We start from the raw sequence: 56,651 nt of genomic DNA, 5'->3' as shown, positions 1-56,651 counted from the left end.
CCCTCGTCCTGGGAAAGGAAGCCGAAGCCCTTTTCGACGTCGTACCACTTCACCCTGCCGGTCGGCACTGCGCTCACCCGTTCATCGTTCGACACCCGGACCCGGTCGGTCCGAGCACACCCGTCTGCTCGAAACTGCGCGGCGAAATTTCCGCCGGGAGCAGCTCCTGTCAGTTTGCGAAAAGAACGCGCCCCACAAGCTTGTAGGACGCGATCATCAAGTCTACCCCGGTGGCGATAACCGAAGCACATCAGTTTTACCGTCGAGAGGTGACGAACCCTCCCGTACCGCCGCCGCCGAGCAGCTCGCCGCGCCGCGCCGGAGATTGGTTGTTGAAGCTCGCGCTCGGCCTGTTCGCGATCGGATTGCTGGCCATCATCGCGATCTTCCTGACGCCGATACTCACCGATGGACGGCCGGGACTGTGGCTGTATCTGCTCGCGATGCTGACGCCCGTCGGCTTCCTCTGCGCGCTGGTGTTCGCGCTCTGGTCCGGCCGCAGGTCCAGATGACCGGAAACTGGGTACCCGCCCGGTTCGTTACCCAATCTGCGGTGTGATCCTCGTCACATCTTAGACGTGTCACGGCCAGGCAACGGTCGAGAACCGTGTCTCCGCCGCGGCTCCTAGCTGCGCAGAAGCGATTTCGCACCCGCCGAGACCACATCGAGACCGACGGGTACACGCCGGTTACCAAATAGTGATTTTTCGCGCCGATCGACGTACGGTCTATCCCAGCCGGGGACACCCGGCACCACCGGCCCGCCGCACCGAACCTCGCCCCGCGGGTACCGGACCCCGACGGAAACAGGGGCGTGGGCGGGACGGACGACCTCTCAGTCCGAACCCGAGCGAAACCTCGCAGGTGCGGACGAGAGGAAGACACCCGATATGAGTGGACGCCATCGCAAGCCGACCTCCACCGGGCGCACCGTAGCCAAGGTCGCCGTCACCGGCGCGATCTTCAGCACCGCAGGTGTGGCCCTCGCTGGAAACGCCAGCGCGGCTCCCGACTCCGACTGGGATCGCCTCGCGCAGTGTGAAGCAGGCGGCAACTGGGGCATCAACACCGGCAACGGTTTCCAGGGCGGTCTGCAGTTCTCCCCGAGCACCTGGAACTCCCACGGCGGCCAGGAGTACGCAGCCACCGCCAACCAGGCCAGCCGCGAAGAGCAGATCGTCGTCGCCGAAAAGGTCCTGGCCTCGCAAGGCTGGGGCGCTTGGCCATCGTGCTCGGCCAAGCTGGGACTCAAGAGTTCTCCGAGCCCGCGCAGCGCTCCGGCCACCGCAGAAACCCCGCGGTGGAACCCCGAACCCTCCGCCCCGCAGCAGGCGCAGGCCGCCGACGCCAACCAGGAGATCTTCCAGGCCGTCGACCGCGCGATCGCCGCGGTGCAGCAGCAGGGCGTGCAGATCCCGCAGCCCGCACTCGATTTCTTCAACGCCGCCAAGGCAAATGGCGTCACGCTCGACCCCACGGTCGTGAACTTCTACGAGGCGAACAAGGGCCTGCTGCCCTCCTGAGCTTCGCCTGTTCACGAACAAGGCCCCCGCATCAACGAGGATGCGGGGGCCTTGTTCGTACCTACGGCCGTGATCGGCGAGATCAGCGGTTGATCACCGTTTGGGGGTGCACGTAGGCCAGCTGCTCGGCCGGGACCGGGAACTCGGTGTCCTCGCCATAGGGCGACAGTCCACCGGAACGGGTCGACGAGAGCTCGGTGACCGCGTGATCACCATCAGCCACCTGGGGCCAACCGTTGTCGACATAGGGCTTCTTAGATTTGTTCACCACGCCCTCATGCTAACTGTTCCGCCTCTCCGCGTTTAAGGCCGGACTCAGGGGCGGGGCTGGGTTGCGTTGGCGGCCGGCGGTGAGGAAGGGGCTGGGTTAGCCCGTACCCGGTGAGTTACCCGGACCTTACGAGATCTGTCGTCACGTAGGGGACATCGGTGATCGCCGACGGCAGAACTGGTCGCGGCGCGACCGCCGATATGGACGACGCAACGACAGATTTCGCACGGTCCGGGTAACTCATCGGGGACGGGCTAACCCAGCCCCCTCCCTGCCGCCGGCCGCCAACGCAACCCAGCCCCGCACCCGAGTCTGGCCTTAGGCACGGAGAGGCGGGACAGCTACGCTGGATCGGATGACCGTGACCAGTGCCCTTGCCGCGTGGCTCGGTGCGCGCAGCGATGACCAACTGGTGCACCTGCTGCAATTGCGGCCCGATCTCGCCGTGCCGCTGCCCTCCTCGATGACGGTGCTCGCGGCGAGGGCCGAACAGCGCGCTTCCGTGCTGCGCGCCACCGACGATCTGAACACCCTCGACTTCGCCCTCGTGGAAACGCTTGCGGTGCACGGCGCGACCCGAGCGCCGGGCGACAGCGCGCCGCTGACCCGGAAAGCGTTGCACGCGCAACTGAAAGGACGCGCGACCAAGGCCGCGATCGAGGAGTCGCTCGACCGTCTGACCGCCCGCGCACTCGTCTGGCTCGACCGTGACGACCTGCATCTGGTCGCCGCCGCGGCCGAGGCGCTGCCCTGGCCGATGGGCAGCAGCACCGAGCTGCCCGACGCGCTCACCGAAGCCGAGATCACCGCGGCGCTGGCCGAGATCGCCCCCGCCGAACGCGTCCTGCTCGAGAAGCTGGCGAGCACCGGTCCGCGCGGCCGCACCAGAGACGCCGCACCGGGCACCCCCGCCGACCGCCCGGTGCAGCAGCTGCTCGCCCATCGGCTGTTGCGTCGCGTCGATGACGAGACCGTCGAGCTGCCGATCACGGTCGGCCAGGTGCTGCGCCGCGAGCCGGTGACCCACCCGCATGCCCTCATGCCCCCGAAGCCTGCACTGACCAAGCAGGCGCCTGCCGAGGTCAACGCCGTCGCCGCGGGCGAGGTCGGCGAGCTGATGCGCCACTGCACCGACATCCTGGAAGCGCTCGGACAAGCGCCCGCACCCGCCCTGCGCGCGGGCGGTCTCGGTGTGCGCGAACTGCGCCGCATCGCCAAGCAGACCGGCGTCGACGAGATGCGGGCCGGCCTGCTCGTGGAGCTGCTCGCGGCCGCGAAGCTCATCGAGAAGGGACAGCCGGACCCGCCGCCGGATTACGACTCCGTGGACGACTTCTGGGCACCGACCCCCGCCGCCGACGGCTGGCTGGACGGCCCGCCCGCCCGCCGCTGGACGGTGCTGGCCATGGTGTGGCTCGACCTGGACCGGATGCCGTGGATGATCGGCATGCGCGACGCCAACGACAAGCCGCTGGCCACGCTCTCCCTGGAACTACGCACCCCGACCGCGCCGCGCGACCGGCGCGCCGTGCTCGAACTGCTCGCCGAGTATCCGTCCGGCGCCGCCGTCGACCCCGCCGACATCGGCCGCATCCTGGCCTGGCGGCAGCCGCGCAGGCGCAGGCACTTCCGGCGCGAGGCGGTGGAGAACACCGTGCGCGAGGCGGCCGAGGTCGGTCTCGTCGGACGCGGCGCGCTCGGGTCGCCTGCCCGTGCGCTGCTGCACGGCGGGGTGACCAGCGCGGCCGACGCCGAGGCCGCCATGGAGACGGCGCTGCCCGCCCCGGTCGACCACGTGCTGGTGCAGGCCGACCTGACCGTGATCGCGCCCGGCCCGCTGACGGCCGAGCTACAACAGCGGGTCGCGCTCGTCGCCGACGTCGAATCGGCCGGTGCGGCAACGGTTTACCGGATCGGCGAGGCCTCGGTGCGCAGAGCGCTCGACGCCGGGCTCACCGCCGCCGAACTGCACACGCTGTTCGCCACGCACTCTCGCACACCGATCCCGCAGGCGCTGACCTATCTCATCGATGACGTGGCCCGCAGGCACGGAAGGCTGCGGGCGGGCATGGCGCAGTCGTTCGTGCGCAGCGACGACCCGACGCTGCTCGCCCAGGTGCTCGCCGCCCCGGTCGCGTCCGCGCTGGTGCTGCGCGCGGTGGCCCCGACTGTCGCGATTTCCCAAGCGCCGCTCGGCGAGGTGCTCGAACAGCTGCGCGCGGCCGGTTTCGCGCCCGCGGGCGAGGATTCGGCCGGCGCGATCGTCGATCTGCGCAGGCGCGGCGCCCGCATCGCGGTGCGCCCTAACGCGCGCCAGGCCTATCGGCCGACGCCGCCGAGCACCGAACAGCTGGAACTGCTCGTCGCCGAGCTGAGGGCAGGCGAGCGCGCGGCCAGCGCCCGCTCTGGCCAGTCGGTGCGCACGGACGGCACCAGAACCAGCACGGCCGCCACCCTCGCGCTGCTGCAATTGGCGGCGCGAGTGCGGCGGCCGGTGAACATCGGCTATGTCGACGCCTCTGGCGTCGCGTCGCAGCGCGTCGTCGAGCCGTTGAAGGTCGGCAACGGGCAGCTCGACGCGTTGGACCCGGTGACAGGCGCGGTCCGGCACTTCACGTTGCACCGGATCGCGTCGGTCGCGCTGCTGGAATGATCAGCTGTTGGGCTTGCCCACGCAGAACAGGGTCTTGGGGTCGGAGACGGTGATGAACTCCTCGGCGCTCTCGCAGAGCAGTTCGTCGGTCTGGCCGTCCACGCGCTGCAGGACCTTGAACGTGGCCTCGGTGGAGGAGCAGTCCACCCACTTGTACGGCGAGGTGCCCACGTCGTTGTAGCAGCTGCCCTGGGCGAAGTTGGGCGCCAGGCACAGGAACGCGGTGCCGCCGCTGGCCAGCTGCTCGGTGTAGCTGGTGTACTCCTTCGACGCGCATTCGGTCTGCTGGTCGAAGCTCTGGTGCACCTTGTACACGGCCTTGGGCGAGGAGCAATCGACCGGCTCGCCTTCGGTGGCGGTGGGCGAGTTGTCGGTGATGTTGATGCAGTCACCGACCTTCGTCTTGGCCACGTCGGACTTGGTCGCGTCGTCGATCGCAGAACAGCCGGTCACCGCGGCCACGAGCGCGGCCACCGCCAGGAGGGCGAGCACGACACGTGCCAGCAGCCTCGTTCCTGGGAACTTCACGGGAAAACCTCTCTCACCGAATACGTTCACGGGCGTGAACGCGGTGAGGATACCTTCACGATCGCGGTGACCGCATCAGCCTCGTCGGGGCGTGGCTCAGAAGCCGGCGCCGTACATCCCCAAGATCGCGAAGCCGAGCACACGCGGGAGCAGTTGACCGAGCAGTTGCAGACCAAAGTAGTTCACTAGCAATGCCTCTCGCAGATCGCCCACTTGGTGGACGTTCGTCCAATACGACGACTGTGTCGCCCGAGGGCGGCGCGTCGTTACGCTTGCCAGGTTATGACACTCGAGGACGTCGCGGGCGAACTCTACGCGGTGCAGCCCGCCGAGTTCGTCGCGGCGCGCGCCGCGCGGGTCGCCGAGGCCAAAGAGGCCGGCGACAAGGAGCTCGCGTCCGCCATCGGCAAGCTGCGCAAGCCGACGGTGACCGCGTGGGCGGTAAATATGCTCGCCCGCTCGGTCCCGGACGAGGTGGACGCCCTGCTCCGGCTCGGCGACGCCCTGCGCACGGCGCAGCGCAAGCTGTCCGGCGACCAGTTGCGCACCCTCACCACGCAGCGGCAACAGGTGGTCAACGCACTGGCCCGGCAGGCGGGGGCGCTGGCAGGCGAGGCGGGCAAACCGGTGAGCGAAAGCGTGCTGCGCGAGGTGGGCCAGACCCTGACCGCGGCCCTTGCCGATCTGGAGGTCGCCGAGCAGGTGCGCACCGGCACGCTGGCCACCGCCGCGAGCTACGAGGGTTTCGGGCCCGCCGGTCCCGCGCTGGTCGCGGTCGACGGCAGGGGCTCGGCGCCGTCGAAGAAGAAGGCGCGCGAGAAGCCGGAGAAGCAGCGCGACGCGGAGGCCGAGCGGGACCTCGAGGACGCCCGCGCCATCCTCGAATCCGCCGAAGCCGCACTGGATTCCGCCCATCGGGAGGCCGACGAGACGGCGGCGCGGCGCACCGAGATCGAGGACAGGATCGCCGGGCTACGCGCCGAACTCGAGCACGCCGAGCAGGAGAAGCAGTTCGCCCGCACCGCCGAACGCGGCGCGCAGGAGCAGCTGCGCGCCGCGCAGCGCCAGCGCGACCGGGCCCAGCGGGGTGTACGGCGGGCGGAGGAGCGGGTGCGCGACTGACCCGGGTCAGATTCGCAGGTCGCCGGGGTACAGGTATTCGTCGGCGGGCGGTGCGGTCTGGTTCAGCCACGCGTCGAAGAATCCGGTCAGATCCGTCCCGGTCTTCGACTGCACGAAGGTGCGGAACTCGGGCATCGACGCATTTCCGTAGGCGTGCCTGGCGAGGAATTCCTTTATCGCACCGAAGAACACGCCGTCACCGATTTGCTTGCGCAGCGCGTGCAGGAAAAGCGGACCGCGGTAGTAGACCGAGGTGAATTCGAAACCGGCGCCGGGATTTTCCAGCGGAATATCCCAGAAACGCTGCTCGTCGTACCACTTCGCGATGGTCTCGCGATACTGCGCGTCGACGTCCTCGCCTTCCATCCGCTCCGGCCACAGGTAGTCGGCGGTGTAGCTGGCGAAGCACTCGTTCAGGCAGATGTCGGACCACTGCCGCACCGACACCGCGTTGCCCCACCACTGGTGCGCGATCTCGTGCACCACGGTCTGCAGGTCGCTGCGCGGCGAATAGATCGGACGGGTCTGGGTCTCCAGGGAGAACAGGATGTCGGCGTCGACGTAGATGCCGCCTCCGGCGTCGAACGGGTACGGCCCGTAGAGCTGCTCGGCGAAATCGAGGATCTCGGGCAACCGCTCCTCGTTCTCCCTGTTGTGCTCGGCGTCGGGCGCGAAGGCGCTCAGCAGCGGGGTGCCGTTGGCGCGCCACTGATCGAGGAAGCTGAAGTGGTCGATGGCGACGGTGGTCAGGTAACCGAGGACCGGAACGCGGGATTCCCAACTGACCGTGCGCTTGTCGGCGGCCACCGTGTTCTGCGTGCGCAGTCCGTTGGACATGACCTCCCACTCGGCGGGCACCGTGGCGTGCAGCGCGAAGGTGGCCTTGTCCAACACGGTGTCGTTGAGCGGGTACCAGGTGGTCGCGGAGTGCGGCTCACCGGCGACGAACGCGCCGCCGCTCGGCGCGAAGGTCCAGCCCTCGCCCACGGTGCTCGTCATCTCGCCCGCGTAGTCGACGGTCACCGTGAACGGCAGTCCGGGCAGGACCGGCAGCAGCGGCGTGACGGTGAGTTCGTGCTCGCCGTTGCGGTCGAAGGAGGCGGGCTGATGGTTGACCGAGACCATCCGCACCTCCGGCCCGGCGAAGTCGAGGTTGAACGCGCGCAACGCCTGCGTCGCGACGGCATCGATGCGGGCGGTGCCGGCGAGCTGATAGGTAGGCGGGTCGTAATCGATGGTGACGTCGTAGTGGCGCACGTCGTAGCCGCCATTGCCGTCCATCGGGTAGTAGGGATCGCCCAAGCCGGGAGCACCGACGAACGGATCGGCGTTCGCGGGCCCGGCTGCCGTAAGCAACAGGGCGGCCACCACGCCACACACCAAGCCGGACAACCTCATTCGACCACCGCCCCTTTCCACCGCACCCCGATTTCGGTACCGACGTACCGCGCAGGTGGATGGTAGCCGGTTCAGTCCGCCGTGCCGCTGAGTGCCACCGACGCGCCGAGTCCGACGATCATCGCGCCGCCCGCGCCGCCGACGGCTTCGAGCCTACGCGGCGACCTGGCGAACCAATTGCGGGCCGCGGCCGCCAGCAGCGCCCACGCGCTGTCGGAGACCAGCGCGATGGCGAGGAACACCGTCCCGAGGACGACGAACTGCAACGGCAGCGAACCGGAGGCCGGATCGACGAAATGCGGCAGCACGGCGGAGAAGAACACGATGCCCTTCGGGTTCGTCACCCCGACGATCACGCTCTGCCGGAAGACGCGTCCGTCGGCGACGGTGTCCACGCCCGCGCCGAGCGCGTCGCGCAACGCTTTGCGCTCCCGAATCGCCTGGACGCCCAGATAGACGAGATACAGCGCGCCCGCGAATTTCACCACGGTGAGCGCCAACGACGACGCGGCGAGCAGCGTGCCGAGCCCGATCGCTACGAAGATCAGGCAGATCAGCACGCCCAGGCAATGGCCGACGGCCGAGATCAGCGCGGCCCGCCTGCCGAGGGCCAGCGCTCTTCCGACGGTGAACAGCACGCCGGGACCGGGTACGACGACGATGACAGTGGCTGCGGCCATGAACGCCAACAGGTTGGTCATGGGAACCATCGGGGCAGTGTAATTCGCCGCCACGCCGACGCGGCGTGTCGCGCGCGGCCCGGCCGGGTCAGTTGCCGAGATCGTCCGGCAGCTGCTGCGGATCGAGCAGCAGGCGCTTGGCCGAGGTGCGGCGCACCTGTGCGGCGAGCGCGAGATTGTCGGTGAGCAGCCGCCATTCGACCTCGCTGATGGCGGCGCGCGCCCGCTCGATGACCCGGCCGTCCCTGGTCCCCCAGGCGATCGGCATGGCGCTCACCGACTGCAAGCGCTCGCCGGCCTGGCGCGGCGCGCGGTCGGTGCGGATCGCGACCGAAGGCACCCGCTCCCCCGCCCGCTTCCGATGACCGGGCAGATCCCGCACCTTGCGGGTCACCAGCGCGTAGCGCGGATCGGTCGCTTCGGGTGTCGACACGTCGACGAGCGCCAGCAGCACGACACCGGTCGGATAGGTCTCCGAGACCACGGCGGGCACGAGTTCGCCGTCGGCGTAGAGCCGGTCGATGCTGGACCGGTGCGGTGCCCACAGCGCCACCCACAGCGAGGTCACCGTGCCGAGCGCCGAGGCGACCGCGAGCAGGTAGGACCACGGATGGTCCAGCCAGATCAGATAGGCCGTCACGGTGGCGGAGATGACGGCAGCGGCGATCGCGGCGATGCGCAACCGGCGCAGATCGGCGAACACTTCGTTCACCGCATGGGCATGCCTGCGGTCCACCGCGAATTCGAAGCGTCGCACGTTTCTTTCCTAGCACACGTTGCGGAGGATTTGCCTCCGCTTATCCGATGGCAGGTCCGAGCAGGTCGTCGGCGTCCGTGATGCGATAGGCGTATCCCTGCTCGGCGAGGAAACGCTGGCGGTGCGCCGCGTATTCGGCGTCGAGGGTGTCGCGGGCGACCACCGAATAGAAGTGCGCCTGCCCGCCGTCCTGCTTCGGCCGCAACAGCCTGCCCAGCCGCTGCGCCTCCTCCTGCCGCGAACCGAAAGTACCCGAAACCTGCACCGCAACGGCAGCTTCCGGCAGATCGATGGAGAAGTTGGCGACCTTGCTCACCACGAGCACGGGAATCTCACCGCGCCGGAACGCATCGAAAAGATCTTCGCGCTCTTTGGTTTTCGTGGAACCCTGGATCACCGGCGCGTTCAAGTGCTCACCCAATTCGTCGAGCTGCTCGAGATACGCGCCGATCACCAGGCTCGGTGAATCCTTGTGTTTGGCCAGAATCGATTCCACCACGGGAAGCTTGGTGCGCGCGGTCGAGCACAGCTTGTAGCGCTCCTCCGGCTCGGCGGTCGCGTACGACATCCGCTCGGCGTCGGTGAGCGTCACCCGCACCTCGATGCAGTCGGCCGGGGCGATCCAGCCCTGCGCCTCGATGTCCTTCCACGGCGCGTCGTAGCGCTTCGGCCCGATCAGCGAGAACACGTCGCCCTCGCGACCGTCCTCGCGCACCAGCGTGGCGGTGAGGCCGAGCCTGCGGCGCGACTGGAGGTCCGCGGTCATCCGGAAGACCGGCGCGGGCAGCAGGTGCACCTCGTCGTAGATGACCAGGCCCCAGTCGCGGCTGTCGAATAGTTCCAGGTGCTTGTACTCGCCCTTGGTGCGGCGGGTGATCACCTGATAGGTCGCGATGGTGACCGGCCGGATCTCCTTCTTCTCACCGGAGTATTCGCCGATCTCGTCCTCGGTCAGCGAGGTGCGGGCCAGCAGCTCGCGCCGCCACTGCCTGCCCGCGACGGTATTGGTCACCAGGATCAGCGTGGTGGCCTTGGCCTTGGCCATCGCCGCAGCGCCGACCATCGTCTTGCCCGCGCCGCACGGCAGCACGACCACACCGGAGCCGCCCGCCCAGAACGAGTCCGTGGCCATCTGCTGGTAGTCGCGCAGATGCCAGTGGCCGCCGGTGTAATCGAGCTCGATGGGATGCGCCTCGCCGTCGACGTAACCGGCCAGGTCCTCGGCGGGCCAGCCGATCTTGAGCAGCATCTGCTTGATCCGGCCGCGCTCGGACGCGTGCACCACCACGGTGTCCTCATCGATGCGCGCGCCGAGCATGGGGGCGATCTTCTTGTGCCGCAGCACCTCTTCGAGCACCGCGCGGTCCAGGCTGACCAGCGTCAGGCCGTGCGCCGGATGCTTCACCAGCTGTAGCCTGCCGTACCTGGCCATTGTGTCGACGACGTCGACGAGCAGCGGCTGCGGGACCGCGTACCGGGAGAAGCTGACCAGAGCGTCGACCACCTGCTCGGCGTCGTGTCCCGCCGCGCGCGCGTTCCAGAGCGCCAGCGGCGTCACCCGGTAGGTGTGCACGTGCTCGGGCGCCCGTTCCAGCTCGGCGAACGGCGCGATGGCCTGGCGCGCCGCGTCGGCCGACTCGTGGTCGACCTCCAGCAGCAGCGTCTTGTCACTCTGAACGATCAGCGGACCGTCGGTCACAGTCTCTCCTCGTATCGGGCGGGTGCGGGCGTCGTTCGCCCGTGCGCGCCGGTTTCGGCGCTCATTCTCCCCTGGCCCACCGACAACCCGCAGGCTGCGGTGGGTGTGCGCAGCGGGGTTCGGCTCCGGAATAACCAGCGTAAGCTGCCGCCGTTTTGTTCCGTTGCGCCGGTCACGATGGGGGTCCACCGGCCTCGAAGTGGACCGAGACGCGGTCCGCCTCGCTCGGCGACGATCGTGGGCATGATCGAAACAGCGGCGATCCTCGGCGTGGCTGCGGCCGCGCTCGGCATGGTGCTCACCCCTGGCCCCAACATGATGTACCTGGTCTCCCGCACGGTATCCCAGGGACGACGGGCCGGGCTGGTGTCGTTGTCCGGGGTAGCGGCCGGTTTCGGCGTCTATCTCGCCGCCGCTGCCGCGGGCATCACCGCGGTGTTCGCGGTGGTGCCGGGGTTGTACCTGGCGGTGAAGCTGGCGGGTGCGGCCTATCTGCTGTGGCTGGCCTGGCAGGCGCTGCGGCCGGGCGGCGTCTCGGTGTTCACGCCGACGGAGCTGCCTGCCGACGGAGCGCGCAGGCTGTTTTCCATGGGCCTGGTCACCAACCTGCTCAATCCGAAGATCGCGATCATGTACCTCGCGCTGATCCCGCAGTTCGTCGTGCCCGAGCACGGGCTGATCTGGCTGCAGAGCGTGTGCCTCGGCGCGGTGCAGATCGCCGTCGCGCTGACCGTGAACGGCCTCATCGTGCTCGCCGCAGGCACAGTCTCGGGCTTCCTCACCGGACGACCCCTGTGGTTGCGGACTCAGCGGTATGTGATGGGCACGATGCTGGGGTCGATCGCGGTGCTGCTCGCCACCGACCGCGCCCGCCCGGCCCCGGCCTGACGGGCGTCACCGCAACCATTGCGGCATGAATCCAACCTCTCGACCGGGGCCCTCAGCGACCAACTGCTCGAAACTCCGCCTCTGGTCGGATCCGAACCGATTCCCGGCCCGCGGCGCCACGAGCTATCAGTCGGCGACGGACCCGCCCGCCGGGCGTCCGCAACCGACGTGCAAACCTGCTGGGCGGAGAAAGAGGAAAGGAGCGGTTTCATGGTCGCCGGGTTGGACGTCATGGCCACGCAGCTCGATTCCGCCGTGAACGCCGCCCAGCGCATCGGCGAACTGCTCGGGGTGATCTCGTTCGCGGCGTCGGGCGCGCTGCTGGCGGTCCGCAAGAATCTCGACATCTTCGGCATGGCCGTGCTGGCCTGCGGCACCGCGCTCGGTGGCGGCGTCATCCGCGACCTGCTCATCGGCCGCACCCCGCCCGCCGCGTTCACCGATCTCACCTACCTGTGCGCGTCGCTGCTGACCGCTCTGGTGATCTTCTTCAAGCATCCCTCGCGGCGGCTCACCCGCGGCCCGCTCGAGGTCTTCGACGCCATCGGGCTCGGCTTGTTCTGCGTGACAGGCACGGCGGTCGCGTATGCCCAAGGGGTGGGCGCGCCGACGGCCGCGCTGCTCGGCATGGTCACCGCGATCGGCGGCGGCGTCATCCGCGACGTGCTCGGCGGCGAGGTGCCGCGGGTGCTGCGCCCGGACCAGGAGCTGTACGCCGTGCCCGCGTTGTTCGGCGCCGCCGCCACCGCGACGCTGCTGCACTTCGACGCCTACTGGGCGTGGACCGGCCTGCTCGCGGCCTGCCTCGCCATCGGCTTCCGCCTGCTGGCCCGCCGCTACGGCTGGCGGGCGCCGCAGGCCCGCCGCGACACCGGCCGCCTCGATCGCTCCCCCGATTGAGCGGATGCGCAGCGCATGCCGCCATTCCGCGCCGCTCGACTCCTCGATGAACCGATTGGTGTCCGGGATGTCCTGCCACCGGTGTATCGGCGTCACAGGAGAGACCTCAGGACCTCTGTGAGTCGTGCGAAACATGTGCGAGGAGGTGCCCGCGCGGCAGCTCACAGACTTGTCGAAAGGGACATGGCGATGTCCGGCGGCCGTCCGTAATCTCGGAAACGTGACGGCGACCGAGCTGAACCAGGACCTTCGATCCGAGCGCGGCCGCCGATCGACTTGGCTCGCTGTCGAATTCGTGGCGCTGTACTTCGGACTGGTCGGCGGCTACGCCGCGATCGGCAGCCCGGGCAGCCCCATCCCGCTGCTGGTCGTGCTGGCCGTCGCCGCCCACCTCTGGCTGCGCCGCCGGACGCAGCCCGACGGTCTACGGGAACAGTTCCGCACGCTGCGCGCCGAACTGCCGTCGATGCTGACACTCTGGGTCGCCGCGGCAATCGCCATCGGTCTGACGCTCGCCGTGTTCAGCCCGGAGCGACTGCTCTCGCTGCCGCGCACCGAACCGCTGCTGTGGGCGGTGGTGATGGTGTTCTATCCGCTGTTCTCGGTGTACCCGCAGGAGCTGATCTTCCGGAAGTTCCTGTTCCAGCGGTACGCACCGGCTTTCGGCGACGGGTGGGCGCTGATCGCCGCGAACGCCGCCGCGTTCGGGTTCGCGCACATCATCTTCGGCAACTGGATCGCCGTGGCGTTGACCCTGGTCGGCGGCGTCCTCTTCGGCTACCGGTACCGGCGGACCGGTTCGCTGCTGGTGGTCTCGGTCGAGCACGCGCTCTACGGCTGCCTCGCCTTCACCATCGGCCTCGGCGGTTTCCTCTATCACGGCGCGAGCTGATCGCGCCGGATCAGCCCAGCCGATAGTTGAGCCGTGCGAACTGTCCCATCCGCTCGACCTCGACCAACCGCATCCGGTCGGCGAGGATGCGACGATCGAAACCTCACACCTTCGGTCAGCGTTCGCCGCTCGCCGTGACGACCGCGCGCAGCCGCCGCACGCCCTCGTCCAGCGTCTCGTCGCGCTTGCAGAAAGTGAACCGCACCAAGTGGTTCCACGCCGGCTTGTCGTCGGCGAAGACGCTGACGGGCACCGCGGCCACGCCGATCCGCTCGGGGATCTCGCGGCAGAACTCGAGTCCGTCGGTGCGGCCCGTCGGCGTGAGGTCGGCGCACACGAAATAGCCTCCACCGCTGGCCTGCACGCCGAAGCCGGTGTCGGCCAGCGCCGCAGAGAGACGAAGACGCTTGTCGGACAGAGAATCTCGCAGCCGGGCGACCCAGTCGAGCTCATTGGTCAGCGCGTGCGCGATGGCGGGCTGGAACGGGCCGCCGCCGACGAAGGACATGAACTGCTTGGCGGCGAGCACGCCGTCGATCAGGTACGCGGGGCCGCACGCCCAGCCGATCTTCCAGCCGGTAACGCTGAAAGTCTTTGCGGCGCTGGACACCACGACGGTCCGCTCGGCCATACCGGGCAGCGTCGCCAGGCTGATGTGTTCGTTTCCGTCGTAGACGAGATGTTCGTAGACCTCGTCGGTGAGCACCAGCAGGTCGTGCGCACAGGCGATCTCGGCGATCGCGGTGAGATCGGCCATGCCGAGCACTGTGCCGGTGGGATTGTGCGGCGAATTGACCACCAGCATCCTGGTGCGCGGGGTGATCGCGGCGCGCAGGCTGTCCAGATCCAGCACGAAACGATCGCCATCGGCGACCAGCCGCGCCGTGCGCCGCTGCGCGCCCGCCAGCGCGACGGCCGCCGCGTAGGAGTCGTAGTACGGCTCGATAAGCACCACCTCGTCGCCGGGCTCGACGAGTCCGAGCATGGCGGCGCTGATCGCCTCGGTCGCGCCGACGGTGACCAGCACCTCCCGCTCCGGGTCGTATTCGGTGCCACAGCGGCGGGCGCGGTCGTCGGCGATGGCGCGGCGCAGCACCGGCATGCCGCGCCCCGGCGGGTACTGGTTGACACCGTCGGCGATGGCCTGCCTGGCGACCTCGAGCATGCCCGCGGGTCCGTCGGTGTCGGGGAAGCCCTGGCCGAGGTTCACCGCCTCGTGCCGGACGGCGAGTTCGGTCATCTCGGCGAAAATCGTGGCGGCAAAGGGACGCAGGCGAGCGACGGTTGCGGGGCGTGCAGGCATACCCCGGAGGGTAGCCGAGCGGTCGCCATTGTTGCCATTAGATAGCGAATGGCTATGTTTCACATTCATTTTGATACCCCTAGCTGCATGGTTGTGCGTTCTCCCACAGGGAGCTAGCCTCGCCGTGTTCCATCTCACAAGCCGCCGTTCTCGCGGCGGCGTCTCGAAAGGGGCGCTCATGGCCTCGTATCTCGACCTCGTACTGCAGCCGGCCGCGTCGGAGGTCGCCGGATCCGTACTCGGTCTGATTCGCGAAGTAGCGCACGATTTGATCGCGGGCACCGGCGACTGGTTCACCGGATCGTCGACCGGCGACTGGTTCACCGGGTCCACCACCGGCAACGGCGGCACCGGATCCTCGACGGGCGACTGGTTCACCGGTTCGACCACCCCCTGACCCGTCCGGCCCCGCCGGGTCGGACGATGAGGGTCCGGCCCGGCGGCTCAGGACAACCGCACGCCCGTCAGCTTGGCCGGATTGGCGTGATCGTAAGTGCCCCAGATCAATCCGTCGCGTACCGTGAAACCGACCACCCGCGCCGGATGCCAATCCTGTTCCCCGGTCTCCGAATCCAGATTCATCACCAGGCCCAATTGCCCATTCACCGTGGCGAATTCGTAGCGCGTCGCGGCCTGCTCGGAATAGCCGATGCCGTACGTGCGCACCAGCTCCAGCATGAAGCGGGCGATCCGCTCCGCGCCGCCGACGATCTTCACCACCGTGGAGGTGGTGCCGTTGGCGTCGCCGATGAGTACCGCCTCCGGGTGCAGCGCCTTCGCGACCGCGTCGACATCGTCGGTAGCCAGCGCCGCGAGCAGCCGCCGAACCGCGGCCTCGTGCTCGGCGTCGGCCACCGCCGTCGGCACGTCCGCGACCGCCTCGCGCGCCTGGATCGTCAGCAGGCTCACGTCATCCGCGGAAACCCCGAGGATTTCGGCGATCCCCTCGAACGGCACGGCCAGCCCGTCGTGCAGCACGAATGCCACCCGCTGCGGCGGAGTCAGGCCGTCAAGCGCGACCATCGCCGCCATGCGATATTCCGCTCCGCGCACCACCGATTCCAGCGGATCCGGCGTGCTCGACGGGGCGACGCCGGTGACGATGGGCTCCGGAAGCCATTGCCCCACATAGGTTTCCCGGCGCGTCGCGGCAGTTCGCAAGTGGTCCACACAGATTCGGCTCACCGTGGCCGTCAGCCAGTCGCGCAGATCGTCGATCTCGGACTGGTGTGTCCCCGCCAGACGCAACCAGCTCTCCTGCACCGCGTCTTCGGCGTCGCCGACGCTGCCCGTCAGCCGGTAGGCGACGGAAAGCAAATGCGCCCGATGTGATTCGAACAGGTCGGCGATAAGAGCGGAAACCATCGGGCCGATTCTACGGTCCGCTCGGCCGGGCGATCACCGCGGCATCCATCCGGTCATCCGATAACCGGATGCTCGCCCCGACCGGTCCGTGTCACGATGGCTCGATGGAGATCCGCACGCTGTCCGACGGCGCGGTCTGGCTGTCACCGCCCACCGCGGCCGATACCGATGACATCATCGCCCACTGCCAGCACCCGTCCATCGGCCAGTGGACGACGATCCCGGTGCCCTACGGCCGGTCCGACGCCGAGCACTTCCTCACCGACCTGGTCGGTCCCGGTTGGGCGGGGCGCAGCCCGACCTGGGCGCTGCGCCCCGCGCCCGACGGGCCGGTCATCGGCATGATCGGCCTGTCCGAACAGGACGCGTCGGCCTGCGAGATCGGTTTCTGGCTCGCCCCCGACCACCGCGGTCGCGGCCGCATGGCGCGCGCGGTGGGGTTGGTCTGCGAGTTCGGCTTCGCCGCCGACGGCATGGGGCTGGCGCGCATCAGCTGGCGCGCGTTCGTCGGCAACTACGCCTCGGCCGCCGCCGTGCGCCGCAATGGCTTCCGCTACGAAGGAATGGCCAGGCTCGGCGCGCTACACCGGGGCGTCCGGCGCGACGAATGGCGGGCGGCCCGCCTGCACGGCGATCCGCCGGGACCGGCCGACGACGCCTGGCCTGCCGAGTTCATCGCCAGCGGGAACGTGGTCCGCCATGGGTGACGCCCGGTTCGGCTGGTTCGCCGACGCCATGGAACTCCGCGGCACGGACCGGGTGCTGGAGATCGGCCCCGGTTCGAGCCCCTCGCTCGCGCTGCTGGCCGAGCGAGTGCCCGACGGGCGCGTCGTCGGTGTGGACCGCTCCGCGACGGCGATCGCCCGCGCGGCGCGACGGCTGGGGGGAGGCGGACGCGGTGCGCCCACAGATCATGCCGAGCCGAGCGCGGACCACCGCGACGCCCCGCTCGCAGCTATCCCTGCGGCGCAAGCGAATTCGGGCCGAATCGATCTCGTTCATGCCGACCTGACCCGGCTGCGACCGGAACAGGTGCTCGATGACATCGGGATCGACGGCTTCGACAAGATCCTCGCGGTCAACGTCAACGTGTTCTGGACCAAGCGGCCCACCGCAGAGTTCGCGCTGCTGACGCGGCTGCTGGCGCCCCACGGCGGGCTGTACCTGTGCTACGGCTACGGCGACCCGGACGACGTGTCGACCTCACCCAAGCCGTCGCCGGGGCGCCTGGAGGAGCACCTGGCGGAGGCGGGCTTCACCATTCGCACGCTCGCCTCCGGCGACCTGCTCTGTGTGCACGCCGCGCTGGATTGATTCCCCACACACACCTTTCCCACGCCCCACAGACCTGATCGGCCTGCGAGGCGTCGAAAGGATGCATGTCAGCGGGCGCGGCGCTGGGCGACGGCGTCGGCGAGGCGGTCCAGCTGGGCCGCGGTGGTGGACCAGTCGATGCACGCGTCGGTGATGGACTGGCCGTAGGTCAGGTCGGCGGCGCGACCGAGGGTGAGGTCCTGACGGCCCGCGACCAGGAAGCTCTCCAGCATCACGCCGACCACGCTGCGCTCGCCCGCGGCGACGCGTTCGGCGATGTCGGTGACCACGTCGACCTGCTTGTTGTGGTCCTTGTTGCTGTTGCCGTGACTGGCGTCCACCACGATGCGCTGCGGCAGCCCGGCCTTCTCCAGCCGAAGGCAGGCTTCGGAGACCGAGGCCGCGTCGTAGTTCGGGCCGTTGCTGCCGCCGCGCAGGATCACGTGGCAGTCGGGGTTGCCGGTGGTGCGGATGAGCGCGGAGCGCCCGTCCAGGTCGGTGCCGGGGAAGACGTGGCTGGCCGCCGCGGCCCGCACGCCGTCCACCGCCACCTGCACGTCGCCGTCGGTGCCGTTCTTGATGCCGACCGGCATGGACAGCGCGCTGCTCAGCTGGCGGTGCACCTGGCTCGCCGCGGTGCGCGCGCCGATCGCGCCGTAGGAAACCAGATCCGCGATGTACTGCGGGGTGATCGGGTCGAGGAACTCGCAGGCCACCGGGAGGCCGAGGGCGGTGATGTCGACGAGCACCTTGCGCCCGATGCCGAGACCGGTGTTGACGTCGAAGGAGCCGTCCAGGTGCGGGTCGTTGATCAAGCCCTTCCAGCCCAGGCTGGTGCGCGGCTTCTCGAAGTAGACCCGCATCACCACGTGTAGCCGGTCGTCGAGTTCGGCGGCCTTCTCGGCCAGTCGCCGCGCGTAGTCGAGCGCCGCCGCGGGATCGTGCACGGAGCACGGGCCGACGATCACCATCAGGCGGTCGTCGGCGCCGTCGAGCACGTCCACCGTGGCCTTGCGGCCCGCGCGGACAGTGTCGGCCAGCGGATCGGTGATCGGGTGCACCATGCGCACCTCGGCCGGTGAGCGCAGCGGGCTCACGGATAGGGTGCGCTGGTCGTCGAGATCGGAATGCCGCGCGTCGACGTCGGCTGCGGTTGTCATCTGTGTGGGTTCCTTTTCCTCAGGCCGACCCACGGATGCGAATACCGTCGAGCCGGTCCATCATCCGGCTCGGGGTGGAAGAAAGTCAGCGCACGTGGTTGCCGCAGACCGACCCACCCAGGGCCGGCTTGCTAAACCAGAAATACACGCGCTGCACGTCGGCGACTGTACCAGGCGCTGGCAGCCGGGTGACGCGAGGGCCAACTTCGAAGATCGTGACCGCGTCGGCCGTCACATCGATGCCCGGCGGCTACCACCGGTGACGCCGGGAAACGATCAGCCCCACTGCCCCGGCTGGTACCCGCCGGCGGGCGTGCCCGCGATGACGTTCATCCGGTTGTAGGTGTTGATCAGCGCGACGAGCGAGATGAGCGCGGCGATCTGGTCGGTGTCGTAGTGCTTCTGGACCTGAGCCCAGGTCTCGTCGCTGACACCGGTGTGCGCGTCGGCCAGCCGGGTGCCTTCCTCGGTGAGCGCCAGCGCGGCCCGCTCCGCGTCGGTGAACACGGTGGCATCGCGCCACGCGGCCACCAGGTTCAGCCGCACCTGGTCCTCGCCCGCGTGCAGCGCGTCCTTGCTGTGCATGTCGGTGCAGAAGCCGCAGCCGTTGATCTGGCTGGCCCGCAGTTTGACCATATCCTGGGTCGCGCGCGGGAGGGTCGACTGATCGACGACCAGCCCGGCGTTGCCGATGCGCTTGGTGAACTTCGCGCCGATCTCGGTGCCGTAGTAGTCGAAACGCGCTTCCATGATGTGCTCCTCGGTTTGCCGGTTTGTCGCCGCGGCGGGTCGCCGAAGCGTCGTACACCGATATGACGACACACCTCCGCGAGGTGTGACATCGCCCGTTGGGAGTCCGGTCACGGCGCCCGCACCGGGCGCGGCGCGTGCCGAGACCGCGGGTGGACGACGTCCGAGAGACGCGTCAGGAGAACGAGTAGGTGACGCCGGTGAGCTTCTCCGACAGCTCCCACAGGCCCCTGGCGACGGCCTCGTCCCGGGACTGCTTGGTAGAACCCGAGGCGCCCGGGTAGCCGCGCATGCCCGCCATTCCGGTGGGCCCGTAGAACGCGCCCGGCTCGATCGGAGTGACGGTGGCGGCGTAAAGCTCTGGCAGCGCGCCCATTTCGGCGCTCTGCGCGAAGATCCGGTTGCCGATCGACATGATCGGGTCGAGCAACGATTCGGTGTGCGACTGCAATTCGGTCGCGGCGTAGCCAGGGTGCGCGGCGACCGAGATCTTGGCCGAATTGGCGGCGGTGAGCCTGCGCTGCAGCTCGTAGGCGAACATCAGGTTGGCCAGCTTGGCCTGTCCGTAGGCGGCCCAGCGCTGGTATTTCCTGCGCTCCCAGTTCAGGTCGTCCAGATCGATCTTGCCGATAGCGTGCGCACCGCTCGACACGGTGACCACGCGATCCGAGATCTTGTCCAGCAGCAGGCCGGTCAGCGCGAAGTGGCCGAGATGGTTTGTGCCGACCTGCATTTCGAAGCCGTCGGCGGTGCGGCCTTGCGGCACCGCCATCACGCCCGCGTTGTTGATCAGCACATCGACGCGGTCCACCGATTCGGCGAACTCGCGCACCGAGGAGAGGTCGGCGAGATCGAGCTTGCGCACCGTGGCACGATGGCCCATCTCCGCGGCCACTCGCTCGCCCTTTGTCACGTTGCGGCAGGCCAGCACCACATCGGCCCCCGCCCCCGCCAGCGCACGCGCCGCCACCGCGCCGAGTCCACTGTTCGCGCCGGTGACGATGAACGTCCGGCCGCTCTGGTCGGGGATGTTCGAGGTGTCCCAACGGGTCATGCGGCCGAGTCTAGTCCCGGGGCCTCCTTCCGTCGCCCCGATCGGAGGCGGGGCGACGGAATCGGGCTCAGGCCTGCGCGAGGATCTCGTCGTCGGTCATGGCCGCGACCTCCAGGTACAGCCGGGCGACCTCGTCGAGCCGGTCCGGCGTACCCGCCTCGGTCTCCTTCGCGAGCAACCGTTCGGCAAGACCCGCCACCGAACGGCCGACGAGGATGTCGGCGACCAGCGCGTGATCCACGTCGAGCCATTCGCGGACCCGGGCGATCGCGGTGGTCGCGAGCACCGAGTCGCCGCCGAGCCCGAAGAAGTCCTCGTGCACGCCGAGCCGCGGCACGCCGAGAACCTCGGCGACGATCGCCGCGAGCGCCTGCTCCAGCGGCGTGCGCGGCGCGAGATCCGGGGTGTCCTGCGCCGATGGCTCCAGCAGCGCGACCACAGCGCGGCGGTCGAGCTTGCCGTTGCCGGTGAGCGGCATGTCGTCGAGCAGCTCGATGCGGGTCGGAATCATGTAGCTGGGCAACAGATCCGAGATCGCGCCGACCAGATCCACGGTGCTGCCCGGATATCCGGCGATCGCGGCGACCAGTTTCGGCGCGCCCGTTCCCACCACGGCCGCGACCGCGTGCCGGACGCCGGGCGCGGTCCGCAGCGCGCTCTCCACCTCGCCGAGTTCCACCCGGTAGCCGCGGATCTGCACTTGGTGGTCGGCACGGCCGAGGAATTCGATGGTGCCGTCGGGCCAGTAGCGAGCCATGTCGCCGGTGCGGTACCAGCGGATGTCGTCGTGCGTCACGAATCGCTCGGCGGTGCGCTCGGGGTCGTTGCGGTAGCCCGCGGCGACGTTCGCGCCGCCGACCCAGAATTCGCCGGGCACCCAGTCAGGGCAGTCGCGACCCGCCGAATTCACCACGCGGCAGCGCACATTGCGCAGCGGGACGCCGAACGGCACCGTGGTCCAGTGCGCGGGCGGGTCGCTCACCTCGCAGATGGTGTTGTGGATGGACGTCTCGGTCGCACCGCCAAGACCGGAGAAGCGGCAGCCGGGCACCTGCGCGGCGAGCCTGCGGGCGAGATCGGCGCCCACCCAGTCGCCGCCGAGGGTCACCGCGCGCAGCGAATCGCCCAGCTCGTCGCCGCCGATCTCCAGGATCATGTCGAGCATGCTTGGCACGCAGTTGAGGATGGTCACCCCGAAGTGCCGCAGCAGCTCCACCCAGGTGGTGGCCTCCTCGCGCTGGCGCGGGTTCAGCGCGACGACGGAGCCACCCACCGAGAACATGCCGAAGATGTCGTAGACCGAGGCGTCGAACTCGAGCGCCGAGAGCCCGAGCACCCGGTCGTTCGGTCCGACCTCGAACCACTCGTTCACGGCGTCGATGGTGTTCATCGGACCGCTGTGCGGCAGGTCGACGCCCTTGGGGGTGCCGGTCGATCCCGAGGTGAACAGCACGTAGGCGATCGCGGAGGTATCCGGGATCACGGGCGCGGCAAGCGGATTCGGGTGCCGCCTGGCCTCGGCGACGGGCACACAGACGATTTCGGGGCGGCCCATGTCCGCCCCGTCGACGGTCAGCGCGGCCACCACCTCGCCCGTGCGCAGGATCTCGGCCCGCCTGCCAACTGGCTGGTCGAAGCCGATCGGCACGTACGTCGCGCCCGCGGCGAGCACGCCGAGCACCGCGAGGATCTGGTCCGGGCCCTTGGGCAGCTGAACGGCGACCGTATCGCCTTGCCGCACACCCTGATCCCGCAGCGCGCCCGCGACGGCCAGCGCCTGCGCGGCCAGTTCGCCGTAACTCCACCCGCCGTCGACGCCGTCGGTGCGCCACAGCACCGCGGGCGCGTCGGGCGTCGCCGCGGCGTGCTGGAAGAAGCCCTCGTGCAGGGCGCGGCCGGACACCGGGCCGTCGGTCGCGTTCACCTGGGCGCGCACCGTCGCTTGGGCGAGCGGAAGCCGTACCGCCGCTTCGGCGTTCCACCCGGCCTCGCCCGCGCCGAGCCGCGCGATGGCATCGGTGTAGCTGGCGAACATCGCGTCGATCACGCCCGCTGGAAAGGCGGATTCGCGCACGTCCCAGTTCAGCAGCAGACCGCCGCGCACCTCGGTGACCTGCGCGTCGAGCAGCACCTGCGGCCCCTGCGAGATGATCCAGATCGGCTCGCCGAAGGTCTCGGTCACCGCGTCGGCGAACAGATCGCCGAGGTTGAGCGCGCTGGTGTAGACGATCGGCGCGAGCACCGGCTCACCACGGTGACGGCCGAGATCGCGCAGCACCTCCAGTCCGGAATACGCCGTGTGCGCGCCGCTTTCGTGCATCGAACGCTGGAGCGCCCTGGCCCGGTCGGCGACCGTCATGTCCGCGCTGACGTCCACCTCCAACATGATCGAGGAGGTGAAATCGCCGATCACGCGGTCGATCTCGGGGTGCACCGGCTCACGGTGGAACAGCGGCACGTTCAGCAGGAAACGGCTCTGCGCCGACCAGCCGCCGATGGTCTCGGCGAACACCGCGGCCAGCGCCATCGCCGGGGTGATGCCCCGCGCGTGCGCGGCGTCAAGCAGCCGCTGCTTGGCCGCGGGCTCCAGCCAGTGGTTGTAGCGGACCGTCCGGTGCGGGTCGACCCGCTCGCTGACCGGAATGGTCGGCAGCTCGGGCGAACCGGGGAGTTCCGGGAGGCGTTCCTGCCACCACCGCTTGTCACGCTCCCGCGCCGCCTCGTCGATCCGGCGTTCGGTGCGGTAGCGGCGGTAGCTGTAGGTCTCGGCGGGCAGCGTGCCACCGTGGTAGAGCTCGGCGAGGTCGGACACGAGCACGCGGTAGCTCATGGCATCGCCCGCGAGCATGTCGACGTCGAGGTGCAGGCGGCTGCGGCCGTCGGCGAGCAGGCTGAGGGTGATGTCGAGAACCCGTCCGTCCTCGAGGGCGAGCCGCTGGTGAGTCTTGCTGTCCCGCAGGCGTTCCAGTTCGGCTTCGGCGGCCTCGGCGGATTCCACGCGCAGGTCGACGACGGAGAAGACCGGGCGGCCCGGCGCGGGCATGGTCTGCTGCGTGCCGTCGGGCAGTACCCGGGTGCGCAGCATCGGGTGCGCGGCGACCAGCGCGGTGACGGCGCGCTCCAGCCGTTCGGGATCGACCGCGGGGCCCTCGAATTCGACGTACAGGTGCGCGGCGACGCCGCCCAGATCCTGCTCGTCGGAACGGCCGATCCAGTACGCGTGCTGCATGGTCGCCAGGGGGAAGGGCTCGGACTCGTCGGCGTCACCTGCCGTAGCGGGCGCAGCGCCCAATGCGGCTGCGGCAGAAGCGTTCTCGCCGGGCACGGCGTCAGCGGGCGCGGCGTCACCCGGTGCGGCATCGGCGGACGCGGCATCCGCGCCGAGCAGCCGGGACCATTCCGCGACGGTCGGGGTGGCGGCCAGCTGTGCGAAGTTGACGTCGGCGCCGCGCTTGCGCCAACCGCCCGCCAGCTTCATGGTCCGGATGGAATCCAGGCCGAGCTGGATCAGGTCGTCCTCGTCGGCGATCGCGTCGATATCGATGCCGAGTTGCCCGGCGATCGCGGCGCGGATCTCGTCCCGGCCGATCACCGCGTTCGCGGTGCTTCCCGCCCCGTCCCCCGGTCGCTGTGCTGGCTCCATCTGCCGCTGTCACTCCTTGGTCGCCGCCGCATCCGGCGGATCGAGACTGCTGGGCGCTAGCGTATCGCACTGAGATAGGGTTGCCTAACCTACATAAAGAGACCCTAATTACTCGATCCGACTACCCACCCGTCCGGACCTTGTGAGGCAGAGCGTGACCACCACATCCAGCACCCACCGCGAGGGCTACGTCCCCTTCCCCGCCGACGCGGCCGAGCACTACCGGGCCGCAGGCTACTGGACCGGCCGCGCGCTCGGCGACCTGCTGCGCGAGACCGCGCGCCGCGCGCCGGAGCGCACCGCCCTGGTCACCGGCGACACAGCTCGCAGCTACGCGCAGGTGGACGACGACGCCGACCGAATGGCGCACGGCCTGCTCGCACTCGGCATCGCGCCGGGCGATCGGGTGGTCGTGCAGTTGCCCAATGTGCCCGAATTCCTGACGGTGCTGTTCGGCCTGCTGCGGGCGGGCATCATCCCGGTGCTGACGCTGCCCGCGCACCGCAGGGCCGAAATCGAGCACCTCGCGGCGCTTTCCGAGGCGGTGGCCTACGTGATCGTCGACCGCCAGGGCGATTTCGACTATCGCGAACTGGCGGCCACGGTTCGCGAGTCCGTGCCCAGCCTGCGCCACGTCCTGGTACTCGGCGAGCCCGGCGCGTTCGCCGACCTGAATACCGTTCCACGCGACGGCGACACACTGCCGGAGATCGATCCGAGCGACATCGCGCTCATGCTGGTCTCGGGCGGCACCACCGGCCTGCCCAAACTGATCGCGCGCACGCACGACGATTACGCCTACAACGCCGCCGCCAGCGCCGCGGTCTGCGAGCTCACCGCCGACGACGTCTACCTCGCGACGCTGCCCGCCGCGCACAACTTCCCGCTCGCCTGCCCCGGCATCCTCGGCACCGTGAGCGTCGGCGGCGCGGTTGCGTTCGTCACCGATCCGAGCCCCGAGAACGCCTTCGCCGCGATCGAGAAGCACCGGGTCACGGTCACCGCCGTCGTGCCGCCGCTGGCTCAGTTGTGGTGCGCGGCAACCGAATGGGAGGACGCCGACCTCACCTCGCTGCGCCTGCTCCAGGTGGGCGGCGCGCGCCTCGCCGAGGTGAACGCCGTCGAGGTCGGTCCCGCCCTCGGCGCCACCCTCCAGCAGGTCTTCGGCATGGCGGAGGGGCTGCTCAACTACACCAGGCTCGACGATCCGGCCGGGCTGCTGCACACCACGCAGGGCAGGCCGCTCTCCCCCGCCGACGAGGTTCGCGTGGTGGACGGCGCGGGCAACGACGTCGCGCCGGGCGAGGAGGGCGAGCTGCTCACCAAGGGCCCCTACACGATTCGCGGCTATTACCGCGCGCCCGAGCACAACGCTCGCGCCTTCACCCCCGACGGCTACTACCGCAGCGGCGACCTGGTCCGCCGCCTGCCCTCCGGTCACCTGGTGGTCTCCGGCCGGATCAAGGACGTGATCAACCGCGGCGGCGAGAACATCTCCTGCGACGAGCTCGAGGAGCACCTGCTCGCCCATCCCGCCGTCCGGCACGCCGCCGCCGTCGGGCTGCCGGACGCGGCGCTCGGCGAAAAGGTCTGCGCGGTGCTGGTCGTGGACGGCGCGATGCCGACGCTGGCCGAGATCAAGACCTTCCTCACCGGCCGCGGCCTGGCCACCTACAAGCTGCCCGACGTGCTGCGGCAGGCCGACGCGCTGCCGATCACCGCGGTCGGCAAGATCGACAAGAAGGCGCTGCGCGCGCAGTAGCGAGGCTCGGCATGCCGGTCGTAACTCGTTCCGGCACCGGGAAATACGCCGACGGGCCGCCCACCGACGGTGGGCGGCCCGCATCGTTCGACTCCGGACTAGGCCTTGACCACGTACGGCGCGACGCTGCCGAGCTTTTCGCAGGTCTCCTCGAATTCCCGTTCGGGACGGGACTGCCCGACGACGCCCGCGCCCGCGCGCAGCCAGGCGCCCTCGGTGGTCTGGTAGACCGCGCGCAGCACCAGGGTGGCCTCCATCGCGCCGGTCGGCGAGATGGTCACCACCGCACCGGAATACAGGCCGCGCGGTGCGCCGTCGAGACGGAACACCGAGTCGACGCCCTCGCGCTTGGGAATACCGGACGCGGTGACGGACGGGAAGAGCACCTCGAGCGCGTCCCAGCTGGACCGGTCGGCGGCCAGCCTGCCGCGCACGGTGGAGGCCAGGTGCTGCACGCTGCCGCGCTCGCGCACCGCCATGAAATCGGAGACCGCCGGGGTGCCCGGATCGGCGACCGCGCTGATCTCGGCGAACGAGGTCTGCACCGAAATCGCGTGCTCCACGATCTCTTTCGGATCGCTGATCAGGTCGGCGCGGGCCGCCATGTCGACCTCCTCGCCGCGACCGAAGGCGCGGGTGCCCGCGAGCGGCTCGGTGGTGACAACGCGGTCGTCGTCGACGGAGGCGACCAGCTCCGGGCTGAAGCCCGCGGCCTCCAGACCACCGAGCCGCAGCAGGAAGGAGCGCGCGGGAGTGTTGTTCGCGCGGCCGAGCCGGTAGGTGGCGGGCACGTCGACCGCGAACGGCAGATCGACCTTCCTGGACAGGATGACCTTCTGGTAACGGCCGGAACGGATTTCGCCGACCGCCTCGGCGACCCGGTCGCGGTAGCCGGTCGGGTCGATCCTGATGTCGGTGGGGTGCGGCTGCGGCAGTTCGCTGCCCTGCGCGTCGGCGATGAGATCGTGGATGTCACCGGTCTCGGTGGGCGTCGCGCCCGAGACCCGCACGCCGGACTCGTCCACCCGGACCTCGATGCGCGGAATCATCAGGTGCGCAAGGGAGGTCCGCTCGTCCAGGTGCGCGGTCGCGTCCAGCGCCCACGCGCAGAACTCGAATCCGATCCAGCCGTAGGCCCGGCGGCCGTCCAGCGGCAGCAGGCCGAGCGCCTCGTCCAGGGCGCGCGCGGGCGAACCGTCCCAGCCGCTGGTGGTGGTCTTCCCCGCCCAGGTGACGCGCAATTCGCGTGCGTCGAGTTCGATGCTGCCGATCGGGTCGGCCGCGAACACCCACTCCCCCGGACGCTCGTACATCACGTACTCGCCGAACCGATCCGCCGCCGCCAGCCGGGACATCGCTGCCGCCGGATCGGTCACATACTCAACGCGCAAGCGCTCGTCCGTGGTCGACAACGATCCTCCAAAGGTTACCCTGACCTAACTTTGAGAGGTAAGGTTAGCATTACCTCGCCGCCCGGCAGGTGTGCCCGCGACCACACCGCGTTCGCCTCGGCAAACCCCAAGGGCGACACCGGTTGTCCCACCTCCACGGCCGTTCGGCCGCACCGGTCGGCGCTCGCTCTTCGACATACCGAATCGAACTCGCCGCGCGGAGTGCCTGCGCGCGGCGACGCGAAAGGCTTGAATGAAGTAAGCGTCACCTGCGGAGGGAAGAACATCGATGATCGAGCACCGCGGCGGCTCGCCGACGAAGTCAGCTACCGCGCCCCGCTCGGTGGTGGCACTGGTGGACGCCACCTCCGGGGTCGAGCGCAAACTGATCGGCGCCTGGCTCGGCGACGGCGGCATCGCCAAGGAGATCGGCACCGACGCGCCGATCACCCAGCTCGACCTGGACGCGGGCGCGATCGCCGACAGGCTGATCGGGCGGCGCGACGACCCACTGGTGGTGCCGATCCGGGTGCTCTGGCTGCCGCCGGAGCGCGACGGCGTGCGCCGGATGACCTTCGCCGATATAGCGATGCTCACCAATCCCCGCAAACCGCACCGCCTCGCCCAGCGCAGACTGGTGCACAAATCGCCGGACCGGCACGTCATCCTGACCGGACAGCCCGCCCTGCTGAGCGAACTGCGTACCAACAACCCCGAGGCCTCGGCCCTGCACGCGGCGGGAACAGCCGAACCGTTCGCCCGCGCCATTCTGCGCGCCGCGGTCGTCGCGCTGGAGCGCGCGGAGCGCTCCATCATCGGCGACCGCTACAAGGTGCCGCGGTTGGTGACCGAGGAGATCCTCGACTCCCCCGACTTCTTGCGCAGGCTGGAGCTGATCGCCGACCAGATCGGCGCCGATCCACAGGAGGTGTACCGCCGCGCGGAGAAAGCGCTCAACGAACTGGTCGCCGCCCAGAGCAGGCTGGTCTCGGATCTGTTCACCCAGGCCATGCGCCCGGTGCACGCCTCGACATGGAAGGTCGACACCGACGAGTCCGGGCTGGCCGCGCTGCGCGCGCTCAATCGCCGCTATCCGCTGATCTTCCTGCCCTCGCACCGGTCCTACGTGGACGCGTTCGTGCTCGGCGACGTGCTGGCCCGCAACGACTTTCCGCCCAATCACGTGATCGGCGGCGCCAATCTGCGTTTCTGGCCACTCGGTCCGATCGCGCGGCGCACCGGCACCGTATTCATTCGGCGTAGCTTCGGCGACGACGAGGTCTACAAGGCGGTCGTCGAGGAGTACTTCGCCTACCTGGTGGCCAAGCGCTTCAACCTGGAGTGGTACTTCGAGGGCGGCCGCACCCGCACCGGCAAGCTTCGCCCGCCGCGCTACGGCCTGCTCAACTACCTCGCCGCCGCGGTGCGCGCCGACCGCGTCGACGACGTGATGCTGGTACCGGTCTCGATCACCTACGAGCGGCTCAACGAGCTCGGCGCCATCGCCACCGAACAGTCGGGCGGCACAAAGAAGCCCGAAGGGCTGACCTGGATGGCGCGCTACATCCGCAGCCAGCAGCATTCGGCGGGCCGCGTCTACGTGCGCTTCGGCGCGCCTCTCTCGGCGCGCGATCGGCTGGCCGCGCACGGCGACCCGCTCACCCCGCCGCGCGTCTCGATTCCACTGCACCACACCGATTCCGTCGCCGCGCCGATCGCCGACACCGATCCGGAGACCATGGAGCGGGAGCGAAAGGCCGTGCAGCGCCTCGCCTTCGAGATCGCCGTCGGGATCAACAGCGTCACCCCGATCACCGTCAACGCGTTGGCCACGCTGGCCCTGCTCGGCGTCGATGAGCGAGCGCTCACCCTCGGCGAGGTGCGCGCCCTGCTCGCGCCGGTGCTCGGCTATATCGAGAAGCGCGGGCTGCCAAGCGGCGAACTCGACGCGTTGCGCGACGAGCAGAGTTTGGCCGTTGTGCTGGAACAGCTTTCGCTCGCCAAGGTGGTCACCGTCTATCGCGGCGGCTTGGAGCCGGTGTATTCCATCGAGAGCGGCGCGCACCTGGAGGCGGCCTTCTACCGCAACAGCGCCGTGCACTGGTTCGTGAACCGGGCGATTCTGGAGCTGTCGATCCTGGCCGCGGTGGATTCGGGTGCGACCGATCAGCTCCGCACCGGCTGGGACGAGGCCTTCCGGCTGCGCGATCTGCTGAAATTCGAGTTCTTCTTCCCCGACCGCGCGGAATTCACCGCCCAGATCACCGCCGAAGTGCTGCTCGTCGACCCGGATTGGAACTCGCGCAGCCGCAAGGACACCCTCGGCGCCGACATTCTGGGAAAGCTCACCGCGTCCGGATTCATGATGGCCCACCGCGTGCTTCGCTCGTTCTTCGACGCGCAACTGGTGGTCGCCGAGCGGCTGGCCGCGCGGGACCCCGGTGTCGCCATCGACCGCAAGGAATTCCTCGACGAATGCGTGTCGGTGGGTAAGCAGATGATGCTCCAGCAGCGACTGCACAGCCCGGAATCGGTATCCACCGAGTTGTTCGGCAGCGCGTTGAAACTGGCCGACAATCACGGGCTGCTCGCTCCGGTGGCGGGCACCTCGGCCAAGGACCGTGTGGAAGCGACCGCGCGTCGCAACGAATTCGCCGAGCGCCTGCGCGATATCGGGGCGCGGATCGCGCAGGCGGCGGCGCTCGACCCGTCCAACATTCCGGGGGCGGCGCGATGAGCCGAGCCGGCGCACCGCGCAAGTCCGCCGATCTCGAAGGCGGCCATCCGGATTCACCCGCCGATCTACCGACGCTGCTGTCCGCCATCCGATCCGGGCCGCAGGGCCCGCAGATCGCCGCGGTCTTCGACTTCGGCGGCGCTGTCGTCGACGGTTTCGCCCGCCCGCCGCTGTATCGCAGAGCGCTGCGTGGCCGCGGCTCGGGCAGCCTTTCCGCGACGCTGCTCGGCGGCATCCGCAACGGGCTCACCGACGGCGAGTACAGCCGTTTCCTTCAGCAAGCCTCGCACGCGCTGGCCGGACGGACCGAGGACGAACTCGACGAACTCGGCAAGCGACTGTTCCGCCGGGCCATCTACGGCCACCTGTTTCCCGAGGCGTGGCAACTGATCCGGACGCACGAGGCGGCCGGGCACACCGTGGTGCTGACCAGTTCGCTGACGCGCTTCCAGGTGGCGCCCGCCGCCGCGGCGCTCGGCGTCGCGCACGTGCTCTGCACCGAGATGGCCACCAGCGACGGCGTACTCACCGGCTACGCCGAGGGCAAGACGCTGTGGCGGCACGGAAAGGCCGACGCGGTGCGCTCGTTCGCCGCGGCCAACGGCATCGATCTGAGCCGCAGCTACGCCTACTCCGACGGGATGGCCGACGTGCCGCTGCTCGCGCTGGCCGGGCATCCCGTCGCGGTGAATCCGGAACGCAAACTCGCCGCGATGGCGACCGGCAACGCCTGGCCGTCGCTGGCCTTCCGGCCGCGCCAGGCGCCGCGGCCGCTGGACTACCTGCGCACGATCGCGGGTTTCGCCGCGCTGATCGGCGGCGCGGTGTTCGGCGTGCTGGCCAAGGCGTACACCGGGCAGCGCAGGAGGATGGCCGACGCGCTCATGGCCTACGGCACCGGCGCGACGCTGCGGGCGCTCGGTGTGCGCATCCGGGTCACCGGCGCGGAACACGCGCGCACGCCGCGCCCCGCCGTATTCCTCTTCAATCACCAGAGCCAGTTCGACGTGATCATCGTGCCGAACGTGCTCGGCGGCGCGGTCACCGGCATCGGCAAGAAGGAGCTGACCCGCAACCCGCTCTTCGGCCCGCTGATGCGCTTCGTCGGCGTGACCTTCATCGACCGCTCGGACACTCACCGCGCCAAGGCGGCCTTGGCGCCCGTGGTCGAGACACTGCGCGGCGGGCTGTCGATCGCCGTCTCGCCGGAGGGAACTCGTTCTTACACACCGGAAGTCGGACCCTTCAAGAAGGGCGCCTTCCACATCGCCCACCAGGCGGGCGTCCCGGTGATCCCGGTGGTGATCCGCAACGCGGGCGAAATCTCTTGGCGCAATTCGATGATCGCTCGCCGCGGCACGGTGGACGTCGCGATTCTCGCCCCCATCGACGTGCACGACTGGGACCCCGCGGCGATGAACGAGCGGGTCGAGTCGGTACGTCAGCTGTATCTCGAGACGCTGCTGAACTGGCCGGCCGACGTGCCATCCGCAACCCCGCGCTGAACCGTCCGGGGTCGCTGTCCTCGGTGCCCGCCGGCGTACTGCAGGTCGCAGAGGTGGCCGGCTCGGCGCGGTGGCCACCATCGCCACCGTCTCGAGCACGCGTTCACCGTGACACTGTCGATCATGGGGTGGTGTCGGTGCCGTGCACATGGCGAACCTGCGCAAGACCGCGCGATCCCCGAACGCGTCAGAGCCCCGCGTCCATACGGATGCGGGGCTCTGTCGTCTGTCCGAGTCGTGTGATCAGACCGAGCGGCCGAACAGCAGCTTCCACGGCATCAGCGCCGATTCCAGCTGCACCTTCAGGCTCATCTTCGAGGCGCCCTTGGTGCGCTCCTCGAACCGGATCGGCACCTCGGCGATCGAGATGCCCCGCTTGACCGTGCGGTAGTTCATCTCGACCTGGAACGAGTAGCCGTTGCTGCGAATCGAGGCCACGTCGATGGCGCGCAGCGTGTCGGCCTGCCACGCCTTGAAACCGGCGGTGGCGTCCTTCACGCCGAGGCGCAGGATCAGGTTCACGTAGAAGTTCGCCCAGGCCGAGAGCGCTTTGCGGTACCACTTCCACTCCTCGGCGGTGGAGCCGCCGGGAACGTACCGGGAGCCGAGCACGACACCGGCTTCGGTGTCGCGCAGCTTCTCCAGCATGGCCGGAATCACCTCGGCCGGGTGCGAGAGGTCGGCGTCCATCTGGATCACCACGTCGGCGCCCTCGTCCAGCGCGCGGGTGATGCCAGCGACGTAGGCGCGACCGAGGCCGTCCTTCTCGGTGCGGTGCAGCACACCGACCACGTTGGGCAGCTCAGCGGTCAGCTTGTCGGCGACCTCGCCTGTACCGTCCGGCGAATTGTCGTCGACGACGAGGACGTGCAGGTCAGGTACCGGCAGCGCCGTCAGCCGCTCCACCGCAACCGGCAGATTCTCCCGCTCGTTGTAGGTCGGCACAACAACGGTAACCCTCAAGGGTCGCCCTCCCTGCTCACCTGGTCCAGCCAGCAGCCCACGCCGGACCGCCGAGCACTCATTGGATACTGAAGATTCTGAGAAACCGTACTCGATCGACCTGATGGACACCTGAGCGGCCGCATGCGGGAGGCAGGGCATCGCGCGCGGCGGCCCGGACCAAGATCAAGTCGCGGACCTGCGGCGACGGCGAGGGCGCGGGCACTACCGCCCGGCTTCGCGAACGAAATCGGTTGTCGCGCAGGAGGGTGTCAGTCGCCTTCGCGCCAGGATCGGTCGCGCGCGTCCTCGCGTGCGTTGCGCGCACGCACGATTTCCAGCGCGCGTTCGGCCGTGGCCTGGTCCGGGTACGGGCCGATCCGGTCCCGGAACCAGCACTGGCGCCCCTTCTCGGCACGCTGGTGCTTCAAGCAGTAGTACCACCGTTCAGCCATGCTCCCAGCATCCCATTTCGCCCGACCACCCCGTTCGCAATTCGCCGAGCGGAGGGGATCGGACTCGAACGAATAGTCGACGACCAGAACTTCACGAGACCCCACGGATGTCTCTGATGGCGTACGGCGAGCAGACTGCGCGGCCGTGGGCCCGTGCCGACGGCCGGGACTCAATCCTTCGGTAGGCCAACGCCGAAACCGAAGGCGATGACGATACAGCTGACGACGGCCAAGACGGCGATGCTCCACACGAACAAGACATTACGGACGGAGGTGGGCGCCGAGGAGACTTCTGTCACACTCCGGCCAGTATCCGTATGCGCCAACCCGAGCGATGAGCGAAACAAAAAATCCCCCCACCTGGATCGGCGAGGGGATTGTGGTGGCCAGGGCCGGGATCGAACCGGCGACCTTCCGCTTTTCAGGCGGACGCTCGTACCAACTGAGCTACCTGGCCGCAGGCACCCGTTCCGAATGCCATACGCGAAACGCCGGATCGCTCCGGCGCTTACTTGCGACCCTGACGGGACTCGAACCCGCGACCTCCGCCGTGACAGGGCGGCGCGCTAACCAACTGCGCCACAGGGCCTTGCTCTGCTTCCAACGGTCCGAAGACCGTACCCCCTACGGGATTCGAACCCGCGCTACCGCCTTGAAAGGGCGGCGTCCTAGGCCGCTAGACGAAGGGGGCTCGTCCCGGATTCCTCCGGACCGGCTTTCAACGGCTGTCCGTTGGGAGCTCGCATAGCTTATGACAGTATCGGCGTGATTCCCAAATCAGCTGGTCAGAGGCCCAGACCGAGCTCTTCCAGCCGCGCCGAGACACGCCAGCCGTCGACGCGGAACGCGGCGCCCCACTCCGGGGTTGCCATCGCGTCGACCACCACCTCCAGCGCCTCCTGGAAGCGCGAGCGCAGATCGGCCGCGCCACCCATGAGGTCCACCATGTAGCGCTGGCCGGCGAGAGCCGCGGCAAGCGTCCTGGTGAACCGGTCCGGGTCGGCGTCGGAACGCAGCTGCCCGTGCTCGATGGCGCGAACGGCGAGCACCCTCGTCGCGCGGCCGAGGATGCGACTGCCGCCGGATTGCACGTCGCGGTAGAAGTCCGGCTCGATGATCAGGCGGTACTCCGCCTGCACGATGATGTCGTGCTCCAGCCGCAGCGCCATCTCGTCGACCATCCCGTGCAGGGTGTCCAGCGGACCGAGATCCGTTCTGGCGAGCCAGCGTTCGGCCGAGGACCGATACCGCTCCACCGCCGTTTCCAGTACCGCGCGGGCCAGATCTTCCTTGGAATCGAAATGGAAGTACATCGCCCCCTTGGTCGCGCGTGAACCTTCCAATATGCGGTTGAGCGATGCAGCGGCATAGCCGCTCTTCCCGAACTCAACGGCGGCGGACCTGATAATCGCCGCACGTGTCCGGCGGGCCCGCTCTTGCTGCCGTGCCATGCTCGAAACGCCTCCGAAGCCTACTCGTCGCCAATCGGTGCCCCCCATAGGAACGAACCCTTGGCGCGAAGTTATGAGTTTTATCAATACTTCAAACCGGGTTTTCGCCCAGTTTCAAACTTTCGGTACGAAAACTTGCGAAAAACCTGAAACACACCAGCTGGTATAGTTTGCCTGCCTGGGTGCGCCGCAGGGGGTGCGCACCCGGGCAAACATCGTCTTGGATCAGCCTCCTGCGGCATCGACTCCTTGTTCGCCACGATCGGCCGTACCGGTCGCGACACGTTAGAGCACAACAACGATAAGCCGAATTCCAGTTCGCCGGGTGTGGCGGCGATTCTTCCGGAATTCACCAAGGCGTCACCGTACCCGGAATCGCGTTCCGACACGCGGCAAACCGAAGAGTCAGGTAGCCGCCGACTTCGGATATCTGTTACAGCAAACATCGCGCAATCAGAATCGCCTGTTTGCCGGATTCCCGAATTCGCCAGCGTGCCAGCGCCGTTCACCCGAGCCGACCGGCAGGCCGGACGGCAGCCCGCCCTCCGCGCGACCATCGCCCGCGCCGCCCGCGCGCTCCCCCGAGCTTCGGTCTCCCTCCCTCTGCAAATCCAAAGTCCCTGGAAGCCAACATGATTGGATGATATCCAGTTCCCGGAGGAATGAACAAAGCTGGGTGCCAAATGTTTACCCGGCACCATCGCATCGCGCACTTCCCTTGTTACCCCACCCGCGGGCCCGCGTCGAACCACACCGCGCGCACACCCGCCACCCGCCGAACCCCACCCATCCCGACCCGGCGCCGCCCGGCTTGGGGAAACGAACACCGCGCACTACACTTGCCCTTCGCGCCCCTATAGCTCAGTTGGTAGAGCTACGGACTTTTAATCCGCAGGTCGTAGGTTCGAGCCCTACTGGGGGCACACCGCCGCAGGCGCCCGGAACCGTTCCGGGCGCCTGCGGCATTTTCGCAGCACCCTGCGGCGCCGATGCTTCCTTCGACTAATCGCCCTGCGACATTCGCGTTGACCGGATCGTCGCGAGGTTCGGCGGAGCGAGGCCGTCGCGGCCCAGGCGACCTCCGTCAGGTGGTCTGCGGCGAAATGGCAGATCCGCAACGGGCGCCATCTCCAGCCGCCGCGCTCGATCGGCACGATTGCGGACACGATAGAAGGCAGCACGGCTACCCATACTCACCCCGATCCGGTTGGCGTACTTGGGCTGAGTGGATGGATGGCGGCGCAGGCGCGCTTGTTCCGGAGCACAAAGTTCGTCGTCGGGCTGCAACGCGATCGACAGCGTTCTCGGCGGGCTGTTTCGGCGGTGGACGACAGCGGCAGCGTGATCGGACAGGCGCTGGTCGAGCATGGTCCGAGCGCTAACGATGGCGATGGAAGCAGGTGTGCGGCGCGGGGAGCGGAAGCCGCTTCCGGGCGGCAGCGCGCTCGGCGACACCCACGCGGGCCTGCTCAGCGGCAGCGGATGGCGGGCAGGGTGCGGTCGAAAGGCACTGATCGAGAAAGCGGGCGACGCACCGGGCAGCGTGCCCGGCCGGCTTCTCGATGGGTACCCGCCGAGCGCCGCGCGAGGATCGCGGCCGGAGCGAGCTAACGCCTGCGGGCCCGCGCCGATAGACAAGTCGCTGCGAGCGGACGGCCTGCTGCCACCGGACGTGACGCTCGACGCGGCTTACACTCGGATGGTGCGCCGAGCGTCGATGATGACGTATGAAGTGCATCACCGGGCGCCGATTGTCCGCTGTATGCGCTTCGCATCACACCTACGGTGCCGTAAGGTATGGCCGCATCAGCACGGTCTACCCGGGGGGACGACCTGCAAGCGTGCACGCACTCAATGAAGGGCTATTACATGGCAAGGGATCTGACTCAACTCGAGCTGCTCACGGAGTTGGAGCCGGTTGCCGAACAGAACGTCAACCGGCATCTCTCTCTGGCAAAGGAATGGCATCCGCACGACTACGTGCCGTGGGACGAGGGCCGCAACTTCGCGGCACTCGGGGGTGTCGACTGGGACCCGGAGCAGTCCCGATTGAGCGAGGTCGCCAAGGCGGCCATGATCACCAACCTGCTCACCGAGGACAACCTCCCCTCCTACCACCGCGAGATCGCGGAGAACTTCTCGCAGGACGGCGCGTGGGGCACCTGGGTCGGCCGCTGGACCGCCGAGGAGAACCGGCACGGCATCGTCATGCGTGACTACCTAGTGGTCACCCGGGGGGTGGATCCGGTCGCCCTCGAAGAGGCCCGCATGGTCCACATGACCAACGGCTTCGCCTCCCCCACCGAGGCCGACGCGGGCTTCCTGCACTCGGTGGCCTACGTGACCTTCCAGGAACTCGCCACCCGTGTGTCGCACCGCAACACCGGCAAGGTCTGCGACGACCCGATCGCCGACCGCATGCTGCAGCGCGTCGCCGCCGACGAGAACCTGCATATGATCTTCTACCGCAACATGTGCGGCGCGGCCCTGGATCTGGCTCCCGACCAGGCCATCGAGGCCATCACGCTGATTCTGGAGAACTTCCAGATGCCCGGAGCGGGCATGCCCAACTTCCGCCGCAACGGCGTTTTGATGGCCAAGCACGGCATCTACGACCTGCGCCAGCACCTCGAAGAGGTGGTGCAGCCGGTGCTGAAGAAGTGGAGCATCTTCGAGCGCGACGATTTCACCGCCCGCGGCGAGGAAGTGCGCGAGCGGCTCGGCAACTTCCTGGAGAAGCTGAGCAAGGACGTCGACAAGTTCGAAGACCAGCGCGATCGTATGCTCGCCCGCGAAGCCAAGAAGCGCGAACTCGCGGGCGCCGCCGCGATCTGATCGCGGATCGAAAAGCAAGCGCCGCCGCCGGAATAGTTCCGGCGGCGGCGCGCTTTTGTCGGGCCACTATTCAGTTCGACGGCATTCAGTTCAATGGCAATGCGCCGTCGGTTCCGCCGACATCGGTGATCTTCCAGCCGGAGTTCTCGTCCAAGGTGACGTTGTAAGTGACCGTGGTTTGCGCGCCTTCCGGGCTCTGCGCATTCGTCGAACTGACGTTCACGAAGACATTCACCTTGTAGACGCCGTTGTCCTCGGAAACGACCTCGGCGGAAATGGGCGACGCGGTCGACGTCCACTTCAGCGGAACCAGAATCTGCTCCAGCTTGGGCGCCGTCGCGTCGAATTTGTTCGCCAGCTGCGGGGTGGTGTTGGCCTTCAACTTGCCGACCCACGCGTTGATGTCCTGATAATTGACGGTCGCTGCGCCGACCGCGTAATCGGTGGCGACCTGTTCGGCGCGGCGGTCGTCGGCGGCGCGCTGATCTCGTTCGTCGAGATCGCTCTTGGCCGACCACCACAGCACGGCGAACAGCACGGTCAGCACGCCGAGCACGCCGACGGCCGCGCCCCACAGCACCGACGACACCGGAATGGAGACGGTGGCGCCTGACTTCGGGGCGGGGGCTGGAACGTCTTTTTTGTCGAGGCGCACGTCCGACGTGTTCTCACGCTGTTCCGCGGCGGTGGCCTTGTCCTCGCCGGGCGTGCCCGATTCGATGTCCTCGGCTGGCAATGGGTACTCCGATGTCGGTGTGGATACAGCTGACTGTCCCAGACTAAGCCTTCGAGCGCATTCGACCGCGTGTAAGGCCCACGGTTGCCAGTGAATCAGCGCACGTCACGCCACGGTGCTGCCGGGCCGCACGCCCCCTGATGAGACACTGGAACGCGTGACGATGACTACCGAGGCGCCGGCCACGCTGCGGATCGGGCCGTATCCGGTCGATCCGCCGGTGGTGCTCGCGCCGATGGCGGGCATCACCAACCTGGCCTTCCGCAAGCTGTGCCGCGAATTCGGCAGCTCCACCTCCATCTACGTGTGCGAGATGATCACCGCGCGCGCGGTGGTCGAGCGCAACGAGAAGACGCTGCACATGATGTCCTTCGACGAGGACGAGCACCCGCGCTCGATGCAGCTCTACGGCGTCGACCCGGCCACGCTCGGCGAGGCGGTGCGCATCATCGTCGGCGAAGGCTGGGCCGATCACATCGATCTCAATCTCGGCTGCCCGGTGCCGAAGGTGACCCGCCTCGGCGGCGGCGCGGCCCTGCCCTACAAGCGGGCGCTGTTCAGCAGGATCGTGCGCGCCATGGTCGGCGCAGCCGAGCCCGCGGGCGTCCCGGTGACGGTCAAGTTCCGCATCGGCATCGACGACGAGCACCTGACCTACCTCGACGCGGGCCGCATCGCCGAGGCCGAGGGCGCGAAGGCCGTCGCGCTGCACGCGCGCACCGCCGCCCAGCGCTACTCCGGTGAGGCGGACTGGTCGGCCATCGCGCGGCTGAAGGAGGCGGTGACCACCATCCCGGTGCTCGGCAACGGCGACATCTTCTCCTCCGACGACGCGGTCCGCATGATGGCGGAGACCGGATGCGACGGCGTTGTCGTCGGTCGCGGCTGCCTCGGCAGGCCGTGGCTTTTCGGTGAGCTACAGGCGGCGCTGCGCGGCCAGGAATTGCCCGAGGCGCCGAACCTGGGGCGGGTCGGCGAGGTACTGCACCGGCACGGCGCGCTGCTGTCCGATCATCTCGGCGAGGAGAAGGCCATGCGCGATCTGCGCAAGCACATGGCCTGGTATCTGATGGGCTTCCCGGTCGGCGCGGATCTGCGCCGCGCCTTCGCCACTGTGTCCAGTCTCACCGAACTGGGCGACCTGATCGGCAAGCTCGACCCGTCCGCGCCGTTCCCGAAGGACGCCGAGGGACCGCGCGGGCGGCAAGGCTCGCCCGGCAAGGTCGCGCTGCCGCACGGCTGGCTCGACGATCCGGACGATCCCGCCGTACCGATCGCGGCCGACGTTATGCACAGCGGAGGCTGAGCAGGCACGATCCCCGCCGGGGGACGGGCAAACCGACACGCGCCGAAACCTCCCTGGTATCGGCTGTTTTGACACAGGTTTCGCTACCATCCGGTTACCGAACAACTGCGAATTGCAAACGGCTTTGCGGCGTATTCGATCTCGCTCCGGGCTGGCCCGCCGTGGCGGAATCGTTATCATTGGCGAAATCGGTCATGCTGGTTCGAGCTCGGCGCCGGCGGCAGCAAAGACGAAAAGCGAGGTTCGTTGGTGGGTGACGATCGGCACGGGCGTGCGCCAGGGCCCGGAGGTCGCGCCCCGTGGGAGCGCTATTCCACGGCGGAGAACCCCGAACGAGACGGCGCACGGGTGTCCCGGCGCTCCAGGCACACGGATGGCGCTGCCGACGCGCCGCTGACCGTCCAGGATCTGGTCGAGAAGGTCGACAGCGAGCGCATCGGCCGCAGGCGTCGTGCCGACAACGGTGGACGCCCCGATCGCCGCGCCGAGACCGCACCGGCCGCCTCCGCACCCGCACGCCCCGCAGACCCCGCCGCATCGCGGCGCGCGCCCGAGGGACCTTTTCCGCAGCAACACCGCGCGCCAGAAGGTCCTCAGCGCGGAGCGCCGAATACTCCGCAGCGCGGCGCGCCGGAAGGCGCCCAGCGTGCGCCAGAAAGCGCTCGGCGTGGGGCGCCCGACACCAGCCAGCGCCGCGCACCCGAAACCGCCCAGCGCGGCGGGCCGGAAGCCGCCCAGCGTCGTGCACCTGAAAGTGCCCAGCGCCACGCGCCCGAAAGCACGCAGCGCCACGCGCCTGAAAGTGCCCAGCGTCGTGCACCTGAAAGTGGCCAGCGCCGCGCACCCGAAAGCACCCAGCGCCACGCGCCTGAAACCACCCAGCGCCACGCGCCTGAAACCACCCAGCGTCGTGCACCCGAGGGCGCCCAGCGCGGCACGCCGAACGCTCCCCTGCGCAGCGCAGCACAAGCGCCTCCGCACCGCGCCCCGGAATCCACCCCCGCGAAGCCCGCACCGGGTGCCCGCCCCGAGGAGGCCGCGCCGAAGCGTCGAGCCGCGGGGCAGGCCGCACCCGGTCGGCAGGCCCGCCGCGCTCCGTCCGCCGTCGTGGATGACATCACCGGCGCGACGCACGCCACACCGCCGCGCCGCGCCGCCGAACCGGCCGAGCCCGCCGAAGAGGTCACCGACGTACTGCCACCGCTCGACGAGCCGGAGGCCCCCGAGCCCGCGACCGAGAAGTGGCCAACGACCGAGTCCGCCGCGGCGCCCAAGTCCACCACGTCCAAGATCGCGGCACCGCCCAAGTCCGTTGGCCCGCCGCTGACCCGGCTGGCCGCCTCGAAGCAGCGGCGCAACCGGCGGCTCAGGACCACGGGCCGGGTGTCCGCCGCACTGGTCGCGGTGCTGGTGCTGCTGGTCACCGGCGGCGGCTGGAGCTACCTGCGTTCGACCACGAACGGCTTCACCCAGGTCTCCGCCCTCGACGAGAACTCAGAGGACATCGTCGACTCCAATGCCCAGCTCGGCGACGAGAACTATCTGCTCGTCGGCACCGACACCCGTGCCGGCGCCAACGGCCAGCTGGGCGCGGGCACCCTGGACGACGCCGAGGGATCGCGCGCGGACACCACCATGCTCGTGCACATCCCGAAGGCCAGGAACCGGGTCGTCGTCGTGTCGTTCCCCCGCGATCTGGACGTGACCAGGCCGAAGTGCAACGGGTGGGACAACGAGAAGGAGTCCTACACCAACGAGACCTTCCCCTCCGCCATGGGCGACAAGCTCAATGCCGTCTACGCCCTCGGCGGCCCGAAGTGCCTGCTCACCACGATCCAGCGCCTGACGGGCGCCTCGATCAATCACTTCATCGGCATCGACTTCGCCGGTTTCGAGTCGATGGTCGACCAGGTCGACGGCGTCGAGGTGTGCGCGAACAAGCCGCTCGTCGACTCCGTGCTCGGCACCATCCTCGAGCAGCCGGGCAAGCAGCGCATCAACGGCGAGACCGCGCTGAACTACGTGCGCGCCAGACACGTCTACGGCGAGGAGCGCAGCGACTACGACCGCATCAACCGGCAGCAGCGCTTCCTGGCCTCGCTGCTGCGCGGCGCGCTGTCGAGCAGGGTGCTCTTCGATCCGGGCAAGCTGAACGGTTTCGTCGAAGCGTTCCGAAACCACACCTGGGTCGACGCCGTCAAAACCGAGGATCTGCTGATGCTCGGACGCTCGCTGCAGAAGATCGACGCGGGCACCGTCACATTCATCACCGTCCCGACAGCGGGCACCACGTCCTACGGCAACGAGATCCCCCGCGAATCCGACATCAAGGCGATCTTCAAGGCGATCCGCGACGATCAGCCGTTGCCCGGCGAGAAGCCGAGCGCCCAGGACGACGCCCCCGGGCCTGCCCTCACCCCGGCCGCGCCGACGCCGACGAAGTACACGGCGGTCGATCCGTCCACTGTCTCGCTGCTGGTCTCCAACGGCTCTGGAATCGAGGGCCTGGCGCGCACGGCGGCCACCAAACTCGGCAACCAGGGCTTCACGATCTACAACACCGGCAACTACGCCAACGGCACCTCGCAGACGACCAAGGTCCGCTACGCCGCGGGTCTGGAGGCCGAGGCCGCCACCGTGGCCACGTCGATCCCCGGCGCGACGATCGAGGCCGCCGACGATCTCGGCGGCATCGTCGAGGTCGTGGTCGGAGTCGATTCGACGAACGGCGTCACCGTGAAGGCGCCGACGCCGGTCGGTGACCCGATCACCAACATCGTGACGAGCACCTCGACGGACACGGCGCCGACCGTACTGCCCTCGGACTTGGAGCACGTCAACGCGGCCGACGAAATGTGCAAGTAGACGATCCAGCACACCGCAGAGGCTTCGAGAACCAGGTTCGAGCCGAAGGACGTTCTACAGGTGATCGTCTCTGGACTCGCGTTGTGACACCTGTCATGCCGCCCTTCGACCTGGAGCACGTGAATGTCGGCGACGACGCTTGCGAGTGCGTCCGGCCCCAGCTGCGGGGACCCGCAGGCACCGGTCTATTCACCCTCCGTTGGTGACTTGGACAGGGCCGGGAACTAGTGTCTGGTTTTATGCGTGTCATCTACAACGAGCAAATGGCCGATCTCGCCTACCTGCTGGGCGAGATGGCCGGTCTCGCGGGATCGGCCATGGACCGGGCCACCCAGTCGCTGCTGCAGGCCGATCTGTCGCTGGCGGAGCAGGTGATCACCGAGTCGGATCGGATCGCCGAAATGATCACCGATGCCGAGGAGCGGGCGTTCGCGCTCCTCGCGCTCCAAGCGCCGGTCGCAGGCGATCTGCGCCAGGTGGTCAGCGCCATCCAGATCGTGCAGGACGTGAACCGGATGGGCGCGCTAGCCCTGCACGTCGCCAAGGTCACCCGCAGGCGTCATCCGAACCACGCGCTGCCCGAATCGGTGAACGGCTACTTCGCCGAGATGGGCCGCATCGCGGTGAACATGGGTGCGGGCGCCAAAGAGGTGCTGGAGACGCGGGACCCCGACCGTGCCGCGCAGCTCAACCAGGACGACGAGGCGATGGACGACCTGCATCGCCACCTGTTCACCCTGCTGATGGACCGGGACTGGAAGTACGGCGTCGCCGCGGCGGTGGACGTCACCCTGCTCGGCCGCTACTACGAGCGTTTCGCCGACCACGCGGTGGAGATCGGCCGCCGGGTCATCTTCCTCGTCACGGGCGTGCTGCCCGCGGACCCCGACGCCGAAGCCTAGAACGCGCGGCCCGGCGCGCACTGCTGCCGGGCAACAGCAGAGGGCACGCGCGGATCACCCTTCTCGGCCCCGGCGGAGCACGCCGGGGCCGAGCCGTACGAGGCGCGATTAGTTCCTCGCACACTCTTCACACGGTTCACAGACGTTGCAGCCGCTGCGAAGGGTGTGAACCCCGTGCGAGGACACGTGCAGCCACCGGGCGTGCCAACCGGTACAGACGACAAGGGCCCGCGCGATTTCCGCGCGGGCCCTTCGTGTTTCGTGGTTCCTAGCCGAAGCGGCCGGAGATGTAGTCCTCCGTCGCCTTCTGGCCCGGGTTGGAGAAGATCTTCTCGGTGTCGTCGATCTCGATCAGCCTGCCCGGCTTGCCCTGGGCCTCCAGGTTGAAGAAGCCGGTCTGATCACTCACGCGCGCGGCCTGCTGCATGTTGTGCGTGACGATGACGATCGTGAATTCCTTCTTCAGCTCGGTGATCAGGTCCTCGATCGCGAGCGTGGAGATCGGGTCGAGCGCCGAACAGGGCTCGTCCATCAGCAACACGTCGGGCGAGACCGCGATGGCGCGAGCGATGCACAGACGCTGCTGCTGACCACCGGACAGGCCGCCACCCGGCTTGTCGAGGCGGTCCTTGACCTCGTTCCAGAGGTTGGCGCCGCGCAGCGAACGCTCGGCGACCTCGTCGAGCTCCTTCTTGTTGCGCACGCCCTGCAGCTTCAGCCCGGCCACCACGTTGTCGCGAATCGACATGGTGGGGAACGGGTTCGGCCGCTGGAACACCATGCCGATGGTGCGCCGCACGCCGACCGGGTCGACGGTGGCGCCGTAGATGTCCTCGCCGTCCAGCAGCACCGCGCCCTCGACGCGGGCGCTCGGGGTCACCTCGTGCATGCGGTTGAGCGAGCGCAGCACGGTGGACTTACCACAGCCGGACGGGCCGATGAAGGCGGTCACGCTGCGCGGCAACACGGTGAGCGAGACTTCGGCAACCGCGTGGAACTTGCCGTAGTAGATGTTCAGGTCTTTGACGTCGATACGCTTGGCCATCTGAATATCCGTTCGCTTCTATCGGTTCCGCGTGAGCAGCTTGTTGACGACCGCCGCCGCCACGTACAGCAGCGCGATGAGCAGGATCAGCGTGAGCGCCGCGCCCCAGACTCGTTCGCGGCCCGCGGCCTCGGGGTTGGCCAGCTCTTGGTAGATCAGCAGCGGCAGCGAGGCCATGTTGCCGTCGAAGAGGTTGGTGTTGATCGACTTCGCGTAGCCGACGAGCACCAGCACCGGCGCGGTCTCGCCCATGACGCGGGCGAGCGCGAGCAGGGTGCCGCTGATCATGCCGGGCGCCGCGGTCGGGATGACGATCCGCACGATCGTCTTCCACTTCGGGATGCCGAGCGCGTACGAGGCTTCACGCAACTCGTCCGGCACCAGCTTCAGCATTTCCTCGGTGCTGCGCACCACCACGGGCAGCATCAGCAGCACCAGCGCCAGCGACACCGCGAAGGCGCTCTGCGGGGCGCCCAGCGTGGCGATCCACAGCGCGAAGATGAACAGCGCCGCGACGATCGAGGGCACGCCGGCCAGGATGTCGACCATGAACGTGGTGACCTTGGCGAGTCTGCCCCGGCCGTACTCGACCAGGTAGACCGCGGCCATGATGCCGAGCGGCACGGCGATGATCGCCGCGACCGCCGACTGGACGACGGTGCCGTAGATCGCGTGGTAGACGCCGCCGCCGAACTGGTCGGGCAGGATGCCCTTCTGCGACTTCTGCCACCAGTCGGCGGAGGCGATCGCGGTGATGCCCTTGCTGATCACCATCCACAGCACCCAGCCCAGCGGCACGAGCGCGATGCCGAAGCAGGCGGCGACCAGGCCGGTGGCGGTGTAGTTCTTCACCCGCCGGGCGGTGCTCACGTGCCGGAAGGTCGGGGCCTTGACCGGCTGGTCGAACTTCGTCAGCGTTGCCATCAGCCGTTCACCTTTCCGCCTGCCGCGAGCCTGGCCAGCGCGTTGACCACGAAGGTCAGCGCGAACAGCACGAAGCCTGCGGCGATGTAGGCGCCGGTCGGCAGCGGCGAACTGAATTCCGATGCCGCCGAAGCGATCTTGGAGGCGAAGGTGTAGCCGCCGTCGAACAGCGACCAGCTACCCGCCTGTGCCGAGGTGCGCAGCACGACCAATACCGCGATGGTCTCGCCGAGCGCGCGGCCGAGGCCGAGCATCGAGCCCGCGATCACACCGCTGCGCCCGTAGGGCAGCACGGTCATCCGCACGACCTCCCACTTGGTCGCGCCGAGCGCCTGAGCGGCCTCGATGTGCGAGACCGGGGTGAGGTTGAAGACCTCACGCGAGACCGACGTGATGATCGGCAGGATCATCACCGCGAGCACCACGCCCGCGGTGAAGATCGTGCCGCCGCCCGCAATCGAGACGTTTCCGTCGGAGAACAGGAAGAACCAGCCGAGGTTCTCGTTCAGGAAGCGCTGCACCGGCTCGAGCTCCGGGGCGAGCACCAGGAAACCCCACAGACCGAAGACGATGGACGGCACCGCGGCGAGCAGGTCGACCAGCATCGCGAACGGGCGCGCCAACGCCTTCGGCGCGTAGTGGGTCAGGAACAGCGCGATGCCGACGCCGATCGGCACCGCGATCGCCAGCGCGAAGATCGAGCTCAGCACCGTGACCATGAGCAGGTCACGGATGCCGAACCGGAGGTTGTCCGCGTTGGTGGTGCTGAATTCCGTGCTGGTGAAGAAGTTCACCTCGTCGGCCCTGAGCGAAGGCACTGCGCGAATCAATAGGAACAGCGCGATCAACGCGATGGAGGCGACGATGATCGCGCCCGCGGCCGTCGCGAGCGAGTGGAAGATCGCCTCGGCGCGCTGGCTGTGGGGCGGACGGCGCCGGACGGGGGCCGGCTCGGTGTTCGTATCACTCGGCATTTGCGCAGTATCTCCAGCCGCCGACGGGCCCGTCGAGTCCGACGAGCCCGGGGCGGCCACCTCAGGGTGCACGGTCATGGCTGTTCGATCAGGAGATGGCGTTGATCGCGGTGGTCAGGCGGGTCTTGAACTGCTCGGGGATCGGGATGTACCCGCCCTCGTCCAGGCCCTTCTGGCCGTTGGTCACGGCGGAGGTCAGGAACGCCTTGACGGCCTTGCCGGTCTCGGCGTCGCTGTACTTCGAGCACACGATCTCGTAGGTCGCCATCATGATCGGGTAGGAACCCGCGACGGTCGGCTTGTAGAACGAGCTGGTGTCGAGGACGAGGTCGTTGCCCTCACCCTTGATCTTCACGCCGTCGATGGCCTTGCCCGCGGTCTCGACCGACAGCTTCACCGGGTCCTTGCCCGCCGAGGTGACGATCTGCGCGACGGAGAGGTTCTGCGACTTGGCGAAGGACCACTCGTTGTAGGTGATCGAGTTCTTGGTGCTCTTGATCGCGGCCGAGGTGCCTTCGTTGCCCTTGGCGCCTTCACCGACACCGCCGTTGAAGGTCTTGCCCGCGCCCTTGCCCCACGCGCTGTCGGAGGCGGCGTCCAGGTAGAGCTGGAAGTTGTCGGTGGTGCCCGACTCGTCGGAGCGGAAGATCACGGCGATCTTCTCCGAGGGGAGCTTGGCGTTCGGGTTGAGCGCCTTGATCTCGGGCGCGTCCCAGGTGGTGATGGCGCCGTTGAACACCTTGGCGGCGGTCGGGCCGTCGAGCACCAGGTCGGTGACGCCGTCGATGTTGTAGGTGATGGCGATCGGGCCGAAGACGGTCGGCAGGTTCCACGCCGGGGCGCCACAGCGCTCCTGAGCCTTGGCGGGCTCTTCCTTCTTCGAGCTCAGCGGGGAGTCGGAGCCGCCGAAATCGGTCTGGCTGCCGATGAACTCGTTCACGCCCGCGCCGGAGCCGCTGGAGGTGTAGTTCAGGGTGTAGCCGTCGCAGTTGGCCTCGTAGGCGGCGATGAAGCGCTCCATGGCGTTCTTCTGCGAGGACGCGCCGCTGGCCTTCAGCGACTTCTTGCCGCCGCAGGCGACGCTGGTGTTGGCGGCGTTGCTCGTGTCGCCGGTGGTGTTGTCGTCGCTGCCACAGGCGGCAAGGGGCATGGCGACAACGGCCAGCACACCGACCAGGGCGCTGCTGCGCTTGAGATTCACTATTCCTCCGGGAATCGCGTCCGACACGCCCGGTCCCTCACCGGCCCGGGCGGGTGTTGTGGTGCTGTTCGCGGGGAACTTGCGCACCAGGCAGCGGCTGCACTGCCTTTAAGTAACGTAAAGTCGCTCGGTTGACAGTTGGACCAAGCTGAGTGAACGCAAAGTGAACAGCCCGGCGCGATTGGGTCTGTTCTGTGTGACATTTGCCGCAGCTTTACTGGATGGCCCCGCGCGGCCACTTTCGCGCCATGTTTTGTTGGTGCGGCGGTCGGCTTTCGGCGGGTCGACCAGGCTGTCGAGGCGAGCCGGTTACGGCCGCACCCCGGTGATCAGGCCGGATCCGGTTCTCGAGCGGCGCGGGCGCGCGACCTTCGACGAATCCGCCGAACCTGGGTACGGCGGTTCGACGGCCCGCGAGCTCGGCCTGGCAGCCTATTGCGCGGCGTAGGCGACGTCGACGTGAGCGGTGGTGAAGCCGAGGCGGGTGTAGGTGTGGACGGCGGCGGTGTTGTCGGCTTCCGTGTAGAGCAGCACCTCGCGAAGTCCGCGGTCGCGCAGGTAGCGCAGGCCCTCGAGGGTGAGCAGGCGGCCGAGGCCACGGCCCTGGGCGGCGGGATCGATGCCGACGATGTAGACCTCGCCGACCGGAGGATTCTCCTCGTGATGCACCTTGGTCCAGTGGAATCCGAGGATGCGGGAGGTGTCGTCGGCGGCGGTGGCGATGAACAGGCCGTTCGGGTCGAACCACGGTTCGGCGCGGCGGACTTCGATATCGCGCTCGATCCAGCCGCCCTGTTCGGGATGCCAGTGGAAGGCGGCGTTGTTGACGCGCAGCAGTTCGGCGTCGTCGGCGGGGCCGGAATAGGTGCGCAGGACGATTTCGTCCGGCACCGTCAGCTCGGGTAGCTCCGGTGTTGCCAGCGCGCGCCGCATCTGCCACAGCTCGCGCGCCGTCATCAGGCCGAGACGTGCCGCGACCGCCTTGGCCGCGGGCCGATCACCGTGCGCCCACACGCGCGTCCCCGGTCCGCCTTCCGCGAGCGCGGCCCGCACGAGTTCGGTTCCGACGCCGCCCCCGCGCGCCTCGGGATCCACGCCGACCTCCACCATCGCCGGGTGATCCCCGTGCGCCGCAACGAGATTGGCGTACCCTACGATCGCGCCCGCGCGCTCGGCGAGCAGATGCCGCGCCGCGCCCTTCTCGCTCAACGACAGCACGGCCTGCTCGGAGACGGGCGCCACGCCATCGGCGGAAGTGACCCGCCCGAGCAACTCCCGCACCGCCCGCGCGGCGTCGGCAGCCAGCTCGTCGGTCCATCGCACCTCGACCACGACCTACCCCTCTCCGGTACGGCGCCGCCCACGACGCACTGCTGCGGCTCGACGCCGCTCTCCGAAGTCTGTCAGCGCCGCGAGCGGCCGCGGCATTCCGGGGCCGGGTCGAGACGCCAAATCGACGGGAGAGAAATGGTGGTTCTCAGCGCGTGTCGAGCCGCCATTCGACTACCGTCGAATCCATTTCTCGAGCGGCTGCGGCCCTGCGACGCAGCCCCCTACTGCACCGAACCGTTGAGCGGCGTGAGGTTGGAGTCGTCGCCCTCGGTGTCGTCGTCGGGGAACGTGACGGGCTCGCCCTTCGCCGCGGTGCGGGACGGGCGGACCGCCTTGTAGCCGACGTTGCGCACCGTGCCGATGAGCGACTCGTATTCGCTGCCGAGCTTGGCGCGCAGCCGACGGACGTGCACGTCGACGGTGCGGGTGCCGCCGAAGAAGTCGTAGCCCCACACCTCCTGCAACAGCTGGGCGCGGGTGAAGACCCGGCCCGCGTGCTGGGCGAGGTACTTGAGGAGCTCGAACTCCTTGTAGGTGAGGTCGAGCGGGCGGCCGCGCAGCCGGGCGGTGTAGGTGCCCTCGTCGATGACGAGTTCGCCGAGGGTGATCTTGCCGGTGTTCTCGGGGCTCGCGACGCCGCCGTTGCGACCGACGAGCAAACGGAGCCTGGCGTCGAGTTCCGCGGGTCCGGTGCCGGGCAGCAGGATGTCGTCCAGTCCCCAGTCCGCGTTCACCGCGACCAGCCCACCCTCGGTGAGCACGGCGACGACCGGCACCGACGAACCGGTGCTGCCGAGCAGGCGGCACAGTCCGCGGGCGGCGGCGAGATCGGTGCGGGCATCGACCAGCGCGACGTCGGCGGTACCGGCCTCCAACAGTGACGCCACCTCGGTCGGAGCGGGCCGCACGTTGTGCGCGAGCAGCGCGAGCGAGGGCAACACCGACTCGGGGTTGGGGTCAGAGGTCAGCAGGAGCAGCTCCACAAGCCCTCCTCCCATCTCGTAGCGCCGAAGCAACGGCAGCATCGCCGTAGCCGCATCGCTAATACACAGGTAATCGAGTGCAAGATTAGCGCGTCAACCCCGATGACCTCGCCATCCGGGTGAGGGAAGTGCCGACGATGAGACCGTCGCAACCCCGAGCTCGCCGTCGCATTACTGTTCATGGCATGCGCAAGCTGATCATCGGACTGCTGTGTCTCGGGGGTTTGGCGGTCGTCATCGATTTCGGTGCCGCCGCCTACTCGGAGAACCGCGTCTCGCGCACGCTGCGCGAGGGGACCGATCTCAGCGCCGACCCCGAGGTCACCATCCATGGCTTCCCCTTCCTCGGCCAAGCCATCGACGGCCGCTACCAGAGCATGGTGATCCGCGCGGACGTGGTCCGCCCCGACATTCCCGGCGAGATCAGGGTCGACGCGACGCTCACCGGCGTGCGGGTGAGCATGAGCGACCTGGCCGACGGCAACGTGCGCAAGGTGCCGGTGGAAAAGATCCAGGCGGGGATGCGCATCGAGCCGGTCGAACTGGGCCGCCTGTTCAATATCCCCGACCTGCAAGTGCATTCGCGTCCGGCGGACAAATCCGACGGAACGGGCGGCTCCGGCGGCACCGGCATGACCACCGAGGGTGCGCTCGTGCTCACCGGCACGCTGCCGGGCAGCACCCTCCAGCCCGGCAAGTCGGGCGCGCAGAGCGGTGACAAGGTCGCGGTGCAGGCCGAGCTGACGCTGGACGGCGACCAGGTCAAGATCGTCGCCACCGGCTTCTACCGCAGCAGCGACACCGACCTGACCACCACCGCCGTCGTGCCCGAGACCGACCGGCCCGCGGTGCTCGCCCGCTTCACGCGCACTATCGATACGAAGGACCTGCCGTTCGGCGTGCGCCCGACGAAGGTGTTCGCGCTTGGCGGGCAGATCTTGGTCGAGGGCAAAGGAGAGAACGTGACAATCGACCTGGACCAGCTGCAGAGACCATGACCGAACTCACACTGCTGGCCCTCGTTCTGCTCACCGCGCTCGCCGTCGGGCTGGTGCTGCGCGGCCGCCACGGCAAACTGCGCGCGGCCGCTCCCGCCACCGAGACCGGCTCCGCGCGCGCCGCCCTGCTCGCCTCGGTGGGCGTCACCGGATCCGGTCCCGCGGTGCTGCACTTCTCCGCCGACTGGTGCGGACCGTGCGCCGCGGTTCGCCGGGTGGTTGCCGGAGTCGCGGCGGACCTGGCGGAGTCGCCGCGCCCGCCGCAGGACATCGAGGTCGACATCGATGCCGAACCGGCGCTGGCCAGGGAACTGAACGTGCTCTCGCTGCCGACCACGTTCGTCTTCGACATCGAGGGCAGGGAGCGCTTCCGCATCTCCGGCGTGCCCAAGGCGGGCGATCTGCGCACCGCGTTGGCCCCCTTGACGGGGCAAAACCAGTCGTAAAGCCGCTGGACGGCGACTGTGACGTACCCCCGGTCCCAATTCCCCGGCCGAATTGGGTAAACTGCCTTTCGTGCAATCCGACCACGAGCTGATGCTCACCCGACGCCGCACAGTGGATCTGTGTCGGCTCGGTGGTTGTTGCTGCCTGTGCCGCTGATCGGTCGGCTGTCCCCGGAATCTTCCTGACGCCGACCGCTGCCCGCCGCGCGAGTGATCGCTCGATCCCCCGGCGAGCTGGCAACTTTCCAGCCAATCAATGCATTCAGCGCAGGAGTACGCACAATGTCCACCGAAACCCGGAACACTTCCGAAGAGACAGCCATTCCCCCCGCGATCGACCGCGTCGACGTGCGCGGTCCGCGCTTCGCGGCCTGGGTCACCACCGCCGCGCTCGTCCTGGTGCTGCTGACCGCGGCCGTCTCGCCTGTCGCCGCGGCGGTCCTGATCGCGCTGCAGGCAGTCGTCTTCGCGATCGGCGCGGCCGCCGGTCCGCGCAAGCACCCGTACGGCCGGATCTTCGCCACGTTCCTCGCGCCGCGCCTCGCCCCCACCAGCGAGACCGAGCCGACGCCGCCGCTGCGATTCGCGCAGCTGCTCGGCTTCGTGTTCGCGGCCGTCAGCCTGCTGGGCTTTGTGCTCGGCTCCACAGTCGTCGGCGCGGTGTTCGCCGGCTTTGCCCTGTTCGCGGCGTTCTTGAACGCGGCGTTCGGGGTCTGCCTGGGTTGCCAGATCTACCCGCTGGTCGCCCGCCTCCGCCGGAACAGCGTCCATGGCGGCGTCCGCGGTCCCTCCGTGGTCATGCGCGCTTCCGCCTCAGGGCCTGACGCTCCCGCCGGGGCCCCGGCATCGAACTGACCCTGCAAGTCATCTCTGAAAGGAAAACAATGGCTCGCTCCGATGTCCTGGTCTCCGTGGACTGGGCCGAAGAGAACCTCAACGCCCCCGGCGTCGTCTTCGTCGAGGTCGATGAGGACACCTCCGCCTACGATGGCGGCCACATCGAGGGTGCCGTCCGGCTCGATTGGAAGAAGGACCTGCAGGATCAGGTTCGTCGTGACTTCGTGAACCAGGAGCAGTTCTCCGATCTGCTCTCGGCGCGGGGCATCGCGAACGACGACGAGGTCGTCCTCTACGGCGGCAACAACAACTGGTTCGCCGCGTACGCGTACTGGTACTTCAAGCTGTACGGCCACAACAACGTCAAGCTGCTCGACGGCGGCCGCAAGAAGTGGGAGCTGGACGGCCGTCCGCTGTCCACCGAGGCCGTGAACCGTCCCGGCACCCAGTACAAGGCGTCGGCCCCCGACCTGTCGATCCGCGCGTTCCGCGACGAGGTCATCGCGGCCATCGGCGCCAAGAACCTGGTCGACGTGCGTTCGCCTGACGAGTTCTCCGGCAAGATCCTCGCTCCCGCGCACCTGCCGCAGGAGCAGAGCCAGCGTCCCGGCCACATCCCCGGCGCCATCAACGTGCCGTGGAGCAAGGCGGCCAACGAGGACGGCACCTTCAAGTCCGACGCCGAGCTCACCGAGATCTACAAGGAAGCCGGCCTCGACGGCGAGAAGGACACCATCGCCTACTGCCGCATCGGCGAGCGTTCCTCGCACACCTGGTTCGTGCTGCAGGAGCTGCTCGGCCACCAGAACGTCAAGAACTACGACGGGAGCTGGACCGAGTACGGCTCTCTCGTCGGTGCACCGATCGAGTTGGGAGCGTAATCAACATGTGTGCAGCACCTACCCAGGGTCAGGCCATCCCCGCAGGCGTCGACGTGGAGAAGGAGACGGTCATCACCGGCCGCGTCCTGAGCACCGACGGTCAGCCGGTCGGCGGCGCGTTCGTGCGGCTGCTCGACGGCAACGGTGACTTCACCGCCGAGGTCGTCGCCTCCGGCACCGGTGACTTCCGGTTCTTCGCGGCCCCGGGCTCGTGGACCGTCCGTGCGCTGTCCTCCGCGGGCAACGGCTCGGCCGAGGTCCGCCCCGAGGGCGCGGGCATCCACGCCGTGGACGTCGCGGTCGCCAAGTAAGGCGCGTCGAACACCCAACGGCCCCGGCGCTTCCCCCGCGGAAGCTCCGGGGCCGTTGTGTTGCCCGGAAGTGGCGCTCGTTAGACTCCGAGACGTGGTCCTCTTCTTCGAAATTCTGCTGATCCTGGTGTCCGTGCTGATCGGCTGGTTCGGGCTGTACGTCTTCTACCGGCTGTTCACGGAATCATGAGTGAGCGAAGCGAGCGAATCATGTGCCAGCGCGCGTCGCGCATGCCGGAGTCGAGCGCCAGCGAGACGCAGGCATGAGTGACCTCGCGAGCGAAGGTTCCAACCCGGCCGAGCGAGCGAGTGAACAAATGAACGGCAGCGCTCCCGCAGGAAAGCCCCAGCGCGGTGACGACTTGGCCCGGCGCAGCGGCGATCAGGCGGTGGCCGAGGCCGCCGAACGCGCGAAATCGACCGGCGCCCGCAACATTCCGGTACTGCCGGATCTGCCGCTGCCCGAGGACACCGCGAACCTGCGACTCGGGCCGGACCTCAGCGCGTCCATGCTCGCGCTGCTGCCCATGGTCGGCGTCTGGCGCGGCGAAGGCGAGGGCAACGACCCCGAGCGCGGGGATTACCGCTTCGGCCAGCAGATCGTCGTCTCGCACGACGGCGGCGACTACCTCTCCTGGGACGCCCGCTCCTGGGTCATCGAGGCCGACGGCAGTTACGGCGGACCCGATCTGCGCGAGAGCGGTTTCTGGCGGGTCGGCATCGACGGCAACGACGAGGTCATCGAACTGCTGCTGACGCACAGTTCCGGCATCGTCGAACTCTTCTACGGCACCGCCCTCACCCAGTCCTCCTGGGAGTTGGCCACCGACGTGGTCATCCGCAGCCAGTCCGGTGTCGTCGTGGGCGGCGCCAAGCGCCTCTACGGCATCGTCGAAGGTGGCGACCTCGCCTACGTCGAAGAACGCGTGGTAGCCGACGGCCCCCTCGAACCCCGCCTCTCCGCCCGCCTCCAGCGCTACATCGGGTAGACGGGCTCACCGACCACGCCCGACGACAGTCGCCCGGTCTTCAAGCTCGGCCGGGCTGCGCTCGACTCATCCCCGTTGCCCGATCGCCGTCAGGTCGATGTCGATCGGGAACGGCACGCTGATCTTCAAGCGGTCGTGGAAGATGCCCACCGGCACAAAGCGATTCGAGACGGGATCGAGCTCGTACGCGTACACCACGACCAAGTCGTCTTCGCCGCGCTCGACGCGCCAGTAGTGCGGAATTCCCGCCTTGGCGTACTTCAGTGGCTTGGTGTCGCGGTCGCGCTCTTCGGAGTCGGGCGAGACCACTTCGACGGCCAAGAAGAGATCTTCGGCGAAGTAGTAGGTCTCTGGGTCCGCACGGTTCATCGCGTCGAGTGTCACCACGATGACGTCCGGCTCCGGCATCTGGCGGTTTCCGAGCTTGACTGCCATTTCCCGATCGGCTCGAAGATGCGGGGGTGCCTGTAGGTCCAGTTCCCGCCGGAAGAGATCGAGTACCTGCCGGTGCCACTTCCGCTGCGGGCTCACGAAGATGAGACTCCCATCAATCAGCTCGGTGTGCTTCGGGAGGCCGCGCATCCGTAGGAACTCCTCGACAGTGAAACCGCCAGCAGGCGGAATCACCCAATCGGGCAGCGGCTCAACGGTCATTGGCCCAGCGTAGCGGCTCCGCGAACGTTCAGCCCCCGAAAAAGGAACGACCCCCGAGCCGTACCGGTGCGGGTTCGAGAACCTGCACGGGTCCCGGTCGGACAAGACCGGGGGCTCGGGGGCCGGGTGACTGCTGGTATTCGCTCAGCGCACGCGCGGGCGGATACCACCTGCAGCGGTGGCGCTAGCGGACAGCCACCTCACGTGTCCTGGAATTACTCATTCTTCGAACCACCTCCTTCCTGTGTACTGACGAAACTAGCGAAGGATCAGCAGGTCGGCAACGGAATTTCGCGCGGGGCGGAAACGGCGCCGTTGCGGGCCGGATATTCGACCGTGACCTGGGCCGATGCGTCGACGTGCACGACCGCGTCGGCTCGGTGACCCGCGGGCAGCTGATGGGTGACGACCACCACTGCCCGGTCCGGATCGACCAGGCCGCCAGCGGGGTCGAGCAAAGCTCGCAGCAGGTCCGCGCCCGCCTCCGCCTCGAGGTGTTCGGTGGGTTCGTCGAGCAACAGCACCTTGGCCGGTGCGAGCAGGGCGCGAGCGAGCAGGATGCGGCGGCGCTGTCCCCCGGAGACCGCTGCCGCGCCGCCGATCAGTTCGGTGTGCAGCCCGTCGGCGAGCGAATCCAGCCAGTCGCCCAGACCGACCGCGCGCAGCGCCCGCTCCGCCTCCGCTTCGGTGATGTCGCCGCGCGCCACGCGCAGGTTCTCCAAGACGCTGGTGCCGAAGAGGTGGGCGTCCTCGGCGAAGAAGGTTGTGCCGGGCCGCGGGGTGTCGAAGAGACCGGCCCAGGACATGAGCAGCGTGGTCTTGCCCGCCCCGCTCGGCCCGACGACGGCGATCCGGCGTCCGGCGGGCAGCTCGGGCAGCTCGCGCGGCAAACCGGCCGCTCGGCGCGGGTCGGCGGACTCGGCGGCGGAGAGTCTGCGCAGTGCGGCTCGCGCCGTGGTGATGGCCTGCGCGGCGGCGGGCAGCGGGGCGACCGCTTCGAAAGCCGAGAGTGGTAGCAGCACCAGGATGGTGAGGGCCATCGGCGTCATCGCGCCGGGCGCGCCGCCGTGCGGGCCGTAGCTCGCGATGCCGATGAGCAGGGCTCCCAGCACACTCGCGCCGATGGCGAGCGGGGTCGCCGCGGCCGCAGCGGCGGTGTGCGACGCGGCCTTGTCCTCGGCGGCCACCGCGCGCTTGCCCGCGTCCTTCGCGGCCGCCAGCGCCGTATCGAGCCTGCCAGCGACGCGCAGTTCGGCCGCGTGGTCCAGCACGGTGAGCGCCTGCGCGGTGAATTCGGCACGGTCGGCGCGCACCGCGGTCTCCGCCTCGCGCGCGGCCCGCGCCGAGAGCCAGGGCGCGAGAATCCCGGAGACCCCCAGCGCCGCGGCCAGAATCACCGCGGCCGCAACGGAAATCGTCGCCAGCAGCCCGATCGCGGCGAACGCCAGGACGACGGCGACCACGATCGGCACCAGTGCGCGAACGACCACCGCACCGAGATCATCGATGTCGCTGCCGACGCGGACCAGCAGATCACCGCGCCGCAATCGCGCCGCGCTTTCCGGCTCCGCGTCCTCCGACGTGGTCCGCGCCCGGCGCAGCCACACGTCCGAGCCCGCCAGCGTGCGGTAGACGCTCGTGCGCGCGGTCGTCATCGACCGCAGCGCGACATCGTGCGTCGCAAGCCTTTCCAAGTACCGGCACAGGCCACGCGAGATGCCGAGCGCTCGCACCGAAACCACCGCGACGCTGAGGTCGAGCACCGGCGGCATCTGCCACGCCCGCGCGATCAGCCACGCGGCCAAAGCCGCCAGTCCGAGTCCGCTTCCGAGAGCCAGCACGCCCCAGCCGACCGCGACGGCGACCCGCCACCGGGAAAGCTCCAGCAGACCCCACATGCGGCGCAGATCGGCGATGATCGACCCGCCATCGGGTTGTACGTTTTCCGTGCTCACGTGCCGCTCACCACCCCACCGAGCGTCGAAGCCGATCCGTGCGCAAACGCCGCCCGGCTGTCGCCACCACCCGCCGCTGGAAGGACTTCGGCCGGATGCCGATCCCACCGGAGGAAAGCATTCGTCGCGCGTGCGGTGCTCATGACCCGCTCACCGCCCCGTCGAATGCCGACGCGCGCACAGGCACAACGTAATCGGCGGCGGCAAGAACGGTTGGCCGGTGGCCGATGACGACGACCGTCGCTCCGTCGCGGGCTTTGGCCTGGAGGGCGGCGAGCACCGCGGACTCGCTCGCGGCGTCGAGATGGGCGGTCGGCTCGTCCAGCAGAAGCAC

51 protein-coding genes and 4 tRNA genes (2 of these 55 only partly in view) are annotated in these 56,651 nt (G+C 68.8%); 24 read left to right on the top strand and 31 right to left on the bottom strand.

The window, feature by feature from the left end; genetic code table 11:
* On the bottom strand, window positions 1-68 hold the 5' end (the start) of the coding sequence (locus tag AB0H50_RS22055; protein ID WP_357456122.1) for a cold-shock protein. Its footprint begins 358 nt before the window's first position; only the first 68 of its 426 coding nucleotides appear in the window; it begins with the start codon at window positions 66-68; the stop codon falls past the left edge of the window.
* 201 nt (window positions 69-269) lie between these two features.
* Here AB0H50_RS22055 and AB0H50_RS22050 point away from each other — a divergent pair, with 201 nt between their 5' ends.
* Window positions 270-512, top strand: coding sequence for a hypothetical protein (locus tag AB0H50_RS22050; RefSeq protein ID WP_068056148.1), 243 nt, complete (start codon window positions 270-272; stop codon window positions 510-512).
* A 378-nt stretch (window positions 513-890) separates the two neighbouring features.
* The gene (locus tag AB0H50_RS22045; RefSeq protein ID WP_357455619.1) at window positions 891-1,523 is read left to right on the top strand and encodes a resuscitation-promoting factor Rpf1 domain-containing protein; all 633 of its coding nucleotides are present in this window, start codon (window positions 891-893) and stop codon (window positions 1,521-1,523) included.
* Window positions 1,524-1,605: 82 nt separating this feature from the next.
* Here AB0H50_RS22045 and AB0H50_RS22040 read toward each other — a convergent pair whose 3' ends face one another.
* Window positions 1,606-1,794 carry a hypothetical protein gene (locus tag AB0H50_RS22040; protein ID WP_068056142.1) on the bottom strand — a complete coding sequence of 63 codons (189 nt, stop codon included), beginning with the start codon at window positions 1,792-1,794 and terminating at the stop codon, window positions 1,606-1,608.
* 355 nt (window positions 1,795-2,149) lie between these two features.
* Between AB0H50_RS22040 and AB0H50_RS22035 the strand changes: the two genes are divergently transcribed.
* The gene (locus AB0H50_RS22035) at window positions 2,150-4,447 is read left to right on the top strand and encodes a helicase-associated domain-containing protein (RefSeq protein WP_357455616.1); all 2,298 of its coding nucleotides are present in this window, start codon (window positions 2,150-2,152) and stop codon (window positions 4,445-4,447) included.
* Here AB0H50_RS22035 and AB0H50_RS22030 read toward each other — a convergent pair whose 3' ends face one another.
* A complete protein-coding gene (locus AB0H50_RS22030; RefSeq protein WP_357455613.1) occupies window positions 4,448-4,975 on the bottom strand; it encodes a hypothetical protein in 528 nt (175 codons plus the stop codon).
* 282 nt (window positions 4,976-5,257) lie between these two features.
* Here AB0H50_RS22030 and AB0H50_RS22025 point away from each other — a divergent pair, with 282 nt between their 5' ends.
* On the top strand, window positions 5,258-6,097 hold the full coding sequence (locus AB0H50_RS22025) for a hypothetical protein (protein ID WP_357455611.1): 840 nt from the start codon (window positions 5,258-5,260) through the stop codon (window positions 6,095-6,097).
* 6 nt (window positions 6,098-6,103) lie between these two features.
* Here AB0H50_RS22025 and AB0H50_RS22020 read toward each other — a convergent pair whose 3' ends face one another.
* The 4 genes from AB0H50_RS22020 to AB0H50_RS22005 form a co-directional block, all read right to left on the bottom strand.
* The gene (locus tag AB0H50_RS22020) at window positions 6,104-7,495 is read right to left on the bottom strand and encodes a M1 family metallopeptidase (protein ID WP_357455608.1); all 1,392 of its coding nucleotides are present in this window, start codon (window positions 7,493-7,495) and stop codon (window positions 6,104-6,106) included.
* Window positions 7,496-7,566: 71 nt separating this feature from the next.
* On the bottom strand, window positions 7,567-8,205 hold the full coding sequence (locus AB0H50_RS22015; protein ID WP_357455605.1) for a LysE family translocator: 639 nt from the start codon (window positions 8,203-8,205) through the stop codon (window positions 7,567-7,569).
* A 58-nt stretch (window positions 8,206-8,263) separates the two neighbouring features.
* Window positions 8,264-8,932, bottom strand: coding sequence for a DUF3239 domain-containing protein (locus AB0H50_RS22010; RefSeq protein ID WP_357455602.1), 669 nt, complete (start codon window positions 8,930-8,932; stop codon window positions 8,264-8,266).
* A 40-nt stretch (window positions 8,933-8,972) separates the two neighbouring features.
* Complete coding sequence (locus AB0H50_RS22005) at window positions 8,973-10,631, bottom strand: DNA repair helicase XPB (RefSeq protein WP_357455599.1); 1,659 nt, start codon at window positions 10,629-10,631, stop codon at window positions 8,973-8,975.
* A 243-nt stretch (window positions 10,632-10,874) separates the two neighbouring features.
* Here AB0H50_RS22005 and AB0H50_RS22000 point away from each other — a divergent pair, with 243 nt between their 5' ends.
* The 3 genes from AB0H50_RS22000 (at window position 10,875) to AB0H50_RS21990 (ending at window position 13,311) form a co-directional block, all read left to right on the top strand.
* On the top strand, window positions 10,875-11,519 hold the full coding sequence (locus AB0H50_RS22000) for a LysE family translocator (protein ID WP_357455596.1): 645 nt from the start codon (window positions 10,875-10,877) through the stop codon (window positions 11,517-11,519).
* A 210-nt stretch (window positions 11,520-11,729) separates the two neighbouring features.
* On the top strand, window positions 11,730-12,419 hold the full coding sequence (locus AB0H50_RS21995) for a trimeric intracellular cation channel family protein (RefSeq protein ID WP_357455593.1): 690 nt from the start codon (window positions 11,730-11,732) through the stop codon (window positions 12,417-12,419).
* 220 nt (window positions 12,420-12,639) lie between these two features.
* On the top strand, window positions 12,640-13,311 hold the full coding sequence (locus AB0H50_RS21990) for a CPBP family intramembrane glutamic endopeptidase (RefSeq protein WP_357455590.1): 672 nt from the start codon (window positions 12,640-12,642) through the stop codon (window positions 13,309-13,311).
* A 115-nt stretch (window positions 13,312-13,426) separates the two neighbouring features.
* On the opposite strand, the gene AB0H50_RS21985 is transcribed toward AB0H50_RS21990, so the two are convergent.
* Entirely contained in the window at window positions 13,427-14,614 is a 1,188-nt protein-coding gene (locus tag AB0H50_RS21985) for a pyridoxal phosphate-dependent aminotransferase (RefSeq protein ID WP_357455587.1), read from the bottom strand.
* A gap of 178 nt (window positions 14,615-14,792) precedes the next feature.
* On the opposite strand from AB0H50_RS21985, the gene AB0H50_RS21980 reads away from it, so the two are divergent.
* Window positions 14,793-15,011, top strand: coding sequence for a hypothetical protein (locus AB0H50_RS21980; protein WP_357455584.1), 219 nt, complete (start codon window positions 14,793-14,795; stop codon window positions 15,009-15,011).
* A gap of 47 nt (window positions 15,012-15,058) precedes the next feature.
* Here AB0H50_RS21980 and sigJ read toward each other — a convergent pair whose 3' ends face one another.
* Window positions 15,059-15,979, bottom strand: a complete 921-nt coding sequence (sigJ, locus tag AB0H50_RS21975; protein WP_357455582.1) for an RNA polymerase sigma factor SigJ — start codon at window positions 15,977-15,979, stop codon at window positions 15,059-15,061.
* 104 nt (window positions 15,980-16,083) lie between these two features.
* Here sigJ and AB0H50_RS21970 point away from each other — a divergent pair, with 104 nt between their 5' ends.
* Entirely contained in the window at window positions 16,084-16,686 is a 603-nt protein-coding gene (locus AB0H50_RS21970; RefSeq protein ID WP_357455579.1) for a GNAT family N-acetyltransferase, read from the top strand.
* Window positions 16,679-17,293 carry a class I SAM-dependent methyltransferase gene (locus AB0H50_RS21965; RefSeq protein ID WP_357455576.1) on the top strand — a complete coding sequence of 205 codons (615 nt, stop codon included), beginning with the start codon at window positions 16,679-16,681 and terminating at the stop codon, window positions 17,291-17,293. The genes AB0H50_RS21970 and AB0H50_RS21965 overlap by 8 nt, the downstream gene beginning before the upstream one ends.
* Window positions 17,294-17,361: 68 nt before the next feature.
* Here the strand turns inward: AB0H50_RS21965 and AB0H50_RS21960 are convergent, their stop codons facing one another.
* From AB0H50_RS21960 to AB0H50_RS21945, 4 genes are all read right to left on the bottom strand, one after another.
* Complete coding sequence (locus AB0H50_RS21960) at window positions 17,362-18,453, bottom strand: 3-deoxy-7-phosphoheptulonate synthase (protein WP_357455573.1); 1,092 nt, start codon at window positions 18,451-18,453, stop codon at window positions 17,362-17,364.
* A 276-nt stretch (window positions 18,454-18,729) separates the two neighbouring features.
* Window positions 18,730-19,203, bottom strand: coding sequence for a carboxymuconolactone decarboxylase family protein (locus AB0H50_RS21955; protein ID WP_357455570.1), 474 nt, complete (start codon window positions 19,201-19,203; stop codon window positions 18,730-18,732).
* Window positions 19,204-19,378: 175 nt separating this feature from the next.
* Window positions 19,379-20,257, bottom strand: a complete 879-nt coding sequence (locus tag AB0H50_RS21950) for an oxidoreductase (RefSeq protein WP_357455568.1) — start codon at window positions 20,255-20,257, stop codon at window positions 19,379-19,381.
* 67 nt (window positions 20,258-20,324) lie between these two features.
* A complete protein-coding gene (locus tag AB0H50_RS21945; RefSeq protein WP_357455565.1) occupies window positions 20,325-23,900 on the bottom strand; it encodes an amino acid adenylation domain-containing protein in 3,576 nt (1,191 codons plus the stop codon).
* 154 nt (window positions 23,901-24,054) lie between these two features.
* Between AB0H50_RS21945 and AB0H50_RS21940 the strand changes: the two genes are divergently transcribed.
* Window positions 24,055-25,662, top strand: a complete 1,608-nt coding sequence (locus AB0H50_RS21940) for an AMP-binding protein (protein ID WP_357455562.1) — start codon at window positions 24,055-24,057, stop codon at window positions 25,660-25,662.
* A 98-nt stretch (window positions 25,663-25,760) separates the two neighbouring features.
* Here the strand turns inward: AB0H50_RS21940 and nbtS are convergent, their stop codons facing one another.
* Window positions 25,761-27,074 (bottom strand): nocobactin biosynthesis salicylate synthase NbtS, encoded by a 1,314-nt coding sequence (gene nbtS, locus AB0H50_RS21935; RefSeq protein WP_357455559.1) that lies wholly within the window; start codon window positions 27,072-27,074, stop codon window positions 25,761-25,763.
* A gap of 268 nt (window positions 27,075-27,342) precedes the next feature.
* Between nbtS and AB0H50_RS21930 the strand changes: the two genes are divergently transcribed.
* Both AB0H50_RS21930 and AB0H50_RS21925 read left to right on the top strand, forming a co-directional pair.
* Window positions 27,343-29,790 carry a glycerol-3-phosphate 1-O-acyltransferase gene (locus AB0H50_RS21930; protein ID WP_357455556.1) on the top strand — a complete coding sequence of 816 codons (2,448 nt, stop codon included), beginning with the start codon at window positions 27,343-27,345 and terminating at the stop codon, window positions 29,788-29,790.
* Window positions 29,787-31,295: an HAD-IB family hydrolase gene (locus AB0H50_RS21925; RefSeq protein ID WP_357455553.1), complete on the top strand. Its 1,509-nt coding sequence runs from the start codon at window positions 29,787-29,789 to the stop codon at window positions 31,293-31,295. Before AB0H50_RS21930 ends, AB0H50_RS21925 begins: the two co-directional genes overlap by 4 nt.
* A gap of 243 nt (window positions 31,296-31,538) precedes the next feature.
* Here the strand turns inward: AB0H50_RS21925 and AB0H50_RS21920 are convergent, their stop codons facing one another.
* The 6 genes from AB0H50_RS21920 to AB0H50_RS21895 form a co-directional block, all read right to left on the bottom strand.
* Window positions 31,539-32,258, bottom strand: coding sequence for a polyprenol monophosphomannose synthase (locus AB0H50_RS21920; RefSeq protein WP_357455551.1), 720 nt, complete (start codon window positions 32,256-32,258; stop codon window positions 31,539-31,541).
* Between the two features lie 251 nt (window positions 32,259-32,509).
* Window positions 32,510-32,692: a hypothetical protein gene (locus AB0H50_RS21915; protein ID WP_068056091.1), complete on the bottom strand. Its 183-nt coding sequence runs from the start codon at window positions 32,690-32,692 to the stop codon at window positions 32,510-32,512.
* A gap of 380 nt (window positions 32,693-33,072) precedes the next feature.
* Window positions 33,073-33,149: transfer RNA gene (locus AB0H50_RS21910), tRNA-Phe, on the bottom strand.
* A 58-nt stretch (window positions 33,150-33,207) separates the two neighbouring features.
* A tRNA-Asp gene (locus tag AB0H50_RS21905) sits at window positions 33,208-33,281 on the bottom strand.
* A 29-nt stretch (window positions 33,282-33,310) separates the two neighbouring features.
* A tRNA-Glu gene (locus AB0H50_RS21900) sits at window positions 33,311-33,383 on the bottom strand.
* A 94-nt stretch (window positions 33,384-33,477) separates the two neighbouring features.
* Window positions 33,478-34,143 (bottom strand): TetR family transcriptional regulator, encoded by a 666-nt coding sequence (locus AB0H50_RS21895; RefSeq protein WP_357455548.1) that lies wholly within the window; start codon window positions 34,141-34,143, stop codon window positions 33,478-33,480.
* Between the two features lie 850 nt (window positions 34,144-34,993).
* Between AB0H50_RS21895 and AB0H50_RS21890 the strand changes: the two genes are divergently transcribed.
* Window positions 34,994-35,066: transfer RNA gene (locus AB0H50_RS21890), tRNA-Lys, on the top strand.
* A 79-nt stretch (window positions 35,067-35,145) separates the two neighbouring features.
* On the opposite strand, the gene AB0H50_RS21885 is transcribed toward AB0H50_RS21890, so the two are convergent.
* Window positions 35,146-35,511 (bottom strand): hypothetical protein, encoded by a 366-nt coding sequence (locus tag AB0H50_RS21885; protein ID WP_357455546.1) that lies wholly within the window; start codon window positions 35,509-35,511, stop codon window positions 35,146-35,148.
* 501 nt (window positions 35,512-36,012) lie between these two features.
* Here AB0H50_RS21885 and AB0H50_RS21880 point away from each other — a divergent pair.
* Window positions 36,013-36,978 (top strand): acyl-ACP desaturase, encoded by a 966-nt coding sequence (locus AB0H50_RS21880; protein ID WP_357455544.1) that lies wholly within the window; start codon window positions 36,013-36,015, stop codon window positions 36,976-36,978.
* Between the two features lie 85 nt (window positions 36,979-37,063).
* Here the strand turns inward: AB0H50_RS21880 and AB0H50_RS21875 are convergent, their stop codons facing one another.
* Entirely contained in the window at window positions 37,064-37,633 is a 570-nt protein-coding gene (locus AB0H50_RS21875; protein ID WP_357456119.1) for a hypothetical protein, read from the bottom strand.
* A gap of 244 nt (window positions 37,634-37,877) precedes the next feature.
* On the opposite strand from AB0H50_RS21875, the gene dusB reads away from it, so the two are divergent.
* The 3 genes from dusB to phoU all read left to right on the top strand — a co-directional run bounded on the left by dusB (window position 37,878) and on the right by phoU (window position 42,787).
* Complete coding sequence (gene dusB / locus AB0H50_RS21870; protein WP_357456116.1) at window positions 37,878-39,020, top strand: tRNA dihydrouridine synthase DusB; 1,143 nt, start codon at window positions 37,878-37,880, stop codon at window positions 39,018-39,020.
* A 1,107-nt stretch (window positions 39,021-40,127) separates the two neighbouring features.
* The gene (locus tag AB0H50_RS21865) at window positions 40,128-41,885 is read left to right on the top strand and encodes an LCP family protein (RefSeq protein ID WP_357455541.1); all 1,758 of its coding nucleotides are present in this window, start codon (window positions 40,128-40,130) and stop codon (window positions 41,883-41,885) included.
* Window positions 41,886-42,124: 239 nt separating this feature from the next.
* The gene (phoU, locus tag AB0H50_RS21860; protein ID WP_357455539.1) at window positions 42,125-42,787 is read left to right on the top strand and encodes a phosphate signaling complex protein PhoU; all 663 of its coding nucleotides are present in this window, start codon (window positions 42,125-42,127) and stop codon (window positions 42,785-42,787) included.
* A gap of 268 nt (window positions 42,788-43,055) precedes the next feature.
* Here phoU and pstB read toward each other — a convergent pair whose 3' ends face one another.
* The 6 genes from pstB to AB0H50_RS21830 form a co-directional block, all read right to left on the bottom strand.
* Window positions 43,056-43,832, bottom strand: coding sequence for a phosphate ABC transporter ATP-binding protein PstB (gene pstB, locus AB0H50_RS21855; RefSeq protein WP_357455537.1), 777 nt, complete (start codon window positions 43,830-43,832; stop codon window positions 43,056-43,058).
* A gap of 18 nt (window positions 43,833-43,850) precedes the next feature.
* On the bottom strand, window positions 43,851-44,756 hold the full coding sequence (gene pstA, locus AB0H50_RS21850) for a phosphate ABC transporter permease PstA (RefSeq protein ID WP_357455534.1): 906 nt from the start codon (window positions 44,754-44,756) through the stop codon (window positions 43,851-43,853).
* The gene (gene pstC / locus AB0H50_RS21845) at window positions 44,756-45,730 is read right to left on the bottom strand and encodes a phosphate ABC transporter permease subunit PstC (protein WP_357455532.1); all 975 of its coding nucleotides are present in this window, start codon (window positions 45,728-45,730) and stop codon (window positions 44,756-44,758) included. The genes pstA and pstC overlap by 1 nt, the downstream gene beginning before the upstream one ends.
* Window positions 45,731-45,818: 88 nt before the next feature.
* Window positions 45,819-46,931: a phosphate ABC transporter substrate-binding protein PstS gene (gene pstS / locus AB0H50_RS21840; protein ID WP_357455531.1), complete on the bottom strand. Its 1,113-nt coding sequence runs from the start codon at window positions 46,929-46,931 to the stop codon at window positions 45,819-45,821.
* A gap of 432 nt (window positions 46,932-47,363) precedes the next feature.
* Window positions 47,364-48,263, bottom strand: a complete 900-nt coding sequence (gene mshD, locus AB0H50_RS21835; protein ID WP_357455528.1) for a mycothiol synthase — start codon at window positions 48,261-48,263, stop codon at window positions 47,364-47,366.
* A 221-nt stretch (window positions 48,264-48,484) separates the two neighbouring features.
* Entirely contained in the window at window positions 48,485-49,246 is a 762-nt protein-coding gene (locus tag AB0H50_RS21830) for a response regulator transcription factor (RefSeq protein WP_357455525.1), read from the bottom strand.
* A 185-nt stretch (window positions 49,247-49,431) separates the two neighbouring features.
* Between AB0H50_RS21830 and AB0H50_RS21825 the strand changes: the two genes are divergently transcribed.
* From AB0H50_RS21825 to AB0H50_RS21800, 6 genes are all read left to right on the top strand, one after another.
* Window positions 49,432-50,244, top strand: a complete 813-nt coding sequence (locus tag AB0H50_RS21825; RefSeq protein WP_357455522.1) for an LmeA family phospholipid-binding protein — start codon at window positions 49,432-49,434, stop codon at window positions 50,242-50,244.
* Window positions 50,241-50,690, top strand: coding sequence for a thioredoxin family protein (locus AB0H50_RS21820; protein ID WP_357455519.1), 450 nt, complete (start codon window positions 50,241-50,243; stop codon window positions 50,688-50,690). Before AB0H50_RS21825 ends, AB0H50_RS21820 begins: the two co-directional genes overlap by 4 nt.
* 282 nt (window positions 50,691-50,972) lie before the next feature.
* Window positions 50,973-51,545, top strand: coding sequence for a DUF4395 domain-containing protein (locus AB0H50_RS21815; RefSeq protein ID WP_357455516.1), 573 nt, complete (start codon window positions 50,973-50,975; stop codon window positions 51,543-51,545).
* 29 nt (window positions 51,546-51,574) lie between these two features.
* On the top strand, window positions 51,575-52,408 hold the full coding sequence (locus AB0H50_RS21810; protein ID WP_357455513.1) for a sulfurtransferase: 834 nt from the start codon (window positions 51,575-51,577) through the stop codon (window positions 52,406-52,408).
* Between the two features lie 5 nt (window positions 52,409-52,413).
* The gene (locus AB0H50_RS21805; RefSeq protein WP_063023277.1) at window positions 52,414-52,719 is read left to right on the top strand and encodes a DUF1416 domain-containing protein; all 306 of its coding nucleotides are present in this window, start codon (window positions 52,414-52,416) and stop codon (window positions 52,717-52,719) included.
* A gap of 263 nt (window positions 52,720-52,982) precedes the next feature.
* Window positions 52,983-53,708, top strand: a complete 726-nt coding sequence (locus tag AB0H50_RS21800) for an FABP family protein (RefSeq protein ID WP_357455510.1) — start codon at window positions 52,983-52,985, stop codon at window positions 53,706-53,708.
* A gap of 66 nt (window positions 53,709-53,774) precedes the next feature.
* Here AB0H50_RS21800 and AB0H50_RS21795 read toward each other — a convergent pair whose 3' ends face one another.
* From AB0H50_RS21795 to AB0H50_RS21785, 3 genes are all read right to left on the bottom strand, one after another.
* Complete coding sequence (locus tag AB0H50_RS21795; protein ID WP_357455507.1) at window positions 53,775-54,362, bottom strand: Uma2 family endonuclease; 588 nt, start codon at window positions 54,360-54,362, stop codon at window positions 53,775-53,777.
* Between the two features lie 269 nt (window positions 54,363-54,631).
* Complete coding sequence (locus AB0H50_RS21790; RefSeq protein WP_357456114.1) at window positions 54,632-56,260, bottom strand: ATP-binding cassette domain-containing protein; 1,629 nt, start codon at window positions 56,258-56,260, stop codon at window positions 54,632-54,634.
* A 196-nt stretch (window positions 56,261-56,456) separates the two neighbouring features.
* Window positions 56,457-56,651: the 3' end of an ATP-binding cassette domain-containing protein gene (locus AB0H50_RS21785; protein ID WP_357455504.1), read on the bottom strand. The gene runs 1,920 nt beyond the window's last position; only the last 195 of its 2,115 coding nucleotides appear in the window; the start codon falls outside the window, past its right edge; its stop codon occupies window positions 56,457-56,459.

Origin of the sequence: Nocardia sp. NPDC050793 (genome assembly GCF_040654065.1) — a bacterium.
Lineage (GTDB): Bacteria > Actinomycetota > Actinomycetes > Mycobacteriales > Mycobacteriaceae > Nocardia.
Note: the sequence above shows the minus strand (reverse complement) of the source record. Positions and strands in the feature narration are given on the sequence as shown.

Bases quoted from the DNA above. Each gene is read 5' to 3' on its own strand.
- AB0H50_RS22045 (WP_357455619.1), top strand. From the start codon at position 891: ATGAGTGGACGCCATCGCAAGCCGACCTCCACCGGGCGCACCGTAGCC.
- AB0H50_RS22035 (WP_357455616.1), top strand. From the start codon at position 2,150: ATGACCGTGACCAGTGCCCTTGCCGCGTGGCTCGGTGCGCGCAGCGAT.
- AB0H50_RS22025 (WP_357455611.1), top strand. From the start codon at position 5,258: ATGACACTCGAGGACGTCGCGGGCGAACTCTACGCGGTGCAGCCCGCC.
- AB0H50_RS22020 (WP_357455608.1), bottom strand. From the start codon at position 7,495: ATGAGGTTGTCCGGCTTGGTGTGTGGCGTGGTGGCCGCCCTGTTGCTT.
- AB0H50_RS22015 (WP_357455605.1), bottom strand. From the start codon at position 8,205: ATGGTTCCCATGACCAACCTGTTGGCGTTCATGGCCGCAGCCACTGTC.
- AB0H50_RS22000 (WP_357455596.1), top strand. From the start codon at position 10,875: ATGATCGAAACAGCGGCGATCCTCGGCGTGGCTGCGGCCGCGCTCGGC.
- AB0H50_RS21995 (WP_357455593.1), top strand. From the start codon at position 11,730: ATGGTCGCCGGGTTGGACGTCATGGCCACGCAGCTCGATTCCGCCGTG.
- AB0H50_RS21985 (WP_357455587.1), bottom strand. From the start codon at position 14,614: ATGCCTGCACGCCCCGCAACCGTCGCTCGCCTGCGTCCCTTTGCCGCC.
- AB0H50_RS21980 (WP_357455584.1), top strand. From the start codon at position 14,793: ATGGCCTCGTATCTCGACCTCGTACTGCAGCCGGCCGCGTCGGAGGTC.
- sigJ (WP_357455582.1), bottom strand. From the start codon at position 15,979: ATGGTTTCCGCTCTTATCGCCGACCTGTTCGAATCACATCGGGCGCAT.
- AB0H50_RS21970 (WP_357455579.1), top strand. From the start codon at position 16,084: ATGGAGATCCGCACGCTGTCCGACGGCGCGGTCTGGCTGTCACCGCCC.
- AB0H50_RS21965 (WP_357455576.1), top strand. From the start codon at position 16,679: ATGGGTGACGCCCGGTTCGGCTGGTTCGCCGACGCCATGGAACTCCGC.
- AB0H50_RS21960 (WP_357455573.1), bottom strand. From the start codon at position 18,453: ATGACAACCGCAGCCGACGTCGACGCGCGGCATTCCGATCTCGACGAC.
- AB0H50_RS21955 (WP_357455570.1), bottom strand. From the start codon at position 19,203: ATGGAAGCGCGTTTCGACTACTACGGCACCGAGATCGGCGCGAAGTTC.
- AB0H50_RS21950 (WP_357455568.1), bottom strand. From the start codon at position 20,257: ATGACCCGTTGGGACACCTCGAACATCCCCGACCAGAGCGGCCGGACG.
- AB0H50_RS21945 (WP_357455565.1), bottom strand. From the start codon at position 23,900: ATGGAGCCAGCACAGCGACCGGGGGACGGGGCGGGAAGCACCGCGAAC.
- AB0H50_RS21930 (WP_357455556.1), top strand. From the start codon at position 27,343: ATGATCGAGCACCGCGGCGGCTCGCCGACGAAGTCAGCTACCGCGCCC.
- AB0H50_RS21925 (WP_357455553.1), top strand. From the start codon at position 29,787: ATGAGCCGAGCCGGCGCACCGCGCAAGTCCGCCGATCTCGAAGGCGGC.
- AB0H50_RS21915 (WP_068056091.1), bottom strand. From the start codon at position 32,692: ATGGCTGAACGGTGGTACTACTGCTTGAAGCACCAGCGTGCCGAGAAG.
- AB0H50_RS21895 (WP_357455548.1), bottom strand. From the start codon at position 34,143: ATGGCACGGCAGCAAGAGCGGGCCCGCCGGACACGTGCGGCGATTATC.
- AB0H50_RS21885 (WP_357455546.1), bottom strand. From the start codon at position 35,511: ATGCTCGACCAGCGCCTGTCCGATCACGCTGCCGCTGTCGTCCACCGC.
- AB0H50_RS21880 (WP_357455544.1), top strand. From the start codon at position 36,013: ATGGCAAGGGATCTGACTCAACTCGAGCTGCTCACGGAGTTGGAGCCG.
- dusB (WP_357456116.1), top strand. From the start codon at position 37,878: ATGACTACCGAGGCGCCGGCCACGCTGCGGATCGGGCCGTATCCGGTC.
- phoU (WP_357455539.1), top strand. From the start codon at position 42,125: ATGCGTGTCATCTACAACGAGCAAATGGCCGATCTCGCCTACCTGCTG.
- pstB (WP_357455537.1), bottom strand. From the start codon at position 43,832: ATGGCCAAGCGTATCGACGTCAAAGACCTGAACATCTACTACGGCAAG.
- pstA (WP_357455534.1), bottom strand. From the start codon at position 44,756: ATGGCAACGCTGACGAAGTTCGACCAGCCGGTCAAGGCCCCGACCTTC.
- pstC (WP_357455532.1), bottom strand. From the start codon at position 45,730: ATGCCGAGTGATACGAACACCGAGCCGGCCCCCGTCCGGCGCCGTCCG.
- AB0H50_RS21825 (WP_357455522.1), top strand. From the start codon at position 49,432: ATGCGCAAGCTGATCATCGGACTGCTGTGTCTCGGGGGTTTGGCGGTC.
- AB0H50_RS21820 (WP_357455519.1), top strand. From the start codon at position 50,241: ATGACCGAACTCACACTGCTGGCCCTCGTTCTGCTCACCGCGCTCGCC.
- AB0H50_RS21815 (WP_357455516.1), top strand. From the start codon at position 50,973: ATGTCCACCGAAACCCGGAACACTTCCGAAGAGACAGCCATTCCCCCC.
- AB0H50_RS21810 (WP_357455513.1), top strand. From the start codon at position 51,575: ATGGCTCGCTCCGATGTCCTGGTCTCCGTGGACTGGGCCGAAGAGAAC.
- AB0H50_RS21805 (WP_063023277.1), top strand. From the start codon at position 52,414: ATGTGTGCAGCACCTACCCAGGGTCAGGCCATCCCCGCAGGCGTCGAC.
- AB0H50_RS21800 (WP_357455510.1), top strand. From the start codon at position 52,983: ATGAGTGACCTCGCGAGCGAAGGTTCCAACCCGGCCGAGCGAGCGAGT.
- AB0H50_RS21795 (WP_357455507.1), bottom strand. From the start codon at position 54,362: ATGACCGTTGAGCCGCTGCCCGATTGGGTGATTCCGCCTGCTGGCGGT.
- AB0H50_RS21790 (WP_357456114.1), bottom strand. From the start codon at position 56,260: ATGTGGGGTCTGCTGGAGCTTTCCCGGTGGCGGGTCGCCGTCGCGGTC.